Here is a 57,671-nt window from a genome sequence, read left to right on the forward strand (position 1 = left end):
TGTTTGACGTAGCCTGATTCACGGGCTGAAGCCGAACGCGGCCCGGCCCGTGGATACCATTGACTCCCTACCATTTTTGGTAACGCTATTTATGACTACTTAATGGCAATGAATGACCCTGTCATAACCGACCGCGACCAATCCGCCGAACAGTTTCTGAGACTCATTCAGGAGTCCCGGCGGGGGAAGTTTAAGATTTATATCGGGATGAGTGCGGGCGTGGGTAAATCGTACCGGATGTTGCAGGAAGCTCATTCGCTGCTACGTAACGGCATCAACGTAACGATTGGGTTTATCGAAACACATAATCGAGCTGAAACCCAGGCGCTCATCGAGGGACTACCCGTTATTCCTCGCCGTAAGCTATTCTACAAAGGTCGTGAGCTGGAAGAAATGGACGTACAGGCCATTCTAAATCTTCACCCGGAATTAGTTATTGTCGATGAACTGGCGCACTCCAACATTCCTGGCTCAAAAAACGAAAAACGCTGGCAGGACGTACTGGAGATTCTGGACGCGGGAATTAATGTGATCAGCGCCGTAAATATTCAGCATATTGAAAGCTTATACGATGAGGTTCACGAAATCACGGGCGTCGACGTAACGGAGCGCGTACCCGACCGTGTATTGCACGTAGCGGATGAGGTTGTGAACATTGATTTGACGGCCGATGAGTTGATTAATCGGCTTAAAGAGGGTAAAATCTACGACAAAGCGAAAGTGCAAACGGCGCTGGCTAATTTCTTTCAGCCCGAAAAAATTCTGCAACTGCGCGAACTCGCGTTACGTGAAGTAGCCACTGCCGTTGAACGTAAGATCGAGACAACTGTTCCTTCAAACGTACAGGTGAAGCCGGAGCGGTTTCTGGCCAGTATCAGTTCAAATCCGGAAATTGCCCGGCGCGTTATTCGCAAAACAGCCCGGCTGGCTGCTTATTACAATTCACGCTGGTACGTTCTGTATGTCCAGACGCCCGACGAAGCACCCGACCGGATTAGGCTGGATAAACAACGGCATCTGATTAATAATCTAAAATTAGCGACCGAGCTGGGCGCCGAGGTGATTCAGGTAAAGAGCCGCCACATTGTCAACAGCATTATGGCTGAGGTAGAGAAACGGAACGTAACGACGGTTTGCATTGGTAAGCCTCATTTTACGCTAGTGCAGATTATTTTACGAACCAATGCTTTTAATCAATTGCTTAACAAACTGTCGGGATCAGATACCGACTTGATCATACTCTCCTAAACATGTCCATCAAAAGCAAAATAGCAGCCGCGTTGGCATTTATGTTCGCTATCATCCTGGCCATTGGTGGGTTGAGCATGTATTATCTCAACGAGCTATCGAACGATTCACAGGCGATTTTGAAGGATAACTACATCTCGCTTGAGTTCACCAGTAACATGCAGAAAGCATTGGCGATGCTCACCGAATCGGCTAAGTCTGACCCAGACGCCCTGGCCGATTTTGATCGAAACCTGAAAAAGCAGGAAGCGAACGTAACAGAAGCTGGCGAGGAGAATGCGACCAGCGGCTTACGGCGAGAGTTTAATCGACTCCGGGCGGGCGCTATGGATTCTGTCACGATGGCACGACTTCGGCAATACCTCTTTGCGCTGGACGATATTAACCGTCAGGCAATTATCCGTAAGAATGAGACCGCTAAACAAACCGCCAAAAACGCGCTGCTGTGGTTGTCAGTAGTTGGGGCAATTTGCATCATGATTCTGTTTTCGTTCGTCCTCAATTTTCCGGGCTACGTCGCCAATCCTCTGCGCGAGTTGACACGGGGCCTTCGGCAGGTAACCAAACGCAACTTTGAAGAGCGACTGCATATCAGCTCTAACGACGAGTTTGGCGAACTGGCCCGGACGTTTAATTCCATGACAGAAAAACTGGATGAGTATGAGCACTCGAATCTGGCGCGGGTACTGTTCGAAAAACGACGTATTGACACTCTCATTCGGATCATGAATGAAGGCATTGTTGGGATGGATGAGAATAAACGTATCCTGTTCGCCAATCCGGTGGCTTGTCGGTTACTGGGCCTTGATGAGACTCAACTAATTGGTCAGTACGCGCCCGACGTAGCAGCATCAAATGATCTCATGCGGACATTGATTCAGGATATTATGGCCGAACAAGTACCCGGAACCGAATCGAATGGCTTTCTGAAAATCTATGATCCTGGTCTGGATGGACCTGGTTTGAATGAAACGGCCCGGAATGGAAGCGGAAAGGAAAGCTATTTCAAACGTCGAACCCATACTGTGGAAGTGACCCGGACGGGCGAAGAGCACTCTCAGTTAGCGGGTTACGTTATGGTGCTTGAAAACATTACGTCCTACAAAGAGCTTGACCTGGCGAAAACCAATTTCATTGCAACGATCTCACATGAGTTAAAAACACCGTTGTCGAGCAGTAAAATGAGCCTTAAACTGCTGGAAGATTCACGGGTCGGTCAGCTGAATGACGAGCAGAAGCAACTCGTCAGTAACCTTTCCGCCGATATTAACCGACTCCTGAATCTGACGGGCGAACTGCTGAACATGGCTCAGGTGGAATCAGGACAAATTCAACTCAACATACAATCAGTAGCGCCGGTCAACATTGTCAATTATGCGATAAATGCGCTCCGGGTACAGGCTGAAAACAAACGGATTACGCTTTCCATAACGGCTCCTGAAAAGTTGCCACCTGTTTCAGCTGACCCGGATAAGGCATCGTGGGTATTGGTCAACTTTCTGAATAACGCCATTCGCCACAGTCCCGACGATAGCTCAATCGACGTATCGGCCAATCTGATTAACAACTTCGTCGAGTTTCGGGTGCGCGACCATGGGCCGGGTATTCAACCTGAACACCAAAGCCGGGTCTTTGATCGCTATTTTAAAGCCTCTTCGCTAACGGGAAAACTATCGGAATCATCATCAGGCAGTACGGGACTTGGCCTGGCTATCTCCAGTGAATTTATCCAGAGCATGGATGGCCAGATTGGCTTAGATCCGCAGATTACTGATGGCGCTGCCTTTTTTTTTCGGCTACCCGTCGATCAAAAAGCATGAGATAATGCGCGATTCGGGCTTATAGAGTCATCAACTAAACCCAAAAGATGAATCGATTCACTACATTATTACTATCTGCCCTAATTTTTTGCCTGCTTACGGCTAGCGCCAGTTGGAGTCAGGAGGTGAACTGGAAAAAGGTAAAAGTGCTGGTGTATACAAAAAATGGGAAGGGCTATGTCCACGATAATATTCCGAATGCGGTTCTGTGTATTCAGAAATTGGGTACACAAAACGGCTTTGCCGTCGACGTATCGGATCAGCCAGCCGTTTTTACCGAGGCTAATCTCCGGCAGTATACCCTGCTCGTTTTTACCAGCACCAACAACGACGTTTTTGATACAGATCAGCAGCGATTGAGTTTCCGGCGATACATGGAAGCAGGTGGGGGGTTCGTGGGTATTCATTCCGTTATGGGCACCGAGCGCAACTGGACCTGGTTCAAGCGTATGCTGGGCGGTACGTTTGCCTGGCACCCCAAGTTCCAAAAATTCAATGTGGAGGTACTGGACTCGAAAAACCCATCCATGCAGGGCTTACCGAAGGTTTGGGAAAAAGAAGATGAGTTTTATTTCACGAAAAATATGTCGCCAGGGCCAACTGTCATCATGGCGAACGATCTGACAACACTTAAGCAGGACGAACCGGAAAAAATAAAAATGTTCGGCGCTCCTTTTGTCGATCTGTATCCATCGGCATGGTACTACAATTTTGATGGAGGCTACACCTGGTGTACAACCCTGGGCCATGCCAAAACGGATTACGTGGAGGATACTACGTTTATCAGACACATTTTCCAGGGAATCCGCTACGTAGCGAGTCAGGTAAAAAAAATCGACTTCAACAAAGCCTACGCCGACTCGCGCGATACACCAATCCGCTATTAAACACACGTCAATTCAATCATAAAAAGCCCTCATCGCGAACGATAGAGGGCTTTTTATGATTGAATTGACTTAATTAGCGTACGCGCAGACGATACGTGCTGCGGCTTACCTGACCAATCACCGGGCCACCCACTTCGATAATGCGGGGGCGGGGAGGACGGTTTATTTTTAATAGATTCGTTCTCATTAGTATAGTGTTGTTTTTAATTGACGATACAAAGATGCTGTATGTCGTTCTACGTCACTATTCAACTGTTCACGAACCGCTTATGTACGCGTCTGAACTGCTATAAATTGCACATGAAGCGCTTCATTATCAGCTACTTTTGCGTTAATTATATTAGCTTTCTTTCGGTTCTGGTCCCCGGAATGCATCTTTTTTGTCGATAGTTGTCAGCTTCACGGGTTTGCCTTCTCTGGCCGACTGATAGATGGCTTCCATTATTTTCTGATCCTGAAGACCTTCTTCACCTGGGGTAAAAGGCACCTTATTTTCCAGAATACATTCAGAGAAATGGTCCATTTCGGTAGCAAAATGGTCTTTGTCAGCAATGTTATGCTGAATAATCTGATTGTCTTTTCCCTGCGCCTGACTCGTTTCCAGTTTCAATCCTGTATAGGGAAAAGCAGGGTCCATCTTGATCCAGCCCGTGTCGGCCAGAACTCGGTAACTTTTGTCGTCGTGATGCCCGTAGCTGGTTGCGCAACTCGCCTGCACGCCACTCGGAAATTTCATGAGCCAGTTTACCTGTTCTTCGACTTCTTTGAAACGAGGGTCATTGGGGGTACTATGAACGTAACCCACCACTTCTGTTGGTTCTTCACCCAGAACGTACCGAATTGTGTTCAGACAATATAACCCCACATCGGGTAGTGAACCACCGCCAGCTAATGCTTTATTAAATCGCCAGTGTTTCGGATTGTCGGAGTTCTGACCGTTGTTGGCAATAATCGACTTCACTTTCCCAAACTGCTCTTTCTGGACCATTTCGCGAACCATACGGTTGTGGGGTTCATACTGAATCCGGTAGGCAACCATTAGTTTACGATCGGCTTTTTTGCAGGCGTCGATCATGGCTTCGCATTCAGCAACGGAATTTGCCATTGGTTTTTCGCACAGAATATGTTTCCCTGCCTGTGCTCCCCGAATGGTATATTCAGCGTGCATACCGTTGGGTAACACGATAAAAATAGCCTGTACTTCTTTGTTGTCCTTTAGCTTATCGTAGTCTTCATAGCTGTAGCAACTTTCTTTTTTGATGCCATACTGTTCAGCCACTTTTTTCATCTTTTCGGGGCTGCCGCTCACCAAGGCCACTACTTTCGATTTTTTACACGATACGATAGCGGGCAAAATTTGGTTAAGCGTGAGGTGACCAAGTCCAACCAGCGCATAGCCAACCCGCTGGTCTTCGGGCAGTGGGGTAGGCGTATCGCCTTCCTGCTGTTCCGTTTTAGCTTTTATTGGCTCCAGCTCAATCGACTTCTGCTGATCGGAGGGCACCTCGGCTGGTGGCGACGTAGCGGGTAATTTCGGTACTGGACCGTTGGATGTATTCATCGTTTCGGCAGATGAAGAAGCCGTTGTTTCTGGCTTTTTTTCACAGCCAACAAGCGTGCTTCCGATAGCACCTACCGCTAGCGTCCGACCAGTAAACTGGAGAAAGTCCTGACGGGATACGCGTGTTGCGGAAGGTTGGTCGAGTAGGAGGTCAACGAAGCGATTGATTGGATTCATAACGTAGTGCGTTTACGTTAAGCAACCGTTTGTGAGAAGGCGTTGTTTGGAAGAGTGAGGGTATGTAATTTGTTTTCTTCTACTAAACGGATTGTAGTCAAGGCAGTAATATCAACAAGAATAAGGAGTTCTGGGTAGAAAAATCAGAAGCCGAACTACATAGTGAGTGACGTTCAACTTCTGATTTTTTTGATTTATGCATTCTTCGCCAGCCAATCCAGAATATAATCAGCATCTTCTTTCCAGGTAGGCTGGCCAACAACGAAGTGATTACGTCCCGGAAATTCTTTGTAATCCAACACGGAACCGCTGTTTTTGTAAGCCTCGAAATTTCGATTATTGAGGTGAGCTGGTATGATGTTGTCGATACTTCCCGATGTAAGCAGAAGCGGAGGGTGTGGTTTCTCAAAATCAACGTGAGCCGCACTGGTTAAGCCACCACGAGCTACTTTTTTCGATTCTGGAATCGTGTTCTCATCGTAGGCTTTTTGCTGCTCTGCCAGCGGCATTTCATTGACAAATGCGTATTGCCAGTCTTCAAACGACATCAGGTAGGTTTCCTCAAGATCAGTGAACAAACCCAGTGCTTTCCAGCCCGCTTTCAGGAACGAAAACTCGTAGGGAAACACGCCCTGTGGCGGAACCGAGTGAATGGCAACTCCAGCCGCTGCCAGATCCCGATTAACGATAATCTGCGTGATCAGACCGCCCAGTGAGTGACCAATGACAATCGGTTTTTCAGGGAAGCTCTTGACAATGTTCGCATAATGGTCAACCAGTTCATCCAGCGATAAATTGGCTAAATCGGTGTCGTTTGGCTGGCGGGCGCGCAGTTCTGCCGCTGTGCCATCTTTGTAGGGCCAGGGTGGAGCAATGGTAGTATAGCCTTTGCCCTCGAAATAAGCTTGCCAATCGGCCCAGCCTGTATTGACAACAAAAGCTCCGGTAACAAATACGACGTTTTTGGTTTTACTGGCTTCCATAATTGTACAGTTTAGAGTATGTGAATTAGTGAAACTTAGTACCAGCCCAGGCATTAAGAGAGGTATTTTGATACGTTCCCTGATGCTTTGAACAGTACAAAAGTCAGCAAGCCAACAGACAATAAATTTAACCCAGGTTAAAATCGTAACGAATCGCTACCGACTGGCCATTCGTTTTCGGATACGACTCAATGAAGGCCCCTGAATACCGAGGTAAGAAGAGATGTGGTAAAGCGGTACGGCATTGTAAATATCGGGATGCTGTTGCATTAGCTCCAGGTACCGCTGTTCGGGCGTTTGAAACAGGGAATCTTCCATTCGGCTCATGGCCATCATAAACGCTCGTTCGGCAACGAGCCTGCCAAAACGCTCCCATTGATGAGACTGCTGATACAGCTGGTTCAGTTGATCAGTTCGGATGTATAAAATGGTCGAATCCGACATTGACTCAGTATGATAATTACACGGCGTCTGCGTAAGAAAACTCTTGTACGACACGATTAATTGGTGTTTCGAAAAGAAAAATACATTCTTTTCGTCACCAGTGAGTTCGTTGACGTAGTACGCCCTAAAAATTCCATCAAGAATGAATCCGAGATGTTTGCAGACGCTTTTGTGTTCGTTGAAAAACTCACCTTTCCGATAACGCTTTAGTTGCCAGTAGGGTGTCGACAGCGCAAAGTCGTTCTCGTTGATTCCGGCAAAGTCCTGTAATGCGTATTGCAGTAAACCTATGTCGTTCATATTCTGGCTGTTGATGTTCCTGTAAAGGTAAAAAGGCAGCTTAAAATACGTGGTTTTCCGCGCAGATTTTTAAAAGAATTTAGTTGAGGAATATTTTTATAGACTAACTGAGAAAAGCTGAAAATAATCTGTTGTTACGCTCCTACAAACCTCAATAGGTCGCGGTAAATGATGTTGTGTTCCCAGAATAACTGCGTGACCATGCCAACGTGTTTTTTGCCCGGTAATATGGTGAATTCATGTTTTACGCCCAGGTCTTGTAACCGTTGGTTGAATTTTCGCGTACTGCTGGCAATGCCCGGATACGTATGTTCTCCCGCATACATCAATACAGGCGGACTGTCGGCCCGAACGTAGTACAGCGGAGAAACATCACGCCAGACAGCCGGATTTTTACCAAATGGTACAAGGTATTTCTCGTCGCCGGAATACTCCATTTTTGTTAGGTAGTCAAACATATCCAAGCCTCCCGGATCGTCGAGAATAGCCCCTTTAATCGGGTTCCTGATTGCGCCGAGCTTTGTAAATAATTGATCGTTGGTCGCTATCAGCGCGGCTAATCCACCACCTGCTGAGTGACCCATCACAAAAATCCGACTTGGGTCGCCACCGTATTCAGCAATGTGAGTTTGCGTCCAGATCACGGCACGGGCGCAATCATCAGCCATGTCTGGAACCGTTACGGAAGGAGCAAGCCGGTAATTAATGAGCACGGCAACCACGCCCTGTTTCGCCAACCGCCGACCAATAAAAGCGTAAAGATTTTTGCTGCCACTATCCCAGGCACCGCCATGAATAAATACTACTACAGGGCGGCCTATTGCCTGCCTTTGGTTGGGCTGGTAAACATCGAGTACGTTCCGATCAACATCAAAGTCAGGTACGTTAGGCGTTACGTAGGGTATATTTTTTGTGCGCCGACTGCTGCTGGCAATGGCATATTCATTGCCGAGAACTAAAACTGTAATGGCAACAAGCAGCACGGCTGGAATCTGCCACACGAATCGGGAACGGAGCATATAAAAATCTCATTTTGAGACGTAACGTGAATGAACGAAGGCTAAGTACGGGTAAATCTGTACTTATAGCTACCGCTGTCAATACATACCACAAAACTGAGATTCCGGATTGGTAGGGAGTATCGTTTATAAATGCTGGCAAAGCTTGTTATAGTCCGCCACCATATCGCCAAGTAATCGCCAGTCACGACGGGTAGCCGTTGGGTTGTTGCGCATGAACTGGGGACAATCGCCGAAGAGCCGCTCGTAAACGGTTTCGATCTCACCGCGTTTCGCAATGAACGCTTCGGCTCCATGTTTTACTGCTACGTAGCTGAGGTCCTGCCGATCAATTTCTAATACAAAATTACCAAACGTATATTCTGACTTTTGCTTCCAGCCAGATGGATCAAAATACAGGGCAATCGCACCATCAAATCGAGTCAGTCGCTCCAGCAACATGGGTTTGTCTTTTCGGCGCGGATTAGGTACTCGCTCAAAAATAACAAACTCGCGCTCTCGCGGAATGCTGCCGGTCGAATAGGCAACGTCGGGTAACCGCTGGGCAATAAGCCGGAGATCCTCACCTTTAATTTTTGTTTTACGGTCATCCGCTGCCCGAACGATGATACTGGCGGGCGAGTCGTTCACGAGCGACCCGATCCGTACTTGTCCCCGAATGGTATCGTTTTGTAGGGTTATTACGTAACCATCAGTCCACATAGTAATAGCCCCGACGGGTTGATACTGTGCCTTGCCAATAAGGCTGATTAACAACGTAATGGCGACAAAAAAAGCTTTCATGACTAAAAGAGTCTGAGTTATTGACTTCAAAGCTAATCGGCTTAATGTATCGGGAAAATGCTGTTTTGACTGAACCGTAGAATCTACGCGATGAAGTGCGAACAATGATCGTCTGAGTCGACCATTATGCATATATAGTTGCCTATCAATCCAGGAACCAGAAAAATTCTGCAGCTTGTTTACCCAACCCCGCCGGTTATTCATTGAGACTGGATGACACCCTGCCGAATGCGCTACTTTCACAGCGATGTAACTAATCAACTTTCCGCTTTTCTACCCACATCTAATCCGTCAATGTATGATTACTCTGTTGCTTACTCTGTTAGTATCCGCTCTATTCGTTATGGGTTCCGTTAATGCAAATTACCCATCGATCGAGACAGACGATAGACTACAAACTATTCTGCCCATAATTAACCAGAAAGTAACCTACTCCGACGTAGTCGATTGCGGAAGCGTATCGCAGTTGGACCTGTTCAGACGAGCCAGACTTTGGGTTGTTCAATCGGGTCATTCGATTGATGCCCCATTCCTGTTAAGTGACAAAGAAACTGGTGATCTGGCTGGACGGTTCAGTCAGACCATTACGATTCCCCGTTCAGAAAATGCTGCCGGAGGCATCTATACGTTTCGGTATAATTATGTAATCGAATGTGCTAACCGTAAATACCGGGCGGTGCTTACGCAAATTGAGCTGGATGAAGGCAATGGTCGCTATACGCCGATCGAAACCTTATGCCAAAAGAACGAAAAGAATCTTCCGAGCATCTGTCAGGAACTTGATAGGCAGCTCAACAATCTACTGGGTTCCCTTCAGGAAAGTATGAAAAATTATAAAGCGTTTTAGTAGGGGCAAATCGTATGAACCGTACAGTCGCTTATTTGCTTGGACCCGAACTGGCCTGGCTACTTATGTTTGTTTTGACCGGGCTTATTGTTATGGTTAGCCAGCCGCTCCCTGCCGACGATCACGACAAGCTGCTGAATTTTGGCTGATTCCTGCCCATTATTGGCGTATTGCTCGCTTTTGTTCCGCTATTGTGGGCTCCGGGAAGCCAGTGGTTGTGGTTAATTCGAATCATTGTTATAAGTCTGCTTAGTGTTGGCCTCTTGGTGGGTTATTTGTGTGATGCTGCTCGATACGACGATAGCAGAGATGCAGGAATTGGCACGGCATTCATGCTGTTTTGTGGCTTAGGCTGGATGATCCTGATCGGTATCGCGTTAGTCGTTGCCCTAGCAATTTTAGCCAGATGGCCATTTTATATAGTCTTGAAATGGACTGCGATCGTTATTAGTACGTTCATGTTTCTCGGTCTCCTTGCCGGCTGGCTCGACTCACTTGAAGCCAGCAAAAGCGCCTGAAAATCTAGATTAGAACGTAGCAATACTTCACCAGGCTAGCGCTGGGCTATCAATTGATTGACGGAATTTCGCTTATTTCCAGAAGCGAAGAATGTAACACTCCACGAGTAGGCAGATAAACAGTTGGTCAGTTAATGAGTTATTTGGCTACTAGCCAGACACTCATTAACTGACCGATTGCTATGCCCTGGACGAAAGAAACGTATCCTGATTCGTTAAAGTATTTTATGGCGCCGGTACGTAATAAAGCCATTGAGATTGCTAACGCCTTGCTGGCTGATGGAGCCGATGAGCAACGCGCCATTGCTATTGCCACCTCTAAAGCCGAAGAATGGGCAACGAATCGCGGTATGAAAATCCGAAAAGCCAACGCTCCGGAAACGAAAAAATAAACTGTAAGTCAGGAAGGAATAACCTGATATCTCTTCAATCTACGCAGTCACTACGTAATGTCAAATCCGGTTCAGCCCTTCGACTGGGAACGTATGTTCATTCACGATTTCCCATGGTCTTATCTGGGTGAGGTAGCGTTCCGAACGCTGTTCATGTTTATCATTCTGTTAACGGCTTTAACGGTTTCGGGAAAGCGTGAGGTCCGGCAACTATCTATTTACGAACTGGTATTGCTGATTGGCCTTGGCTCGGCTGCTGGCGACCCCATGTTCTATCATGACGTACCGCTTTTGTCGGCAGTGGTTGTTTTTATCGTGATGATGAGCTGTTATAAACTAGCTACGTACATCAGCGATAAAAACAAAACTGTCCGACATGTTCTTGAAGGTGAACCGGTCTACGTTATTGAAAACGGTTGTATTCTAACACAGAACTTCAAAGAAGAAGATCTGGGGCAGGAGGAATTGTTTTCTGACCTGCGAATGGGCGGTATCGAACAACTAGGACAGGTTCGCACCGCCATTTTGGAGGCAAACGGCCAACTGAGCATATTTCAGTTCAGCGCTGACGATGCTCTGCCGGGCCTCACTACGCTACCAAACGAACTTAAAAAGCACACCGAACAAATTCAGCAGCCGGGTGATTACGCCTGCTGCACATGTGGTAACGTGCATAAATTTAATGCTCCTGTTCAGCTATTCAACTGCCCAAAGTGTAGCAAAACCACCTGGGTCAAGGCTGTCAAATAGTAGATCAGACTAACGTAGTGGAGAGTATGATGTTTGCACGTTGATGTTGCCTTTCAACTTATTTTTTCACTCCGTTTTTCACTTGATCCTTTAGAAACTTCAGCAGAAGTTTTTCAACCCCATCGAGACCATTTGGACTAGTTTTTCGAAACAGGTTTTTCTGCTTGATATAGGGATTCAAATCCTGACATTCATAGGCTTCCAGAATCTGCGGATAGACGTAGTGTTTTCGGCAAACGGTACGTGTGTTGCCCAATTTATGTGACACTTCATCCAGTACTGTATTAACGTTCTTCTTCAATTCCTTCTCTGTATCACAGGGTTCGAGTTCTATTAAGAGCCGTAGCGCATTGACTGTGCCGGCCCAGGTGCGAAAATCCTTCGCTGAAAAGTCTTCGCCCATGGTTTCGTGTAGATAATCGTTTACCATGCCCGAATCAATCGGATGACGGTCGCCGTTTTGATCGATGTATTGAAATAACTCTTTACCAGGAATGTCACGGCAATTTTTCACTAAACGGGCCAGTCGATGGTCGTGAAGCGTAATATCGTGGGCGATACCTTTTTTACCTTTGAAAGCAAACCGGATGTCTCTGCCTTCCAGTTTAACGTGCCGGTCTTTGAGCGTCGTCAAACCATAGGAGCCATATTCTTTTTCATATGCCGCGTTGCCAACCCGGATTAACGTCTGCTCCATAACGCTAAGCGCAATAGCAATTACTTTTTCCTGAGATAGGGCAGGCCTTTTCAGATCTTTAGCCAGACGTGCCCGGAGTAGGGGCAGGGCCTGGCCAAAAGCTTCCATTCTAAAAAATTTTGTTTCACTTCGAATGGCGTTCCACTGCGCATGGTAGCGGTATTGTTTTCGGTTTTTAGTGTCAACGCCCGTCGCCTGTAAATGACTGTTTGCTTTAGGGCTAATCCAAACCTTATCCCAGACAGGAGGTAACGTCATGCTGCGGATACGATCCAGGGTTTCGGGATCATTCAGTTTATTACCCCGCTGATCGAAATACGTAAAATGGTCGCCGTTACGTTGGCGAGTGATGCCTGGGGCTGTATCGTTTAGGTAAACAAGTCGTGCGGCTCGGGCTGCCTTAACCGGATCATGAGCCAGTTGTAATAAATTCATTGTACGTTGAGGACTGGTAATTGGAAACTGCGTGAGAGCGTAACGAATTGACTAAGGAGTTGGTTAAAGCAGATCCTGATTTTATACACTACGTCCTAATCTCAATTATCGAACGTTAGAGCGCGGCTGTGCTGCTTTCCCAAAAAACCAAAGGGCCAGCGTTGTTGCATAGTGATAAAAATCAGTTGGGTGGATAAATCCATCGACAGCGTCGGCTTTGGTTGCCAAGCCCATCATCATGGCCGCCAACACGACCCATAAACCCCGTTTGTTACGTTGAAGCAATGAAAAAACAGCCAGTAGCATTAATACGAGAATACCCAGAGAGGGAACAATCGGTGTAAAAACACGCACATCGGGCATTAGTAGACTAATGAACAGGAATAGCCCAAAAATAATAGTTGTTACGAACGTCGTAAGGGAAAGTATGCGCTGATTTAATAGCGCATAAACGGCCGTCACGACGCAGACAACGCCTAACGTATCAGACAGAATAATCATGGAACGATGCAACGGCTGAAGCGATTCATTGCCTGCGAAATGAATAACACCAATCAGCGCTGCCAACGAGGTCGTTAAAAGAAAGAACCCCCATAACAATCGGTTAAAGAGGGAAATACGTCCAAAATAATACCAGAACACGCCGACGCCCGCCCCGACCAGAATCGAGCCGGAAAGGATGTGTGAAAAAATCATCACGTAATTTACGAAGTTTCGGCTACTTTTGCCCAACTTTTTATTAGACAGAAGAGGAAGACAGGAAAGAACAAAAAACTACTGATTGAGGCAGGATTTTTCTTTTCTCTGTTCATTTTCATTTGATTAACCGCATAGCCAACGATTACCAAAACCGTCATGAGTGTTTTAGTTAACAAAGACTCCAAAGTTATCGTCCAGGGCTTTACTGGCTCGGAGGGCAGTTTCCATGCTCAGCAGATGATCGAATACGGCACCAACGTTGTTGGGGGCGTAACGCCTGGCAAGGGTGGTCAGACGCATCTCGATCGACCCGTGTTTAATACCGTTCAGCAGGCTGTTCATGAAGCTGGGGCTAACGTTTCCATCATATTCGTACCGCCAGCGTTTGCTGCCGACGCGATTATGGAAGCTGCTGAAGCCGGTATTAAGGTTATCATCTGCATCACCGAAGGGATTCCGACGGAAGACATGGTTGCGGTGAAAAATTATTTAGCTGATAAAGATGTACGACTGATCGGGCCAAATTGTCCTGGTGTCATGACGGCTGAAGAATGTAAAGTTGGTATCATGCCTGGTTTCATTTTCAAGAAAGGAACCATTGGTATCGTTTCTAAGTCAGGCACGTTGACCTACGAAGCGGTTGATCAACTAACGAAGGCGGGTTTGGGACAGTCGACAGCCATTGGTATCGGTGGTGATCCAATTATCGGTACAACGACGAAACAAGCTGTGGAACTGCTCATGAACGATCCTGACACCGAAGCTATTGTGATGATCGGTGAAATTGGTGGAGGCATGGAAGCTGAAGCCGCTCACTGGATTAAAGCAGATGGTAACCGTAAGCCAGTGGTGGGATTCATCGCGGGACAAACTGCACCGAAAGGTCGTCGGATGGGGCACGCCGGAGCGATTGTCGGCGGAGCTGATGATACGGCGGCTGCCAAGATGGCAATCATGCGCGAATGCGGTATTCATGTCGTTGAATCACCAGCGCTCATCGGCGATACCATGCTGAAAGCATTAGGAAAATAGAAGGTTGCCGCAACGGATGTTGAACGAGCGAACGAGCGAAACAGTGCCGCAACGGATGTTGAAAAAGCGTACAATGAGTGGAGCTATCCGTATGGTAGCACTCTTTCTCTCGTTCAACCTCCATTGCGGCACTGTTTCGCTCTTTTTTCCTTCAGTCTCGCTTGCTCAATCGCGTGTTATCGGCATTGGCCCCGACAATCGTTATTATCCGGTTCATAACTTTCGCGACGACTTTCAAGTATATGACGAAGGTGCCAAAGCCTATATTCCCTACATTATTGAACAACACGCCGATCAGACGGCTCTGAGTTCTTATGTCGATCTTGAAAGTAACCGACATTACAGTTTATTGATTTCTACCCGGCAGGATGGATACTTATTTATCAATGCTGCGCTCAAGCGGAAGCTTCGTGCTGATCAGTGGCAGGTATTAAGCATCGATAGTTTGTATCGGATTTATCGTCAGCCCGAAATTTTCCTGACCATTTATGGTGCTCCGGGGCTTGATAATAACCAATTATACATTGGCTATCCTAAATCGGCTACTCAAAAGCCAGTCGTTCTAAGTGACGATAACTTAAGCGTACGACCTCGGCCACAAGCCGTTTATCATAACTTTCTGGGGGTAGGGTTATTATTTTTGCTGGCCACCCACGCATTTTTATTCACGGTTTATCGTCGAGCTTTTCAGCGATTTTATAGCATACGTGATCTAGTCTCTTTACGAGCCCAGGAAGAATCGTTTCTAATCAGTCGACCGCTGAGTAGCGTCAACATGCTCTTTACACTCAATCTAAGTTTCATGATTGCTTATCTGATCGTGTTTGTACAAAGCCGTAATCTTGAGGTATTTGCGTCACGTACACTGCTGCTCAGCGAACAGCGCTTTGGCTGGGTAGCCAGCGAATTCCTGTTGCTTAGTGGCATCGCCTTTATGAGTTTACTAGGCAAATACGTAGCTCTGGAAGTGTTTGGCGGCTTATACAAATTACAGGATATTATTAACGTCCATTTTTTTAAGTTAATCCAGTCTTCATTGCTCTTCTTTACGTTTCTAACACTGGTGCTGGCTGTTGTTGCTTATAATACACCCGCCATGGCCTGGTCGGGAAAGGCTATTTTGTTACCACTTTTGGGGTTTTATATAGCTCGCTTAGCTTTGCTTTACTTCGTTATACGCAGTGTAGAACCTATCAAGAATCTTTATTTATTTTCGTACCTTTGTATCGTTGAATTGATTCCACTTATCATTGGTTTGCGTTTTGCGCTTTGATAAGTGAGTTTTAGTTGGTTTGTCTTCTAGACAGTAAAAATAGATTGTTTAATAAGACCCACCAACGTCCAACTGACTATTGTACCGAGTAGAGATTCAATGAACGAGATCAGCATGCACCCCACTGAAGACCGGCTTACGAAAGTCAACCGGCTGTTAGTAACCCAATCCCGACCCGCCGACGAAAAGTCTCCTTACTTTGATTTAGGTAGTAAGTACAATCTGCAGATCGACTTTCGGCCCTTTATCGAAATTCAGGGTGAGTCATTTAAAGATTTTCGACGTCAGAAGATTAATATTCTGGCGCATACGGCTATCATTTTTACCAGCCGAAATGCCATTGATCATTTTTTTCGGATTTGTCAGGAAGGACGAATTGAAGTACCGGCCGATATGAAATACTTCTGTATTTCAGAGCAAACAGCCAATTATTTACAGAAATACATCGTCATACGGAAACGTAAAATTTTTAATGGAACAAAGACAGCTACGGAATTATTTGATCTGATTAAAAAGCATAAGAACGAGAAATTCCTGTTTCCCTGCTCGAATATCCGACGTAATGATATTCCTGAGTTTATGGACACCAGTAGTTTACATTTTACGGAGGCTGTAATGTATGATACTGTCCCGACCGATTTATCGGATCTGGACATTAACAGTTACGACATCATCGCCTTCTTTAGTCCTTCCGGAGTAAGTTCGCTGCTTAGCAATTTCCCAGATTTCAATCAGGATGGCATACGGTTAGCTGCTTTCGGTCCAACAACGGCCAAGGCCATTACAGAGGCTGGCTTAACGCTTGATATTCAGGCTCCTTTGCCAAACGCACCGTCTATGACAGGCGCTTTGGATCTGTATATCAAAAAAACAAACAATCCGTAAAGGACGAGTGCTATATAGAGACTAAATGCCGGAACTGCGTTGTTCGCTACATTCCGGCATTTAGTCTTTTAACTAGGGCCAATAATTTGACTATACAGGCGTTTATTTATAAACTGTACTAGTTTTACAAAAGCACTGCTTTTGGTAAGTGCCGGTAGTTTCGAATTTCAGTCAGGTTTATGATTCGCACACTCTACGTTTATGCATTATTGCTGCTATTCGTCGCTGGCCCGTCGGCTTTTGCGCAGCAAGACCCACAATTTAGTTTATACATGTATAATCCGCTCTACTACAATCCAGCCGCAGCTGGGTCGGAGGGCGTGTCGCGTGTACAGATAACCCACAGAACACAGTACTTAGGGTATCAGACGATTGGAAATGGTGATGAAAGTGCAGCTCAGAGTACTCAACTTTTGTCATTCAACATGCCTTTAGCTAAAATAAAGAGTGGCATCGGGATTTATGCACTTAATGACAAGTATGGCCCCTCAATCAATCAGGCTGTACAGGTTTCCTATGCCTACCGAATGACATTAAAGAATGGAACTCTGGGATTAGGCGTACAGGCAGGAATGTTTAATAAGGGCTATGATTTTAATCAGTTTCGACCAAATGATCCCGGTGATGTTTTGCTGACAACTGGACGTATCAACCAGTTCAAGCCTGACATTGGAGCTGGCGTTTATTACAACACCGTAGATTATTGGATCGGCTTCAGCATGACCCATCTGAATAAAGCAAAGTATAATTATATAACCGACCGTTCAACCGATCCATCAGACAGCAAGGCTTATTTAACGGCTGGCTATCGACTTGGTCTTGGTTACAATATAGACATACAACCGTCGGTATTAGTGCAGTATAGCACAACCTCAGGATTTCCCGGATCGGCGGTTGCCGTAAATCTTCTGGCTACGTATGATAGCCGGATCTGGGGCGGATTGGGTTATCGGTTCAACGATGCTATTATGGCTACAGTTGGCTTTAATTTGTTGCCTAATAATGCTCTACGGATTGGCTATGCTCTGGATATCGTAACAGGTGGATTGCAGGCTAAAAGCCCAACATCCCATGAACTTCAACTGGCATATGCATGGCCTATTCCTGATGTCCGTAAAAAACCTATTATTAGAACGCCAAGATTTAGGTATTAATAAAAGAGAAAGTTGTAAAGTTCTACGAAAGGCTGTTATGCTGTGTACATTTTAGTGTACTACATGTTATGGAGTTTCACTAGATAAGCTTATTTTTGGGGAAACGGGCTTATGCGGTAAGGGAAATCACGCTCCCAAGTAGAAAAATTGGGAAGCAGTGCAGCACAAAAATATAAAATAAGCTGAACCTAAGCGTAACTATACAATAACCAAAAAGATTTTCGTTTTTAGTCTGATCTTGCACAAGAAGAAAAGAGAAAAGTTCTACAATGATGAAGTATAACTGGTTAACAGTCAATGCAACCCGAGTGGTGATGGTCGCGGCAGTCGTACTGCTGATGCAAGGTTGCGGATTTGTAAAATCTAAGTTTGGTGGGAAAGGTGGTAAAGGGGGAGAAGTAGGCGTTACGAATGGTGAAATTACTGCCACCGGACGTAAAGGCTGGAAACAACCAACACCCTATGGTATGGTATTGGTCCCCTCCGGATCGTTCATTATGGGTCAGGCTGACGAAGACGTAGCTGCGACTCAAATTAACATGAACCGGCAGGTAACGATCAGTTCATTCTACATGGATGATGCTGAAATCTCCAATCACGAATACCGCCAATACGTTAATGCCCTCTTAGCTGACTCCGTTTCAACGCTGGGTGAAGAAGAGATTATGGCGAAGTTTTATCCAGATACGACCGTTTGGAAAAACGATTTTACGTATCACAACGGAGACCCGATGCTGGAACATTACTATGGCCACCCTGCATTTGATACGTATCCTGTGGTAGGTGTAAGCTGGGTTGCGGCAAAACACTTCTGCAAATGGCGCACAAACACACTGGATGATTTCCGGACAAAAGATGGCGGATACAAATCATTTGGTTTCCGTTTACCTTCCGAGGCAGAGTGGGAGTGGGCGGCCCGTGGTGGTAAAAACGGTGCTAAATATCCCTGGGGTAATCCTTATGTAGCCAATGGTAAAGGATGCTATCTAGCCAACTTTAAGCCACAGCGCGGTAATTTTGACGCGGATGGATACCCTTACACTGCTCCAGCTACTGCTTATAGTCCAAACGATTACGGTCTATACAATATGGCTGGTAACGTAGCAGAATGGTGCCGGGATGCTTACGCTGACAACACCAATGCGATTGTCTGGGACATGAACCCCGATAATCAGAATGCCGACGAGCCACGTAAAGTAGTCCGGGGTGGCTCTTGGAAAGACATCGCTTACTATCTCGAAACGGGTACTCGTTATTATGAATACGAAGATCAGAAGCGTTCTTACATTGGTTTCCGCTGTGTAATGGATAATCTGGAAGGACGTACTGCTTCAGCTCGTGGAGGACGTAGTAGCAAAGCAAAGAGCAGCAAAAAGGCTTCAGCTAAGAAAGTGTAACTAACAATAGACATTGGCTGTAAACGTTAAACTACAGACAGTATTTAGTGTATTGTCAAAAATTACCACACAAAATCAGTTACCTATTCCAATCAACAATCGCTTGTCATGGCAGCACCGAAGTCAGAAAATTTCTTTTGGGATCGTTTAGTACCAACTATTTATAGTGCCGGGGCCGCAGTCGTTATTGCGGGAGCCTGGGCTAAAATTACACACAATGAACAGTTTGGCTGGCTGCTAACTGCTGGCTTATTGACGGAGGTCGTTATTTTTGCTCTCTACGCAGTGCAAAGCTTTACTAATCCTACTGCATCTGGTGATGGCTATGCTTGGGAAAAAGTATATCCAGAACTAGCTGACGATTTTAAGGGAGAAGCTCGCAAACCTGCTCCACAGGCAAACGGTCTGACAGGTAATATGGATCAAATGTTAGCGCAGGCCAAAGTTACACCTGACGTGTTTGAGCGATTGGGCTCTGGTTTCCGAAATCTGAATGATACGGTGTCGAAACTTTCTGATCTTACTGATGCGACCGTGGCCACAAACGATTATGCCCGTAATGTAAAGTCCGCATCAAGTTCGATTGGCGAAATGAACAAATCGTATGGGACAGCTATTACAGCGATGAATTCGATGGCTGACGCAACAACGGATGCCAAAGACTATCGTGATCAGTTTCAGAAAGTAACCAAAAATATGGGTGCTTTGAACGCAGTCTACGAGTTAGAACTGCAGGATACTAACAAGCACCTCAAAGCAATGAACGCTTTCTATGGTAGCCTGACAGCCGCTATGGAAAACATGAGTGATGCTAGTCGTGATACGCAACAGTTCAAGAGCGAATTAGCTAAACTAACAGGTAACTTAGCCTCTCTCAACGGCGTGTATGGCAGCATGCTAACAGCCATGCGTGGCAATTAATTAAGTCCATTTAATAAGGCTACCGTTTGAGATTTATAGGCATCACACACTGATTTATCTGTAAATCTCAAACGATACACTACTTCACTTATCGTATTACTTCCATAATTCATGGCAGGTTCAAAAGAGACACCCCGTCAGAAAATGATCGGGATGATGTATCTGGTATTGACCGCAATGCTGGCTTTACAAGTCACTTCGGCAATTCTGGAAAAATTTGTATTGATCAATAATAGTTTAGAGCAGTCAACCGGTGCTGTCAGCAAAGTAAACCAATCAACATTTGACAACATCCGGGCTACGGTTGAAAAATCGGGCAACCGAGCAACGGACTTGGCTATTGTTAAACAGGCTGACGAAGTACGAAAACTGACCGCCGATATGGTTGGTGAGCTTGATAAAGTGAAAGAGCAGATTATTGAAGCGGGTGGTGGGCGTGACGAATCCGGTAATATTAAAAACTTAAGTGAGGAGGAAAAAGTAGCCCAACTCATGATTGGTACAGGACGTAATGGCGTTGCGTTCAAATTGAAAGATCAATTGAACGGCTACGCAGAGAACGTATCAAAATATTCCGGATCAAAATATGCTCCGATGGCACTTGATGGTAAGGATGACCCAATTGCCAATCGCTCTCCTGATCAACGCCGGAAAGATTTCGCGGAACTCAACTTTGCCCAAACGCCTGTGCCTGCTGCTTTAGCTGTGTTAAGCCAGAAACAAGCCGACATACGCCGGATTGAAGGTGAAGTGCTGGATGTATTGGCTAGTAAAGTCGGTGCACAAGACGTAAAATTTGACAAAATTCTGGCAATGCTCAGCATGGACTCAAAAGTCGTTGTTGCTGGTACGAAGTTTAAAGGCCAAATGTTCCTAGCGGCTTCTTCTTCTGGTATTCAGCCACGAATGAGTCTTAATGGAGCGCCAGTGCGTATGCAGGACGGCCAGGGTATTATTGAATTTACGGCCCAGGGTGGTGCGTACGATAAAAATGGACTGGCTAAGCGAACATTGACTGGTTCCATTGCTTACCAAACTCCGGGTGGATTAAAAACCGTTCCTTTATCTGCTGAGTATTTTGTTGCCAAACCTTCTTATCAGGTTGAAACAGGAACAATGCCACCTTTATATCTAGGTTGTGCAAACAAGTTAAGCATTCAGAGCCCACAATTAGGGGCGCTTTGGAATCCTAACTTTTCAGCAGATGGCGCACAAGTTATTCAGTCCGGAGAAAAAGGTAAAATCACTGTTGTTCCTAGCTCAGCACAGGTTAATTTAAATATTAGCAACAGCGGAAGTGTTTTAGGTACTGAACGTTTCCGGGTGAATCGTGTTCCTAAACCAACACTGGAATTCTATGTTGGTGGCACAAAAGTGGGCGATCCGCGTGGCGTACCAGTTGGACAAGCACGTAGTGTACGGGTACAGGCTGTATCGGATGAGAGCTTTAAAAATTACTCTCCTGATGATGCCAATTTCCGAGTTACAGGAATGACAGTTATTCTCGCTCGGGGAACACGTAAGGTTGGACAAGTCAACTTAGGAGCAGCTGGTGGCTCACTAGGTTCTATGGCAGCTGATATCCAGCCGGGTGATCGCTTATCGATTACGGTTGATGGCGTTCAACGGCGTAATTTTAAAGGTGATATTAGCGACGTATCCATTGGTAACCCAATGCAAAACGTTCCACTGTATTAATCGTACTAAATAAAGCCATCTTTCGTTATGGAAATGAACGAAAGGCAAAAACAACATTTGACAATGAAACAAGTCAGAACGATAGCTGTAGCCGCTACTTTGCTAGCGGTAGCTGGTGGAGCAATGGCACAGGAGAAAGCGAATCCCAGCACAAACTCGCTGTCGGTTCGTGGAATTAATGAGAATGATATAATGATGAAGAAGACTCTTTGGCGTCGGATTGACCTAAAGGAGAAACAGAATCAGTCGTTATTCTCTAAAAATAATGAGATTTCTAAGTATCTGATCGACGCTATGAAAGCGGGTCTGATCGATGCTTACGAAAATGACTCAGTTACGACGAAGCTTACTCCTGATAAATTTCAGAAGCGAATGATCATGCCAAATTCAGCTCCTCAGCTATCAGCTGAAGAAATTGCAGCTGGCTTTGGTAATGAAACTACTAGCAGTGGTGCTGGTGACGGCTGGGGAGATACAAAGAAGAAAGATACAAAGACAGCCACAAAACCAGCTGATGATGGCTGGGGAGCGCCCAAAGCAGCAGCAAAACCGGCTGATGATGGTTGGGGAGCACCCGTTAAGAAAAAGACGGTAGCTAAAAATACTAAGGGTAAAAAGGGTAAGGCCGTTGCACCAGTTGTCGAAGCGCCAAAGGTAGATACAGTTGCTAAAGTCGCAGCCGTTCCAATGGGAGATGAGTATTTTGCTAAGGAATTCAGCGTTATGGAAATTAAGGAGGACTGGATATTTGATCGCAAACGTTCACGTTTGTACTATGATATTCAAACGGTAACGATTTATCTGCCTTCCGATAAAAACGCAGCTGGTGTAGAAACGCCTTTGGCTACGTTTAAATACAAAGACTTAGATAAACTGTTTCGCAGTGACCCAAAGAAATTCATCTGGTATAATCCACAGAACCAAGCTCAGCACAAAAACCTGGCTGATGCGTTCGATCTGCGGTTATTCTACGGTCGGATTACGAAAGTAGCTAATCCTGGTGATACAGATTTAGTTGGTATGTATGGTGACCGTGAAGGTTTGCTAAAATCGTATCAGACTGAATACGAACTGATGGAAACTGAACATGGTCTTTGGGAATATTAAGATGATAAGCCTAATTGACCTGGTAGAATTATAAAAAAAGCGAGCGTTGAATCATCAACGCTCGCTTTTTTTATAATTCTATTTTACTGACTGCATGTTATCCGTTCTCAATGGCCTCAAAATACTCTTTTAATTTATTGGCGCGGTCTTTACCTACTACATCAGCTATTTCATCAAAAGGAGCTTCACGAATAGATTTGACTCCTTTAAAATGCTTTAAAAGTTTAGCTGCCGTGCGTTTGCCGATACCTTCTACATTCTCTAACTCACTGATCAGACTATTTCGACTACGTTTATCCCGGTGATACGTAATGGCAAATCGGTGCGCTTCGTCACGAATACGTTGAATAAGTTTGAGTGATTCTGATTTCTTGTCAATGTATAAAGGTAAATTATCTTCAGGAAAATAAATCTCTTCAAGCCGTTTTGCAATGCCAATAACAGGAACTTTACCATAAAGATCTAATGCCTTTAGAGCATCGCAAGCTGCGCTGAGCTGTCCCTTACCGCCATCTATTACAATTAAATCAGGCATATCTGTTCCCTCGGTCAGAACGCGCGTGTAACGACGTGTGACAACTTCATACATGCTGGCGAAGTCATTAGGTCCTATGACAGTTTTGATCGAAAAATGCCGATACTCTTTGTTTGCTGGTTTGCCACCAATAAAACATACCATTGCCGAAACAGGATTTGTTCCCTGAATATTTGAGTTGTCAAAACATTCAATTCGGTTCGGGATCGTTTTCAGTTGTAAATCCTGCTTTAACCGAATTAACACACGATCTTTCTTGCTGGCATTGGCTGTGGCTTCAGCAGCGGCACGTTCCTGACGCTCACGACGGAAATACAGTACGTTTTTCAACGACATATCCAGCAACTTCTTTTTGTCGCCAATTTGCGGAACGGTTATTTCGACTTTTAAGTCAACATCGATCGGGATGTTCGAGATGATTTCTTTAGCCTGGCTACCATACTGCTCCCGAAATTCAATCATCATCATGGTCAGCAAGTCAGCATCGGCTTCATCAAGTTTTTTCTTGATCTCAACTGTGTGCGCTTGAACGATCGTGCCATTGACAACCTTCATGAAATTAACATAAGCCGATATCTCGTCGGAGGCAATAGAGAACACATCGGCATCAGCAATTTTTGGATTGACAACTGTTGATTTGCTCTGAAACCGTTGTAATACGTCTAATTTATCTTTGTACTTCTGGGCTTGCTCGAAGGCCAATTCCCCTGCTGATTCGATCATCCGATCTTTAAAATATTCCTGTGCAGGCTTCAGATTCCCTTTAAGAATGTGGTGAACCTGTTCAATGTCCTTGTCATAATCGGTTTCAGGCTGTTTACCCTCACATGGACCTTTGCAGTTACCAATATGGTATTCCAGACAGACTTTATATTTGCCCGCTTCAATATTTTCTGGTGCAAGATTATAATTACAGGTTCGGATTGTAAACAGTTGACTGAACATATCGAGCACTGTATACATTGGCTTTAGATTAGCGAATGGTCCATAAAACGTACCTAGCTTGCGGTCAATACGTCGTGTGGTTAATACACGCGGAAAATGCTCATTCGTGACGCAAACGAATGGATAGGTTTTGTCGTCACGTAGCAGAATGTTGAATTTGGGCTGATAACGTTTGATGAGCTGATTCTCAAGCAGCAACGCATCAAATTCGGTATGAACAATGGTGAATTCAATTTTACGAATCTGGCTCACCAGACGTAACGTTTTCCGGTCGTGCTGCTTGGTATTTGTGAAGTAGCTACCAACTCGATTCCTTAGGTCTTTCGCTTTACCAACGTAAATCACTTCACCTGAAAGGTCGAAATACCGATAAACTCCCGGCTCATGAGGGACTTTGGCCAACTCTTTTTTGTAGTCGAATTCAGGCATACGTAGTACTGGCCGAGGTAGCCAACTGAATGTAAATGGACTTTCCCGATCGGAATGATCGGTACTAAAAAACAACCGTTCAAAGCTAAAGGTTGCTTGTTATGTTTTAATAAAAAAGGCCAACACTTAGCTGGCCTATAAATTTACTGCAAAATCTCTTCCTCGTCTTCTGGTACCACTTTTGGTGGAATATATCGCTGAGAGGAGTCGATATGATAACCACCACAGTCGATTTTAAAATCGTTTGGCTTTCGAAACGGTTCTGGTCGGTAACTCGTCAGCGTAGGATCTTTGTAGATCTTTTGCATGTACATCGCCCAGGCAGGCATCGCCATACGCCCACCCTGGCCTAATTCAATCGTACGAAAGTGAATCGGTCGATCATCACCCCCAACCCAGAGCCCCGAAACCAAATGCTGCGTCATGCCCATGAACCAGGCATCTGAATAATTGGAAGTAGTTCCCGTTTTAGCTGCAATTTCATTTCCACCTTCTAACAGTTTGTATTGCGTCCGCAACCGTTGAGCGGTTCCATTCGGTTCTTCAACAGCCCCTCGCATTAGATGTAGCATTTCATAGGCTCGGTTTGCGCTTATTACCTGATTGGCATCTGGATGAAACTGTTTTAATACATTTCCATTCTTATCTTTAATTACGGAGATCACCATCGGCCTAACTCGCATACCACCGTTGGCAAAAGCACAGTAAGCAGCCACCATCTCATAAACGGCTACATCACCCGTACCTAAACATAGGGTGGGGTTTTCTGGTAGATCTTTACTTTCGATACCCATGTCGTGAGCGTATTTTATAACTGCTTCTGCCCGAGTTCGCTTGATCAATTGAGCACTAACTGTGTTGATCGATTGCCCCAAGGCTTCTCGTAACGACATACTTCGATAGCTGTAACGACCCGTAGAGTTTTTAGGCGTCCAGGCTGGCCCACCATTGTTATCTTCACCGTGAGCAAATGTGGTCGGCTGATCCGTTACTTGACTACAGGGGGTTACAAAGCCCTGATCCATAGCCGTCAGGTACACGAACGGCTTGAATGTAGAACCAGGCTGGCGTCGGCTCTGGCGAACGTGATCAAACTTCATGTGTTTAAAATTGATCCCACCCACCCAGGCCTTTACGTAGCCCGTACGTGGGTCCATGGACATGAAACCCGTATTGAGGAGACGCTTGTAATACTTGATCGAATCCAGCGGACTCATGGTCGTATCTTTTTCATTACGTCGACCACCATACACAAAAACCTTCATTTTAACAGGCTTGCGCATATCCTGCCAGATTGCCTTCTCATCAGTACCATAAACAGCTTTTAGTTGTTTATAACGACTGGTTCGACGGGCAACTGATTCAATGAATCCCGGAATTTCAGTGTATTTTTTTGTTCGGGGATCTTTTTGTACCCACGGATTACGGCCGCGCCAGTGTTCATAGAATTTCTTTTGCTGGTCACGCATGTTTGCCATAACAGCTTCTTCAGCGTAAGCCTGCATACGTGAATCTATGGTCGTGTAAATTTTCAGACCGCTGGTATAAAGATCCAGATCGTCTTCATTCTCTTTGTTATACTGATTAATCCATCGTTTAATGTCGTCGCGAATAACCGAGCGAAAATAGGCTGCCATCCCTGTGTTCTGATTCTCGACGCTAAAATCAAGTTTCAGCGGTTTGTTTTTATACGTAGTAAACTGCTCGTTAGTCAGGAATTTGTATTTCCTCATCTGGCTAAGTACTACGTTTCTTCGATCTTTCGCCCGGTCTTCAAAAAGGCGTGGATTGTAAAGCGTAGGATTCTTGAGCATACCAACTAGTAAGGCCGCTTCTTCGACATTCAGATTCCAGGGCTCTTTTGCGAAATAGGTTTTAGCCGCGGTTTTGATACCATACGTGTTATTTCCGAACGAAACCGTATTGAGGTACATCATCATGACCTCCTGCTTAGTGTAATTACGCTCCAGGCGCACGGCCAAAATCCATTCCTTGGTTTTAGAAATAACAAGACTTATAATCGGGACGTGACCTAGTATCCCTTTTAATTCTTCCTGGCGAGTGTCAAATAAGTTCTTGGCTGTTTGTTGGGTAAGCGTACTACCACCCCCTGAACTCGATGCGTTCTTAAAAGTCAGGAGGCCACTTACCGCCCGAAATAAGGAGCGTGGGTCAATACCCGAATGCTTGATAAATCGGGCGTCTTCTGTTGCCAGTAGGGCCGACGTTACGTTAGGGGAGACCTGTGATATTTCGATCGGCGTCCGGTTTTCAACGTAGTATTTTCCTAGAAGCTGGTTATCAGCGGTGTATATTTCGGATGCCTCTTCACTTTTTGGATTCTCAAGCGCCTTTAAACTTGGCATGCCGCCAAAGAGCCACAGAAAATTGTAACTGACGGCCACGATGTACAGAATCAGCAGAGCGATACCGAGTAGCGAGAATCGCCAGCTATTTCGAATTATATTCCGGTAACGACCGGGCGCAAGTTCAAACATTCTATGTATAGGGATTTTTGGGGGATTTCACGTTGACTTTGCAACTTGGAACTTAAACATAAAACGCTAATTTCTATTTGCGTTTAGCAGTCACCTGATCGGCAGCAGTCAGCATTTCCTTGGCACGTGGCAACAATTCACTGGCAGGGTAATCACGTACAAATTCGGTTAATGCCTGTTGGTATGCCTCAACGTTTTTGACTTTACCAACGAGGATTACCCGCAACAGCGCCAATTTATCTTCTAACTGCGAACCAGCAAATTGGCTTAAAGCAGCTTCAGCCTGAGCTAATGCTTCCGTTGTGTTATTGGCTTTATATAATTCATAAATAGTGGTGTAAGTCTTTTGTGCCTGCGCTTCAGAACTGGTAGTTTGAGCAGCGACTCGTCCAGTTAAGCGAGCATAAGACGTATTTGGGTATTCTGCTAACAGCTTATCTTTCCAGGTCGACGATTTGCCTAACTGCTCATTCGATAGGTGGAGCAAATAATAGACTTCAGGTTTCTGAAGCGTATTGGGATAACGAGTTAATAATTGCTCAAATGTTGGTATTGCATCAGCAGGTTGATTAAGCTGAAATTTATATAGTTTTCCTAATTTGTAAAGCGCATTTTCGATACGTTGATTTACCTTAGCTTTGGCATCCGGCGTTAACGGAATCTGCGCCAGTATTGCGTCTTTCTGCCCTTTTCGACCTGTTGCAGGCGCAGGAGGACTTGCTGCCGGATTGGAGGCATCCGATTGTTGCACAACTGCATTCGGATTTACCGAATTGGCTGGTGATCCGCCTGTAAGTGGGCTGTTTACAGCCGCTACAGCTTCTGAAGCCTCCTTATTGCTACGTCGCCAGTTATCTTCGAGCGGCCTATTTCCCCACTTTACCGAAAATTCCTGCCTTCCCTGACTCAACGCAACTGGATTGTATAAAACCCATCGCTGAGACGGTTGTAAGTTCGAATTGGTAGCGCCAGCTACCATACTAGTACCACCGTTGGATGCTTGATCCGAAATTTTTTGCGCCAACGCTGCCTGATCCTTCGCTTCTTTCTCGCGCTGATCAATTGTTTTATCCAGAAATTTATCGAGCGCAGCCGGGTCCATTTGCGCGAGCGTCAACAGGCTATCATCCGTTCGAATGGTCGTTTTATATAGAACAAACTCATCGAGGGTGTTTTTTCTGGCTAGCAGGGCGGTGTATTCGGGAGATTGCTGTGGAAGCGTAGCCAGTGCGCTGTCGTAATAAACTTTTGCTTTTGAGTAGTCAGCCTTCTTTTCAAAATACAGTTTGCCAATTTCCAGATACGTATAAGGTACCTGATTGGTGTTAGCACCTGCCTCTCGAATCGACTGTGTATAGTATTTAATCGCCTGATCAATACGTCCGGTGCGTGCTTCAAGCAGACCCATCGTGAAATAAATTTTATCTTTCAGATCTGCATTCTTACGATCATTCAGCAGACTCTCGAAGGTTTCGGCAGACTGGGCCATCCGCTTCTGGTCGCCGGTTAAGCCATTACTTTGAATAGCGAAAAGATTGGCATAAAATGACAGGTCGTAGGTTGGCCGTGAACTGAGTACCTGTCGGTAATGATCAACAGCTTTAGCCGGCTGACTGATTAAGTCATATAGCTGACCAGTAATAAGATGCAGTCGAGCCTTAGCTTCACCTTTTTTGAGGAGAGGAAACGTAGCTTCTAAGATGCCAACGGCGGTAACGTATTCTCCCTGACGTTCGTGTAAATAAGCCTTTGTGAGATAAAAATCGCGCGTATTGAACTTGTTAAGCGGTTGTGTACGCAGATATTCGGCTACGTTTAACGCATTGGTGTAGTCACTTCCTTCGACATAAGCACGCATCAGGCCTACCAGAGCTGTGTGTTTATCATCTTCGTTGGTTCCCTTTGTATTAACGTACTTGAATACTTCAATAGCATTCGGTAGATCCTGTTTCAGCAGCCGCGCACGTCCGATCAGGTTATAGGCATTATCGAGCCAGTTACTATTCTGGTGACGTTCAGGAATGAGGGATGCTTTTTTGATAGCATCGTCTAACTGAGGTTTAACCGGTTGAATGAGCGTTGAATCGACCGGCAACAAAATGGGTAACAAATGGTTATAATTTTCTTGCCTGGTTTTGAACAATATTTCTTCGGCCTGTTCAATCTGATCTCGGGCAATTACATAGGCATTGAAATGAGCGTTCAGATTATGATATCCTTTGCTGATAGGCTTAGTACTGTATTGCGAACAGGAAAGTAGCCCGCCGGTCAGCGAAGAAAAGACCGTAAGCAACAGAATCAGATGATTACGAAAATAGCGGGGCATTCGAAAATAACGCGTTGTCACTCCTATTAACGTTCCTGGTTGCCTTAGCATTATGGAACGTTAGGCCAAATTAACGAATTTTGACCCATATATTGCACAGATCCTTCTAATTCTATGCAGAACGACTCTAATCAGCCTAATCAGAACGACCCGAATAAGTCGGTTAGGGACGATGATCCAGTAAAAAAAGCAACTGAAAAGACTACGTCATTTGTTCAGTATAGCGGCATTGCTTTTCAAATGCTCGGTACGATCGGCTTAGGCGTTTGGGCCGGCATGAAGCTAGACGAGTGGCAGCATAACCCTCGTCCTATCTGGACGATCGTTTTATCGCTGACAGCCATTGGCGCATCACTTTATTTGTTTATTCGGCAGTTAACTAAAAAATAACCAGTAGAGGGAAAAAAGATAAGGGCGAAGGACAGAAGCTTGCTTCACGTAATGTTTCCCCCTGTGTCCTTACCCTCCGTCCTTTGCCCTTACCCCTTTGCTTATCCAATGCTTCGAACAGTTTTATTTACGACTTTATTAGCAATTGTATTTTTCGTAGCCAAACGATATTCTGTGGCTCCCTGGCTGCACTCTGACTGGAAGATTTTATTGATCTTTTTTTTTAGTGTTTCATTCCTAACGCATCGACTGGTAGAGACTGGTTTACAAGGAGATCGCGAGCGATTTATTCCTCTTTACCTGGCGGCAACAGTAGTTCGACTAATTCTTGGATTGGCTTTCATTGGTTTTTTTCTGTTCCGCCAAATTGACGAGCGCCGAGTCTTCGTTTTGGACTTTCTTGTACTATATATATTTTATACAAGCTTTGAGATTTGGGCGCTTACTCGTAACTTGCGACGCAATTCGTAAAAACGGTTTGCTGCATTAAATGATACGTTCAGTCTTTAATCAATTCTTATTAGTTACGGCTCTCATTCTGAGTCCGTTAGTAGGTGTTCAGGCGCAGGAACACGGTCATGAGGGTGAATCACACGCTCAGCATGAGGGCGAAGCACCTGCTGATAAAGGAAAATTTAATGTGGGTGATATGATTATGCACCACATTAAGGATGACCACGGCTGGGAGTTTGCTCATGGCGTTACGTTGCCGCTGCCCGTAATTCTTTATTCAGGCGACCGTGGCCTGGAGGTATTCTCTTCCTCACGATTGGCCCATGGAGAAGTCTACAACGGCTATAAGAATGAGCATGGCAAAATCCACCGAGTTGACGAAGCCGGAAACGCTGATCATGAAGCTAAATTCTATAACTTCTCGATCACTAAAAATGTAGCCTCGCTAATGCTCAGTGCGGTGATTATGCTACTGGTATTTTCTGCCGTTAGCCGGGGATATGCGAAAAACAAAGGCAAGGCGCCTTCAGGTATTCAGTCGTTTCTGGAACCAATCATCCTGTTTGTGCGCGATGAAATTGCCAAGCCGAGCATTGGGCCAAACTACACGAAGTTTTTGCCCTATCTGCTAACGCTCTTCTTCTTTATCCTGATCAATAACCTATTGGGTCTGCTGCCAGGTGCAGCTAACTTGACAGGTAACATTGCTGTTACGTTAGTTTTAGCGGTTATTACGTTCGTGATTGTTACGTTCAGCGGTAATAAGCATTACTGGCTGCACATCTTTAAGCCAACAGGCGTGCCTATTGCGTTGTTGCCAATCATGGTTCCGGTTGAAATTGTGGGCGTGTTCATGAAGCCGTTATCGCTGATGATTCGGTTATTCGCCAACATTACCGCTGGGCACATTATTATACTGAGCTTATTGGGTTTAATTTTCATGGCCAATCATATGGGTGGCATGATGACAAGCGTTGCCATTAGTCCTGTAGTGCTATTTTTTACCCTGTTTCTGAACCTGATCGAATTGCTGGTTGCTTTTCTACAGGCGTTCATTTTTACGCTGCTGACGGCTATGTACATCGGTAGTGCGGTAGAAGATCACCACGAAGCCGATCATGGCATCGGTTATGAAGGCACAACTTCAGAACTAGGGTAAGCCAATTGTTGGGTAGTGGTTAGAGCTGCTGGCTGATGATTATCAATTAAAATGCAATCTTTTGTTTCACTAATAAATCTGTTTGAAGTTTATGTTCGCAACGTTGTTTGCTCTGCTGTTGGAAGCTACAGGTAGCGTATCGGTTATGGGTGCCGCTATTGGCGCTGGGTTAGCCGCTATCGGTGCTGGTCTGGGTATTGGTCGTATTGGTGGTAGTGCCATGGAAGGTATTGCCCGTCAGCCAGAAGCGGCTGGTCGTATCCAAACTGCCATGCTGATCATTGCTGCTCTGATCGAAGCCGTGGCTCTGTTCGCAGCTGTTATTTGTCTGCTGGTCGCTACGGCTGCCTAAGCAGAATCTAAATTTGAGTAGGCTGGTTGCATTAGGTGCCGGCTCCACTACTCGCTCATTTTTCAGAAAACATTCGCCCATTTGGGGTTGCCGGTGGGCGGATGTTCTCTAACAAAAGATTGATTTCTATCACTCAATATTGATTTATCCATAATTCACACGCATGGACTTACTTACTCCCGATCTTGGTCTGTTGTTTTGGCAGGTGGTGGTGTTCCTCGGCCTGTTTTTAATTCTTCGTGCTTTTGCCTGGAAACCCATTACGGAAAGCCTTAACGAACGCGAAAATAATATTCAAAGTGCGCTTGACTTAGCCGAGAAAACACGGCTTGAAATGACAGCGTTGAAAGCTGATAACGAAAAATTACTGGCGCAGGCTCGTTCAGAACGCGAAGCAATTCTGCGTGGTGCCAAGGAAACCGCTGACAAAATGCTGGCTGATTCACGCGATAAAGCTGAATCTGAAGGAAAGCGTATTCTGGAACAGGCTCGTGAGTCGATGCAGAACGAACGGCAAGCTTTAGTAATGCAGATGAAAAAAGAAGTCGTTACGCTTTCGCTTGATATTGCCGAAAAAGTACTTCGTAAAGAACTTAGCGATAAGGGTGCTCAGGAGAAGTTAGTAACGGATTTAGTGTCCCAATCACGCTTAAATTAATCGACTATGGCAGTTGCTACTGTTGCCGCCCGCTATGCCAAGTCGTTAATAGATTTGGCGCAGGAAAAAGGGCTGACTGAGACGATGTATAAAGACATGCAGTTTTTCAAGAAAACTGTAGATCAAAGTCGCCCTCTGTTACTTATGTTGAAGAACCCGATTGTTCGGGCCGAGAAAAAAAGCGCGATTCTGAAGGCTGTTTTCGCTAAGCGTGTCGATCCGGTGACTATGGCGTTTTTTGAAATCATCGCTAAAAAGAACCGGGAACCAATCATGGACGCCATCGCTCACGAGTTCATCAATCAATATGATCGATTGAAAGGTGTTGAGCGGGCAACCGTTATTACCACTGTTCCATTAACGGAAGCCTTACGGAAGAAGTTTTCGGATATGGTTATGAAAACTACTGGTGGTAAAGTGGTTGAACTAGAAGAGAAAATAGATTCAAAACTTATAGGTGGATACGTACTGCGTGTCGGTGATCAACAAATCGACGGCTCGATCCGTAGTCAACTGAATGATTTACGCTTGCAGTTTTTGAACTAGACTAGAACGAATTAATATAAAAAGCCGAAGTCTCTAAAGAGGCTTCGGCTTTTTTAATGGTGTCATTTTGCATATCTGACAGTTGGCTTCCAGGTAGATTTTGGCTCAAAATGACTCCACAAAATTGCCGAAACCGTTCGTAATAACGTAGAGCCTTCGTTCGTACGTCCCCAGCTTTCATCCTGCTGATCTTTTGTCATGATACAATAAGCATATTCGCCGTGAGGAGCATGAACAAACGTTACCTCCGAACGTGCTTTATTCACGGCTCCGGTTTTACAGGCTGTTTTGACATCCGGTGGAATCTGAGACAAACCATTTTCATCCCAGAACTGTCGGCCCAGGTTTCGGTACATTTCTTCGCTCGCTTCAGCACTGACAGCGTGCCCCTGCCGAAGATAAATCATCAATGTAGCCATCTCGCGTGGAGTCGTTTGCCCCCAGCCGTATTGCGTGCGAAAGGCTTCCCGACCTGGCGTTCGGGAGTTAACCCGCGTTTGGTGAAATCCATTCGTTTCAAGCCAGTCGTTAATTGTTGAGCCTCCTCCAGCGAGCGCCTGACACCACAAGCTACCCGTATTATCGCTAACGGTTTCCATGAGCATGATTACCTGACTGAGCGGGATCTTGGCGCCATCGCGTAAAGAGCCAACAATGCCATCATCATAGTGTAACGAGTCTTTATAAATGAGCTCCTGATTGTAGCTAAGCTTACCCTGGTGGATTTTGTTAAATACCCCACATTGAATTGGAACCTTAATGGTACTGGCAGTTGGAAATAACGTATCGGCATTGATCGCAACGGATTTACCTGTCCGAAGATTATAGACATAAACACCAGCATCGCCATGAAAACCCACCAAAGCAGCCTGAAGCTTTCGTTCGAGAGCTGTATCAGTTTTTATGGACGATTGACCATTTGATGGGAATGAAAGGGCAATGAGAGTTAACAAATAGAGATAGACAAAGCGCATTTGGATTGTAGACTATAGTTTTAGTGAGTTCATATAAGCTTGACCAATTTAAGATGCGTCGGCCTGAACCCTTCCCGTTCGTAAAATCGAACGGTGTCAGTACGTTTCTGATTGGTTGTCACCTCCAGGTTTACGAAGTTTTCCTGCCTGGCTAACGTATCAAGGGCTGCCACAAGCTGCTGGCCAACGCGCTGGTTCCTGACATCCGGCCGAACAAATAGCTCCTGAATTTCACCGACTTTGCCGCAATGATGAAGTAAAAACTGTACATGACAACTGATGAAGCCAATGACTTCCCCTGCTTGTTCGGCTACTAAATAGTAAATGTACGGATCAGCAAGATTACGACGGAAAACGCTCAGGAAAGCTGTTTGATCTAACGTAAGTTCTTCCAATGTGCACAGAAAGGCATAAATGATGGGAGCATCGTGCCAGACGGCCGCTCGGATATGAAGATTGTCTGTGAAAGTAGATTGAGGGATCACAATGATTTATACAGGTACGTTATCAGTACAACTGAGGGGTTTAAGTTCGCCATTTTCTGGATTGCGATTCATATGGTTATGGAGAAAATCATCGCGTTTGCTTTTCTTACGCTATTTCTCGCCTGTTCAAGTCGGAAACCTGGAACAGGCGATGAACAAACAACGGGTAAAGAGTCAATGCCTAGTGCATCCACTATGAATGCTTACGAAAAAGATCGGCAATTTTTGCAGCAACACCACCGAGACCTGATTGAGTTACAAACTGGCGACGCTCGGGCCCTGATCTGTCCAGCTTATCAGGGACGTATCATGACTACTACCGCCGATGGAAAAGCCAGTTATGGATGGATCAATTATGAGTTGATAAATTCTGGAAAAATGCTCCCGCATATGAATGCCTTTGGTGGCGAAGATCGCTTCTGGTTAGGACCCGAAGGTGGTCAGTTCGCGCTGTTTTTCAAAAAAGGAAATCCATTTGATGCGGAGAACTGGCAAACACCAGCCGCGATTGATTCCGAACCGTTTACGCTTGCCAGCGCTACGCAAACATCCGCTACGTTCACACGAATGGTTTCGTTGACAAATTTTAGCGGTAACCAATTCGATATTGGGATTGAACGAACCGTTACGTTATTACCCAGGATGGAAATAAACCGCCTTCTGGGCATCAGCACGGATTCGCTGAAAATTGTTGGGATTCAGTCAGATAATACAATTACGAATCAGGGAGCCCAAACCTGGACGACCCAAACGGGTATGCCATCGATCTGGATTTTAGGAATGATGAATGCATCGCCTGAAGTAACAATTATCGTTCCGTATCGAGCTGGTACTGGACAACCCGTGAATGATGCTTATTTCGGTAAAGTACCCGCCGAACGGTTAAGTATGGGTAAAACGTCTGCCCTTTTTAAAGCCGATGCGAAGTATCGCAGTAAGATAGGCGTTTCACCGGCGCGGGCTACGAACTGGGTTGGAAGCTACGATGCTACAACTAAAACCTTAACACTCGTTACGTTCGATTTCAATCCAACTGATCGGCAGTACGTTAATTCTTCCTGGGAACAGCAGAAAGAACCGTTTGCGGGCGATGTCATTAATGCCTATAACGATGGGCCTATGAAACCCGGGCAGCCACAAATGGGTCAATTTTATGAACTGGAGTCTTCATCGCCAGCAGCTAATCTGGCGTTGGGTGCCAAACAGCGCCACCGTCATACGACGTTTCATGTGCAGGGACCCGAACCAGACTTGAATCGAATCGCGCAACGCTTATTACTTACAGATTTAGCTGCGATAAAATAGACGAGTCGGCGGTTAGCAATATCATAAGCTACTGCGAATTAAAAGCTGAGCTGTTAATACTTCTGTAACGTATCGGACTCAAAGACATGCTTACCCTCTAGTCCCTGCTGCATCGTTGTCAGCATGGCATTCGCCACTTTTTCAGCGTCAATGCCTTTGTACTTATCCGGAATCACCGGGTTGAATAAGCGCATAACCCCGGACGCGATACGTTCGCCCAAACGATTCTCGGATCGATTGCCTAACAAAAGCGAAGGACGGAAAACAAGCAGAGTAGGGTATTTGAGGCTCGTCAGATCCCGTTCGACTTCGCCCTTGACCCGGTTATAAAATATAGAAGAGCCTGCATCGGCGCCCATCGCTGTGACAATCGCAAATTGCTGGGACCCGTTGGTTAAACCCAGTCGGGCAATGTCTAATGGATATTGATAATCTACTTTGCGGAAAGCCTCTTTCGAGCCTGCTTTTTTTATCGTTGTTCCAAGGCAGCAGAAAATATCATCAGCTTGGGTGACTAACCCGTTCGGATGATCGAAATCAAACTGAACTTCCTGCAAGCGTGGGTGCTGCCAGTTTAATGATTTCCGCACCAAAACCTTTACGTTGGAGTAAAACGGCGAGTCGACGAGTCGATGCGTCAGCAGGTCGCCGATGAGACCTGTTGCCCCAAGTACCAATGCTGTTTTAGGGGTAGATGTAACCATAGTAAAGAGGAGGTAATTCTGCTAATTTAGCCGCAACTTTTCCTAATGAAGACACCTAATTCTGAAATCTATCCTATGCGCCCTACCTTTTTTCGCTACGCTACTGTATACGTAGCACTTACAGCCATGCTATTTTTGGCGTTTCGCAGCTATGACGACGATTTTATTAAACGGTTATTGGAACAGTTCCGCGCGTACAGTGAGTTTCATCCTGCCGAGAAAGTATATGTCCATACAGATCGCGACGCCTATCTGACCGGTGAGACGATTTGGATGAAAGGCTATCTTTTTAATGGAACGACGCACGAAGTAGATACCGTTAGTCAGGTTTTGTATGTGGATTTAGTCGATCCAGTTGCCCGGCGGGTTCGGCTCCGAGCTCAATTGAGGGCTACGAACAGCTATGCTCCTGGCCAATTGACGCTGCCGGATTCGTTAGCCGCTGGTACGTATGAGATCAGAGCCTATACCAACTACATGCGTAATTATTCGGAAGCCTACTTCTTTAGAAAAACGCTAACGATTTTACGGCCTGATGGAGTCTTGTCAGCAGCTAACGTAGCGTCTGCTGGTGGAACTGTTGCCCGGCCTGATGTTCAGTTTTTACCTGAGGGCGGTCAGCTGGTCGCTGGTATTGAGAGCCGGGTTGCTTTTAAAGCGGTTAACGCGTCGGGGCGGAGTATGTCTGTTGAAGGATTTGTACTAAGTGCCAAAAAAGACACCATTGCCGGTTTTTCCAGCAAGCATCTCGGGATGGGCTACTTCTCATTTAAGCCTGAAGCCGATCAGACCTATACCGCCTTTGTGAAATTGAGCGATGCAACAACCGCTTCGTATCCGTTGCCTGCCGTGCAGGCGCAAGGGGTGGTGATGCAGGTAGATAACCTTAGCCACAAGGATAATATTAAAGTTTACGTAAGCATTAACAAAAATAATACGGCTGAAACGGCGGCTCTTACGCTGTTGGCGCAAACGAGAGGCCAGGCGATTCAGGCAGCCAAGATTCCCTTGTCTAAAAAATCAGCCCTGATCCAATTACCGCGATCGCAATTTCCCGAAGGGATTTCACAACTGACTTTGTTTGATGAAACGAACAAACCCATTTGTGAACGGCTCGTCTTTGTCAATAAAGATGAGCAAATCACAGTTGCCTTGGCACCAAACAAAACAACCTATAAAAATCGGGAGAAAGTTGACCTGACAATTACAACGACGAATGCCGATGGTAAACCCGTTCCGGCTAACCTGTCGTTGGCGGCTGTAGATGCCCGATTGGCGCCTGAACCCGATTCCAACGGAGCAACCATAACTTCCCATCTATTGCTCTCTTCAGATCTCACCGGTACAATCGAACAGCCTGATTATTACGTTAATCCAAGTCATCCGGATCGATGGGCACTGTTAGATCTGGTACTCATGACTCATGGCTGGCGACGTTTTACTTGGTCCGACGTGCTATCTGGTAAGGCTTCTCCCATCAAATACACCGCCGAACGGGGGTTATCGCTGACAGGCCGGGTTGTTCGTCCGAATCAGAAAGATATTGGTGGAAAAGTGAAACTGACTTTCTTGATGGCCAAGCGGGATAGTTCGCGCCTGTTCCTTTCGGGTGAAACGGATGAAGCGGGCAATTTTGGCGCGTATGATCTTGATTTTACGGACACTACGTCGGTGCTGATTCAGGGTATAAAGGGGGCGGCTAATCGGAATCTTACGATCACTCTTGATCAAATGCTTACGCCCACTGTGTCTGTTACACGGGTACCGTATAACCCATTGGAGTTCTCGGGAGATGCGTTGGCTGAGTTTATCCGCCGTACGAAAGAGTATCAGGAAATTGAACAGCAGATTCGACGAAATGGAGAGGTTTTGCTGCAAGCGGTTACCGTGAAAGCCAAAAAAGAAAAAGAATTTGACTCGCGGGTAATTTACGGCACGCCCGACGCGAGCGTTAAGTTCACGCCCATGAATACGTCGGGACGAATGACAATTCTGGATGTTATTCAGGGGCAGATTGCGGGCGTTCAGGTGATGGGAACTGGTATGAATGCGAGTGTGCAAATTCGGGGGGCGTCTAATTTCAGGGGGGCAGTTGAACCATTGTTTGTACTGGACGGCATGCCTATGGATCTGCAGGGGATTATGGGAGTTTCGGTGCAGGACGTAGATCGGGTTGATGTGCTTAAAGGAGCATCGGCGGCTATATATGGCTCACGCGCGGCAGGTGGCGTTATCTCAATTCTAACCAAGCGGGGTGGTCCCAATTATGATTTTACGAAAGACGTGACCCCCGGGACATTAGTAGCCAAATTGCCTGGATACGCGCCCGTCCGCGAGTTCTATGCACCGCAGTATGATACCAAAAAACCAGAACACATCCGGCCAGACTATCGTACGACCTTATTTTGGGCACCTTTAATTCAAACAGACGCTCAGGGAAAAGCGACTATCTCTTTCTTTACATCTGACGCTAAAACAAGTCTTCGTCTGCAAGCCGAAGGGGCGACTATTAGCGGTATGCCAGGCGTTGGGCGAGCAACCGTGAAGGTAAACTAATGGACGTTTACAACGTTTTGACGGGGTTACTGCGGAGAATAATTAATGGTCGTGCTGCCTGAGTTATTTAAATTATTGACTTCACCACCGCTACCTTTCAGGATAGTCACGCTGATGCCTGATCGTCCTGAGATCGTAGTGGTGAATAGTCCCGTTAAGCCAATCGTCGACATCTTGCCACCTGCTATTGCCTTCGTTGACTTGAAAATATAAAAATGAGGATTGGTAGTATCATCAAAGCTCCAGTCGGCATTTTGTACGCTGCTGTTATCAATCGACGTAGCCGTTGGATTGAATTTGAAATGAACAAACGACGTATCTTTCAGCATATACACCGTAATCGGCCCGGAGGTAGGCACTTTTTTTGTTTCAACCACATCGATGATGGCCGTTATGGGCGTGTTACTACGAATTACGTCAGGATTTATCGTGATTAATCCGACTAAATCAGGAACGGGCTTCTTAGCACTCTTTTTCTGATTGGCATCCTTCCCGATGGGCCGTTTCGTTTGAGCCAGACTGACTTGTGATACTAAAAAAAGCAACAGAACTGCGTAACAGATTTTCATCGTTTAAGTATACCTACACATGATAGGTCGTTTGTGAATTCGGCGGTTAAAAGTGAGAATTTTTGGCCACTTTTTCGAAGTGTTCGCATTTCCTGGTAAAACAAAAGGTGAACAACGCACCAGCTGTGTTTTGCTCACCTCTTTGTTTTGGGTTTACCCCAGACAGAAAATACCGCGCTACGTAGCGTTCAGAATTTTCATGTTGATCGGGTCCCAGCTAACAGCTTTCTTCTGAGCATAACTCATGTTTCCGCACTGCGTCGGACCGCAGGCACGTAAACCAAACGTAGCGTCTTCCACATTAGGAGCGCCGGTACGTATCGAGTTGAAGAAATTGACGAAGTGCTCGTACCGATCGCCTTTGTACTCTTTTGGAAACGCGTACTTAAACTCTTTTGGGCCAACCAGCTCTGGTGTCTGTGGATACAGTTTATTATACTCCGCTATGTACAATTCCTTCTGGTCTTTCGGGAAATTATCGATCGACATACCCGGCGCTTTCGGGAATTTGTTCCGGTGAACCGTCAGGCTGTCAAAACCAAGCGATAAGTCGCCTTCGGTACCGACAATCCGGACTAAATAGTTACCACCGCCACCATCGACAAAATTAGAACGGGTCGTCAGATTAAAGGCTGGGTGTTCCGGCGTCTGCGCATAATCGTAGATACTCAACTGAATATCGGGTACATCACGGCCATCTTTCCAATAGCGTGTACCTCCGCTTGAATAGACTCGATTGGGTCCTTTGGAGCCCGTGATGCAATGCAGTGACGTAAGCAAGTGAACATACAGATCGCCAGCGATACCAGTGCCATAGTCCGTGTAGTTCCGCCACCGGAAAAAACGAAGCGGGTCCCAGGGGCGTTTAGGCGCACTGCCCAGATACGTATCCCAATCGACGGTTTGCGGAGAGGCATCAGGTGGAATCGAATACTGCCAGGCGCCCATGGCACTGTGACGATCGTAAATAGCTTCGGCAAAAACGAGTTCACCAATGTCGCCCGCTTTCATGAGCTCACGCGCTTTGGCGATAAGCAGCGAACTGGCGAACTGACTGCCTACCTGAAAGACTTTGCCCGTCTCTTTAGCCACTTTAATCAGCTTATGTCCATCTTCGAACTTCTGCACCATCGGCTTCTCGCAGTAAACGTGCTTGCCTTTGCGCATGGCGTCCGTTGAGATTTTTTCGTGCCAATGGTCCGTCGTACCGTTGATGACAGCGTCCACGTCAGTACGTTCCAGAATCTCCCGGTAGTCTTTGGTAACCGGCAATTGCTCACCCCAAAGTTCTTTCGCCCGACGTAACCGTCCGTCATATAGATCGCAAGCGGCCACCATTTCAACGCCATCAACCATCAGCGCCGTTTGCGTGTCACCAATGCCCATACCGCCCGTACCGATCAGCGCAATGCGAACTTTATCGTTGGCTGCAGTGCTGCTATGGCTACGAACCAGATTCAGGTATTGGGGGAGGGGAGAAGTAGTCGTTTCAGCCAGTGCGGCTGGTGCTGTGGCGGCAGCCGTACCCGCAATGCCAAGCGTTTTTAAGAACGTTCGTCGCGAATTGGTTTCATCAGGAGTTGAAGAAGCCGCCCGTTTTTTGTCTTTCATGAACGAATTAGATTGGGAATTGGAGGAAAAATCCCTTAAAAATAAGCGAAGTTTTGGGGATAATTAAAAAGAGTAGCCAAACTACTTTGTCAAAACAAAGAGTTGTCCTGAATGTAGTACCCGACCCAAGCGCTAACGTTCGTCTGCCTAATAGCAGGGCTCACTCCAATATCAAACCTTTTTCGATAGATTGCCTAAACCCATGAGAACAAAATCCTTTGTATTTGCTGGTTGGCTGACCGCGTTCTGTACGCCAGCAATGGCACAAACGCCTAATTATCCAACCATTGGCCGGATTGTACGGACTGATCCGCGCATCGATAAACTGATTCCAAAAGATGCCAGAATCGAAGTACTGGCTAGTGGATTCAACTGGTCTGAAGGGCCAATCTGGGTAAAAAACCGTGGCGACCGGACCGCCGGACCGGAAACGGGTAGTTATCTTCTCTTCTCCGACGTACCGGAAAATACGATTTTTAAATGGACCGAAAAAGAAGGCGTTAAGCCATTTCTGAAACCATCAGGTTATACGGGCCTAGGCGCTTACGGCGGAGAACCTGGTTCGAACGGTCTTACTATTGACCCGCAGGGACGATTGATTGCCTGCGAACATGGTGACAAACGCGTAACGGCGATGCCGTTGGATGGAAGTGGTGGAAAGCGTACACTGGCTGATAACTACAACGGCAAACGCTTTTGCAGCCCGAACGACGTAGTGGCTGGTTCCGACGGCAGTTATTATTTCACCGATCCCCCTTACGGCATGCGTCAAGGTGAGAATGATCCCAACCGCGAAACAGATAGTTTCGGCGTTTATCGGATTGCTCCAACGAAAAATGGTGGCGCTGGTAACGTAACGCTCTTAGTTGGCGACCTAACACGGCCGAACGGCATTGCTCTCTCGCCCGATGAAAAAACACTCTACGTAGCACAATCTGACCCAAAGAATCCCCTGGTGATGGCTTATCCGTTACAAGCTGATGGTTCTGTGGGTAAAGGACGTACCATCTTCGGCTCCGAGGGCATGAAAAAACAAGGACTTGAGGGAGGATTTGATGGTATGAAGGTGGATCGATCAGGGAACTTATGGGTAACTGGCGCCAATGGGGTACTGGTACTCACCGCAACGGGCGAGTTCTTGGGTCATATTACCATTGGCAATGCTACGGCCAACTGCGCCTGGGGCGATGATGGCTCTACGCTGTATATCACCGCCGACATGCATCTCTGCCGTATCAAAACAACTGCCAAAGGATGGTGATATTTAATGATGAAGTATGAATGATAAGTGATGAACAGCTTACAGAGACGATAGGCGAACTTTCATTAATCATTTATCATTCATACTTCATCATTAACTACCTCTTTCATCGTTATTAAACTAACTTTGTAAAGAGTACGTAGCTTGAATTAGTAAGAATTAGTTCTCATGTTAGAGAATCGTAAGTGGGTCATTATCGGCGTTTTCTGCATCGTTGGCCTGCTCTATTTGGCCCGGTTATTCTATTTGCAGGTTCTGGATGATACCTATTCCTTGGGGGCCTCGAAAAACTCCATCAAACGGGTGATTGAGGTGCCGTATCGGGGGCAGATCTATGATCGAAATAATAAACTGTTGGTCGATAACACGCCGGTTTACGATCTATATGTAACGCCTAAGAAAGTCAGGATTTCAGATACAACCGCTTTCTGCAATCTAATGAACCTGACTAAGTCCGAGTTCGACAGCATTATCGGGTTGGCTAAAAATTACTCGATGGTAAAACCGTCGCTTTTCCTCCGTCGGCTATCGAAAGAGGATTTTGCGCGCATACAGGATGCTTTAGTGGACTTTAGAGGTTTTCAGCCACAAATCAGTTCCGTACGTAATTATCCTGGACATACGCTGGCTAATGCGTTGGGGTACATTAGCGAAATCAGCCGTAAAAAACTCGATGAGCAGGAATATCCTTATTACCGCCAGGGCGATTACATCGGTCAGAGTGGACTGGAAAACTTCTACGAAGAACAATTGCGGGGTCGGCGGGGTGTCAAGTTTATGATGCACGACGTGCATGGGGTCAATAAAGGTTCGTGGAAAAATGGTGAGTACGATACGTTGGCGGTAGCGGGCAAAAACCTGATTACCGGGATTGACTCCGATTTGCAGCGGTTTGCCGATAGTCTGATGCTGAACAAAGTAGGCGCTATTGTTGCCGTTGAACCGTCTACGGGTGAGATTCTGGCCTCGGTATCAGCACCCACCTACGATCCTAGTCTGTTATCGACTCGTGTCTTCTCCAAGAATTATGGGGACCTGATTAAAAATCCGTACAAACCGCTGTTTAATCGGCCGGTCATGGCCAGTTATCGACCGGGTTCAACGTTTAAATTGATCCAGGCTTTAGTCGCGCAGCAGGACGGTACGTTATTTCCGCATACGGTTTATGGGCATGCAGGTTCGCCGATGCGGTGTCACTGCCGTGGGGGAAATGACCTGCGTGGCGCTATCGGAAACTCCTGCAATCCCTATTTCTATCAGGTATTTCGGCGAATGATGTATAACAACGCCGAAACAAACACGTTCAAAGCGTCAGCGATCGGTTTAGCCAGATGGCATGAGCGGGTTGAAAAATTTGGTATTGGTCAACAGCTTGGCGTCGATCTGCCCAGCGAACGCCGGGGAAATCTGCCCGACGTACCGTATTACGATAAGATGTATAAAGGCGCTAATCGCTGGAAGTTTTCGTATGTTTCCTCGCTTAGTATTGGTGAGGGCGAACTCCTGATTACGCCCCTGAAATTAGTGAACTTAGCGGCTTCTATTGCGAATCGGGGCTGGTTCATTACGCCCCACTATATCAAAGGCTTTGGTAAAATGGGCGCCGATATACCGCGTGAATACGTTGAGCGTCATGAAACGGGTGTAGAGCGTCAATACTTCCTGCCGGTCATTGATGGTATGCGTCGGGCAGTTGTGAGCGGTAGTGCGAAATCCGCTAACCTGTACGGCCTCGATATATGCGGCAAAACCGGTACGTCGCAAAACGCCAAGTATGGGCATAAATATGATCACTCCATTTTTGTCGGGTTTGCACCCATGAATGACCCCAAAATTGCCGTTGCTGTTTTTGTCGAAAATGCGGGCTGGGGTGGCGACGTAGCCGCACCCATTGCGGCTCTGGTAGCTGAGCGATTCATTAAAGGCCGTACTGATTCGAAACGATTGGCGGCCCGACTTCGTGCCGCTACGTATCTGCCGCCAATTGGTGGGGTTCCGACTTATAAAAAGCCGGTGCCGATGAAAAAAGACACAACCTCTGTTCATCGGCGCGATACGATCAGACGAATGCCTACACCGAAACCGCTTGCGCCCAGACCGCTCATGACGGCCATTCAAGCTCAAAGTATTCCTGCGGCAGGGTCGCAAAAATAAGTGCCCCCCGTTTATTTGATATCTGTTTACAATGGCGCGCCATAACGACCCATTTGCCCAACCCATCGACTGGGTCACCCTACTGCTTTACATAGCCTGTGTAGCTATTGGCCTGACCAATGTCTATGCGGCTGTCTACAGCCCGGAAGACCAGACCAGTCTGTTCGATTTGTCAACCAATGCCGGCAAGCAGCTGATGTGGATTGGCACCACGGTCATTCTGATTATCTGTATTCTGGTTGTTAACCATACGTTTTTCGATACGTTCGCTTTTGTCTTTTACGGGGTCATGATTGTTCTGTTGTTGCTGGTGCTGGTGGCTGGTGCAAACATCAATGGATCGCGGTCGTGGATTAAGTTTGGCGGTTTTCAGATTCAGCCAGCCGAATTTGCTAAAATGGCTACAGCTCTGGCACTAGCCAAATACCTGGATATACCCGGTGTGAGTTTAAATAAGCAACGGGATCTACTCTACGTGGGTGGAATCATCCTGTTGCCCTGCATCCTGATTCTGGCGTCCAACGAAACCGGTTCGACACTCGTTTTCGCATCATTCGTGATTATGCTTTACCGCGAGGGCTTACCGGGTTGGATTCCAGCTCTTGGCCTGACGGTAGCCACGCTGTTCGTTCTGGCGCTAATCTTTCCGAAGCTGTATATTTTTGCCGGGATCGTAGCGCTCCTGGCAGTGATTGTTCTGTTGATGCCGCGCTACAATCGCACCGCTCAGAATCTGATTTCGATAGGCCTGATCGGGGTGGGTATGATGGTTGTCGTTATCGGGGTTGACTTTTTTGTCAACGACGTATTGCAAAAGCACCAGCGGAATCGTATCAAAGTGCTCGTCGACCCTACCATTGATCCACTGGGTGTGGGCTGGAACGTAACGCAGGCCAAAATAGCGATTGGTTCAGGACGGTTGTATGGAAAAGGGTTTTTGCAGGGTACGCAAACTAAATTTGATTTCGTCCCCGAGCAGAGTACCGACTTCATTTTTTGCACCGTTGGTGAAGAGCACGGCTTTCTGGGAAGCCTAGTCGTTATCGCTCTATTCCTTGCGCTATTGTCGCGGATTGTGATTCTAGCGGAAAAACAACGTACCAAATTCGCCCGGGTGTATGGGTACTGCGTAGCGGGTATTCTGTTCTTTCACGTAATTATCAATATTGGCATGACCATTGGTTTGATGCCTGTGATCGGTATCCCGCTACCTTTCTTTAGCTACGGAGGCTCATCGCTCTGGTCGTTTTCCATTCTACTGTTTATTTTCCTCAAACTCGATTCCCGCCGATCAGCGCTGATGCGGAGGTAAGGAACTTGGCTGTACTTAACTTTTCCGGCTGTAATTCATTGCCGTAAACGCAATGCGTTGACCGTTTAAGAGAAACCTCTTTTCTAATTCAGAGAAGAGGTTTATTTTTATGTATATTGATTTACAGAGCTTTATAGTGTCATTATCCATTTTCACTTACATCTTCCTCGTTTATGGAGTCAACAGGTACGGTTTCGGCAGAATCAATTATTACTCGTCAGGAATCTGTTCAGCCTGTATCACTTGCTGAACGGGTTCAAACCATCGACATCATACGTGGTGTGGCTCTGCTGGGTATTCTCCTGATGAATATTCCTTTTTTTGGACGAGCTTTTTACCTGGAATCAGAACCCTTATTGCATCCTGGTAGCACCGATTATAACGTGTTCGTGTTTATTGCCATTCTCTTTGAGGGGAAGATGCGGGCGTTGTTCTCCATGCTTTTCGGAGCTGGAATACTTATTTTCATCGGCCGGAAAGAAGAGACTGCTGGGAGTAGTTCTGCTGATTTTTATTATAGACGACTCCTCTGGATGGTGCTGTTTGGTGTCATTCATGAATACGTACTGATGTGGGTAGGGGATATCCTGTTCGACTACGCGATCTCGGGTCTGTTTTTATATCCCTTCCGAAAGCTGAAACCACGTCAATTGCTTCTGTGCGCGTTGGTGTGCATCGTTATCGGCGGTATAAAAGCCGAACGACGTAATGTGCAATTTCGCGAAAAACGAGAAAAATACGTACAGGTCATTGCTCTCGAAAAAGCCCACAAGAAATTAACGGATGCCCAGAAGAAAGACAAAGAGACCTGGGAAAAGACCGTTAAAGATTTTCGGCCCGATCCGAAAGCTGTTGCCGAGCTCAATCAGAACATGCGTTCAGGCTACGGTACAGTTTTCAAAACCCTGGAGCCAGAGAATATTCGTTTCCACTCTACGTATCTTTACCTTGGTATTTGGGATATGGTAGGTATGATGTTTCTGGGAATGGCGCTGTTTAAATGGGGATTCTTTTCCAATAAACTGCCAACCCGAACGTATTGGCTGACGCTGCTGGTGGGCTATGGAATTGGCATACCTATCAGTTTTGTCGGCGTATACTTGTTGCAGCAACTCGTAACTAACCCCACCCTGTTTGCCGATACGTATTGGATTTCGCCTGCTGTGGGATACGATGTACAGCGAGCGCTGGTAGGCATTGGGCACGCTAGCTTATTGTTATTGCTTTATCGTTCGGGGGCCGTTACCTGGCTGATGCGGGCTTTATCGAATATCGGCCAAATGGCGTTTAGTAACTACGTATTGCAAACGCTTTGCTGTACCTTATTTTTTAACGGCTATGGCTTGGGTTATTTTGGTAAGCTGGCGTATCATCAGTTGTATTACGTTGTTGGCGCCGTCTGGGTTATCAACTTACTATTCAACGCAATCTGGCTGCAATTTTTTCGGTTTGGACCACTGGAATGGGCATGGCGAAGCTTGACGTACTGGCAACCACAGCCTATGCGTAAACTATCGGCCTAAATAGTACTTGCTCACAACAAGCGATATGGGTAAGCCAACGCATACCATAATGATGCCTGATCCGATAAGGACTTTGGACAGTTCAAACGTTTGGGGGGTAACGTAGCTAAGTGGTAGCACCACCAGATTCATAACTACCCAAACGAAAATACCGTATAGCAACCCACTGATAGCCGGAGTGACGATAAAGCGACGTAGCGCCGGATAAATCACAAAGAAAAAAGAGGCCCAGATCAGGGCGATCAGGAAATGAAAAACTAAACCCCAAATGACCATACCGGTTCCACGCGTGAGAGCCTCTTTCCCGAAAACACTACTTGCCACATACTTCCAGACAACAGCCGGATTTTTGCCCCCTCGAACCATAAACATTCCCATGGCGGCCAAGGCATCCAACAGGCCAGCAATTAACCCCGCCCGCAGAATGGTACGAATAAACTTATTGGTTATTGACGAATTTGCCTGGCTCATGATGGAACTTAGGTATAGGCAACAAATCGCTTTATTTATGCAAGATTAATTGATGACTATCTTGCTCATTTCCTGTCAGTTGCGGCCCCGTAAAGAGCATAGCTAAACCCGTTGGTATACAATCGTCATCAAGGGAAGAAATAAGTACGCGGATCATAAAACAGTTGTTTATTTGTTTATGAACCGAAAGCTAAATCGCCGTTCAATCCAAGGGCAAACTTTGATTGAACGGCGATTGCAAGTCACGTGGGAATTGAAGCACCGGGGTTATTAGTACGTAAAAATTCGATCACTATCAGCGGCCAGGCGAACCAGCACCGTGGGCATGGCAAATTCGGCTGGTTTACCAGCAATATCGGTATCCGTAATATTGCGCGCTTTCGACGACATACCCGATAAATAAAACCGCCCACCTGCTTTAACAATCGCGTCGTAATGATCGCGGAGCTTACCGGTGCCAAGACCAACTACTTTGTCCATCTCGCTATCCTTGAGCAATGTAACGGCATCGCCAGCCAGAAAAAGCGAGACGGTATGGCCTTCATCAAGGGCCGTTTTTGCTACCAGAAAAGCCAGGGCTGCCTTCGTAACATTGTCGGGGCCGCAGGTGACGTGCACTAAAAATTTCATTTTCTTTCCAGTTGGCGTAGTAGCTGGTGATGATTGAGCGTAGACCGTTGTAGTGGCTAAAAAGGCCCAGAGGGCGATAACTAAATACCGGTTCTTATTCATGAACGTAATGTGTGGTTTACGCTTCGTGAATCAATGGTTTGATCTGTTCGGCTATTTCTGGCGTAATGGTTACGTTGTGAACTTCCTGGGCGTGTTGGGCAGCCAGTTGGAGTACGTCGGCTTCCGTTTCGCCTGTAACAATACCTGGGCAATCAAAGCCAACATCTTTGCAGCGTAATTCTTTCATGGCGGAATGAATTTTTAGTGGAATGATAAATGAACGGATGAGAATTTCAGGAATTTCTATCTTTTCGCTCAATACGCTCAACGGAGCATTTCCTGGGATTTTCCAACGACTATTTCCTGATTTTCAGGTACATAATTTTACGTAGAATTATCATATATATGGCTAACTGATCAGGTATAATTACTTAACGGTATAATTATCTAATCAGGAAATGGCTTGACACCCAATAACGAATAAGGCTTCACAACGTAGCGTTGACACAGGATTTTATACCTGCTGACGCTACGTTGTAAAGCCTTTAATCGTGAGGGCAGATTTTTCAATCTGCCCTCACACAACTGATCGAATTAGCTAATCAGATTTCAGGAAATACCCTGTGCTTCGACCACGGCAATCGCTACCATATTGGCAATCTCCCGCTCCGATGAACCGAGCTGCAAGACGTAAACCGGCTTACGCATGCCCAGTAGAATAGGCCCAATAACATCAAAACCAGCCGAACGGGGCCCGGCTGTTTCGCGCATGAGGTTATAAGCAATGTTAGCCGCCGATAGATTCGGAAAGATCAGCGTGTTAGCGCCTTCATCCACCAGTTTGCTGAGCGGGTAATTCTGACGTAGTAAATCAACGTTAAAGGCTAGGTGAGCCTGCATCGATCCGTCCACAATCATATCGGGGTGTTTTTGCTGGAGGATTTCAGCAGCCTGCTGCATTTTGTCGGCATCTTCGCCCTTTGCGCTACCAAAGTTTGAGTACGTGACCAGCGCAATCCGGGGTTTGATATTGAATCGTTCAACAGCTCGGGCGGTCAATTCCGTAATCTCGACAATCTCTTCAGCCGTAGGGTCCATGTTAACCGTCGTATCAGAAAAAAATAGCGGTCCACGATTCGTCAACAGAATATACATACCGGCCACTTTCTGAACGCCCGGCTCTTTACCAATTACCTGCAAAGCCGGACGTATCGTATCAGGATAGTTGTGCGTCAGCCCCGAAATTAGTGCGTCGGCCTGACCCGTTTCGACCATCATGGCGCCGAAGTGTGTACGGGATAGCATCCGCTTTCGCGCGTCAGTCACTGTGGTGCCTTTTCGGTACCGCTTCTTATAAAACAGGTCGCCAAATTTCTCGACCAGTGCCTGCTCCTCGCGTGGTGTAATGATCGTAACATCTCCCAAATCCAGGTTATTTTGTGTAATCATCTCCTGAATAATCGCTTTTTCGCCCAGCAGAATCGGATAAGCAACGCCATCGTTTTTTACCTGCTGAGCCGCTTTGAGCACCTTCAGGTTTTCGGCATCGGCAAAAACAACTCGTTTCGGATTGGTTCGCGCTTTCCGGTTGATCACCCGGGAAATGCGCGTATCCTGACCCAGCCGTCGGGCCAGCTGGCTCTCATAAGCTTCCCAATCGGTAATGGGATGTTTGGCTACGCCCGATTCCATAGCTGCTTTGGCAACGGCGGGCGCAACGGTTTCCAGTAAGCGGGGATCAACCGGTTTAGGAATAATATAGCCCCGGCCAAACATCAGATTATCCGTGCTGTAGGCCAGGTTGACCAAATCCGGAACAGGCTTCTTCGCCATATCGGCCAGCGCATGAACAGCCGCCAGTTTCATCGCTTCGTTGATTTCCGTGGCCCGTACGTCGAGTGCTCCCCGGAAAATGTAGGGGAAACCCAGTACGTTGTTCACCTGGTTTGGATAATCAGATCGACCCGTTGCCATAATGATGTCGGGACGAGCCGCAAGTGCCTCTTCATAACTGATTTCAGGCGTAGGGTTGGCCATCGCAAACACAATCGGATCATTAGCCATCGAACGGACCATGTTCTGACTGACAGTGTTGCCCTTCGACAAGCCAATAAAGACGTCGGCTCCAACGAAGGCTTCTTCGAGCGTATGCAAATCGCGGGATGTAGCAAACAGGCTTTTTCGCTCATCAAGATCAGTCCGATCCGCGCGGATAACGCCTTTGCTGTCGCACATCACCACGTTCTCGACGTTGGCTCCGAGTGATACGTATAATTTAGTACAGGAAATAGCCGATGCGCCCGCGCCATTGATTAAAATTTTTGCTTCGCCAATCTTTTTGCCCACCAACTCCAGCGCATTCAGCAGGGCAGCCGCCGAGATGATAGCTGTACCATGCTGATCGTCATGCATGATGGGAATATTCAACTCGGCTTTCAGTCGTTCCTCAATTTCGAAACACTCCGGCGCTTTGATGTCTTCCAGATTTACACCACCGAACGTTGGCTCCAGAATTTTTACCATCCGGACAAACTCATCGACGTTTTTTGTGTCTAGTTCGATGTCAAAAACATCAATATCGGCGTAAATTTTAAAGAGCAGTCCTTTGCCTTCCATAACCGGCTTGCTGGCTTCGGGACCAATATCGCCCAAACCCAGCACAGCGGTCCCGTTGCTGATTACGGCTACCAAATTGCCCTTGGCCGTGTATTTATACACGTCTTCGCGGTTCTCGGCGATGGCTAAGCAAGGCTCGGCAACGCCCGGCGAATAGGCGAGGGATAAGTCGGCCTGGGTGCTGTAATCTTTGGTGGGGATAACTTCGAGTTTACCGGGACGGCCTTTGGCGTGATACTCGAGAGCATCTTCGCGACGTATTTTCTGCTGCATAAATTGGATCTAAGACAACTCGCTGATGGGGAATTAGCACAGAATTAAAAGACCTCACCGTCAGAAACCGGATACGTATCAATCCGTACGAAATTACAAATCGACTCCTTGGGTGAAGAATTGCGGCAAAAGTACAACAAAACTCCCCCTACTTTTATAAAATATCTTTATAAGAGTAGGGGGAGAAAATCTGGATCGTAGATAACCAGGAACTGTTACGCAATACCGGATTGAAATCTAGTGTTACGTAACCACTAACTTACTCGTTCGCCAACTGGTGATATCGATTGATGCCTACCTGGGCCTTTGGCAAATCTAAAGGCTTGCGTTCAGTTAATCGACGGCTTGTTGATTCAACCGGCTCAACAGTCGAGTGCTGGATATTCGAGGTAAGTGCCAGCAACGCTGCTACCTCCGTATTCAGATGGTGGAGCTGTTGTTGCAGGGAGACAAGTTGTTTTTCTAAGGAAGTCATGATGTTAATGAATGATTGCTCTGGGAGCAGTTAATTTATAAAGTGGAGCAGTTCCGCACGTAGCAAGTACATGGCTTAGTGCGGGTGAATCTGCCTGAAAAGACGATATGATAAGTAGCGATTTCTGGATAGTCTAGTACCGCTGAATGGAGCCGCAGAACGAGTTAAACACTCGAACACTAGGGTATTGCTCTGAATAAAATCTAAAAAGAAGTAACGAGAAAAAGTACAAATGCTAATCCACGTCGATTTGACTTTATTTTCGTGTTTTAGCGCGTGTAATAATTTCATGATTTAATTAATTTACTAATAGTCAATTAGAAAGAGAATAACTTATGGATATATCCTTTCACTTATACAACAGAATACAATAGAGGAATAGTTTAGATTTATTAATATAGTGCAAAAAGTGCCTCTGATTTTTCATTGAAAAGTCAAATTATACAAGTGATTCTTAAGGAAGTATTATGGATTTTGAAAGCAAAAATGGATTTGTCCATGACATTAGTGTGGTTTCTTCGGAAACGATCAGAAATAAGTCTGTCAAAATCGGACTTTTTTAGGAGTTTGTATTCAAATTCTTATACGTTATCTTTGGTCAATGCCGACACCCTGGCTCTTCCTCATGAATTTTTCTGCTAACTGGTTAACGAAGCATATGGCTTCTTTTTCTGGAAAATACGCGTTTATCAAGAAAAGAATAAACTGGATTGTTCTTTCGGCAATAGGGCTGCTGGTGGCGGCCTGTAATACGACTGAGCCTGATAACACGTACCGCATTGGTTTCTCCCAACGTACCGGAACCGATAACTGGCGCAAAACCATGCTGGAGGATATGAATCGGGAGCTATCCTTTAATCCTGAGATCGATTTTCTGGTTAAAGATGCAGGTGGCCAAAGTGCAAAGCAGGTTGCGCAGATTCAGGAGCTTATTAATCAAAAGGTTGACCTGCTTATCGTCTCGCCCAACGCAGCCTTACCGATTACACCCATCGTTGAAAAAGCGTATCAACAAGGTATTCCGGTTATTATTCTGGATCGGCGTACGGCTTCTGACCAGTACACAGCCTATGTTGGTGCTGATAACGTTGAGGTTGGTCGTACGGCAGGCATCTATGCCAATACCCTCCTGAATGGCGCGGGTAACGTAGTGGAAATTGGTGAGTCGCCCGGCTCATCGGCTGATATTGACCGGCATCGTGGGTTTGCGGAAGTGATCAGCAAGCACTCTGGTATCCGACTGGTCGCCAAGCTGGATGGAGACTGGGATAAGCGTTCCTTTGACGAGAAACTAACGCAACTGCTGAAAGCGCAGCCGGCCATTCAACTCATTTTTGCTCAGAATGACCGCACCGCTTTAAAAGCGCATAAAGTATGCCAGCAGGCTGGTCTGGGAAAGCAGGTGAAAGTAATTGGGGTGGATGGGCTGCCCGGTAAAAACGAGGGTATCGACCTCGTAGAGCGTGGTATTTTGGAGGCTACCGTACTGTATCCAACGGGCGGCAAAGAAGCGATCCGTACGGCAATTGCCATTCTGCATAAACAACCGTTCAAACGGGAGAATCGTCTGCCTATTACGCTCATTGACTCAACCAACGTGCGGATTATGAAGCTTCAGAATCAGAAGGTCATTGAACAACAGACCGATATTGAGCGTCAAAGTCAGCGTATCGATGAACTGAATCAGACCTATACGTCGCAAAAAAATACGCTGTACCTTACGCTGGGCAGTTTGATTGTTGCCCTTCTGTTGGGAGGATGGGCCTTGTATCTGTTCCGTACGAAGCAGGTCGCTTATCAGACGCTGGAAAATCAGAATCAGGAAATACTGGATCAGAAAAATCAAATCGAAGCGGTATCGCAGCAGGCCCGGCTGGCTACGGAAGAAAAACTACGATTCTACTCCTACATCTCCCATGAATTCAATACGCCCCTGAGCCTGATTCTAACGCCAACGGAGGACTTGCTAAGCAAAAAGAATGTGAGCTCGCACGATCTCAGAGGTAGTTTGTTACTGGTGCAGAAAAACGCTTATCGACTCCTACGGCTGGTTGACCAGATGCTGGATCTGCGTAAAACAGACGCCGGAAAACAGCGTCTGCGAACGGCTGAGCAGGATCTGGTGGCCTTCGTTCGGGATATTGTTCAGGATTTTAAGCGCAAAGCCGAAAAGCAACGTATCGACCTGCAACTGATTACGACCCTGCCGGATCAGCCGCTTTGGTTCGATGCCGAGAAACTCGATAAAGTCCTGTTCAATTTGCTGTCGAACGCCTTTAAATACACGCCTAAAGGTGGCCTGATTCACGTACGGCTGGATCGAATCAATAGTCAGGTACGAATACAGGTGCAGGATAATGGGCAGGGCATGACACCCGACGAACAGGAACACGCGTTTGATTTATTTTATAGCGGTAGCAAACCGTTTAATCTGGCGAAAGGATTAGGACTAGCCTTATCAATGGAATTTATTCAATTGCATCGGGGCGATATCTGTGTGAAGTCTGAACCTGAAAAAGGTACTACGTTCACAATCCTGTTGCCGGTAGGAAACGAGCATCTGGACGCTGATGAAATGGTTGGGCCAACTGGTCCTAATGCTGCTGGATACCTGCACAATGTCGATGTAGAAGATGGTGAAGAAACCCTGTCGTCCCTTACGTTACCAGCCAAACATGCCGGTACGTTATTGATTGTTGAGGACAACGATGAACTACGAACTTTCTTGGCGAATCGCCTTAATGGTGAGTTCGATATTATTACTGAAACGGATGGAGCAACTGGATGGGAGCGTGCGCTTGAAACTATTCCCGATCTGATCATCAGCGACCTTATGATGCCGGGCATGGATGGACTACAACTGACGCAACGTATCAAAACTGATCTTCGAACGTCGCATATTCCGGTGATTTTATTGACGGCCAAAGGTCAGATGGAAAACCAGATTGAAGGAACCCGTGCCGGGGCCGACGCCTATATCACTAAGCCGTTTAACACGACGTTTCTGATCGAAACACTACGTACTATGCTGGCCAATCGACAGAAGTGGCAGCAGCGTTTCGCGTCTGATTTTTCACCCCAGTCGGGGGGCAATCGACCAGAGAAAAAATTCATCAACGAACTGACCGCGCTGGTCGAGCAAAACCTGAGTGATCCAGCGTTTGGCGTTGAAAAACTAAGCCGCGAGATGGGTCTTTCGCGGGTGCAACTCTATCGAAAAGTACAAGCACTGCTCGATATGAACGTAATGGATTACCTGACGGAAATCCGGCTCAAACGCGCCAAATACCTGCTGCGGGAAACCAATAAGCCTATGGCCGACATAGCTATCGAAACAGGATTTAACTCAGCGGCCTATTTTACGACCTTCTTCAAACAGCATACCAAGAAGACACCATCGGAGTATCGAAAGTCACTGACGAATGCCTGAACAGAGGGGTATAACTAATTCAGCTTTCTCCAGATAGTAAAAACAACGCCGGGTGATTTTGCCCGGCGTTGTTTTTTAAATAGCATGTCAATATGCTATTGAATCAGAAGAACCCGATCAATAATATGTACCACTCCATTAGACGCTATTTGGTCGGCCTGGGTGACGTTGGCTGCATTGGTACCATTCCCTTTGCCTAAAATGGTGACTTTGCCGCTACTGACATTGGTGCGAATACTGGCACCCTGCGCCGTAACGATGTCGGCTCCGTTCTGGAAGGTCTGAGTGAACGCCTGATAATTAAGCAAATGGTACAGTAACAGATCCGATATTTTTTTCTGATCGGCTGCTTTAATAGCGGCTTCATCGGCATAACCCGCGGCCTTGAAGGCATCGTTGGTAGGTGCGAAGAGCGTATACCCGTTCTGCGTACTCTTATTTAGGAGGTCCTGCGTGCTCGAACCAGCCCGATCAATGGCTGCCGATAGTAGTGACAGGCTTGTGTTACCTTTTATAAGCGCAGTGAGATTGCTCGTCGAGGGCATTAACACCTGATTGATTATGTGTACGACGCTATTGGTCGTCGCGTTATCGCCCTCCGTGATTTTAGCCTGATTAACGCTGATATCGCTCAAGCTAGTCTTAAAGACAGAAACGACATTGCTGGCCAGGCTGGTCTGATAAACCGTGTTGACACCTGCCGGAATAGAGGACCGATCGACGCGGGAATTGATGATATGATACCGTAAAATTCGTTCCAAAGCTGCGGCCGGCGCAGCTGAAACGGCGGCTTCGTTAGCATAGCCAGCGGCTTTGAAAGCATCGTCTGATGGTGCAAAAACGGTAATGTTCCCTTTACTAAACTCACTGGAAATTCCCGACCGGGTGATGGCTGCTTTCAGAAGTGTAAGATTACTTTTCTGGTTAATGAAGTCAACTGTAGGCAATACAATTGCTGTTCCTGAGCCTGGATTTGTGGTGGTACCTGAACCTGGATTTGTGGTCGTTCCTGAACCTGGATTGGTCACCGTCCCTGACGTGGGGGGCGTGGTTCCGCCATCAGGATCGGGGGTATTCGTAGTACAACTGTAGAAAAAAGGTGTGGCTGCAAACAGCAGTAGAAAGGTACTTTGTTGAAAGTACCTGTGGATTGACTGGAGCATACGTTGAGTAATTAAAGTGAATTAATAAATAAACTATCAGCAAAAAAAACACCTCCGTCTTGATCTGATACGACCAAAACTTCCCATAAAAACAGGCTTTTGCGCGAGATGTTTTTTTGCCCATCACTTAATTAACGGGTGAATTTGTAGGATATTACTAATTAAAGACTCGACAATACAGGGTTTAACTATAAACTTTATACATGTTAGTATCAAAAAGATGACTTATGATGGCTTGCAGATTTGACATAGTAAATTAGTAATATACGATCATAAATATTAAGGAAAGGCTAGGAAATTCTGACTTTAGCGCTGCAAAATCAAGACACAAAAATGAGTTTTTTAGGGGCGTAATCGGGCCATAAACTACAGGCTATGCTTGATAGAGACGGAATTGATTCGTCAACTATAATCCAGCCTAAACGTGTTGGGCATTGCCTAAGAGAACTATATAATGCTTGCAACCATCAGCGCAGGGGAGCGCTTCGATACTACTGAAATAACTGACGAAAGCGTAACTAAATACAAATGAAACTATCAGTAAGAAAGGTATTCCGCTTTGCCTGAGTTGCTACGGGACTATGTTTTATTGCTTGGAACGTAATGTCCTACCAGGCTTGTGATCTTGATGAGGCTACGTTTACAACAACGAATATTGTCGAGGTAAGTCAAACGGATGATTTTAGTGCCTTCAAAGCGAAATCGGGTAATTCACAAACGGTTTGTTTTGACCAAGGGAGATAATTACGCCCAGTTTGGCTATTATGGTTCGCCATTGGGTGATGACCAGGCCCACAGC

General features: G+C 46.2%; 49 protein-coding genes (1 of these 49 running past the window's edge). 27 read left to right on the forward strand and 22 right to left on the reverse strand.

Features of this window, described 5'->3' with window-relative positions; all coding sequences use genetic code 11:
* Positions 1-102 precede the first annotated feature (102 nt).
* From IC230_RS32100 to IC230_RS32110, 3 genes are read left to right on the forward strand one after another with little or no spacing between them, the layout of a single operon-like run.
* Entirely contained in the window at positions 103-1,248 is a 1,146-nt protein-coding gene (locus tag IC230_RS32100; protein WP_191043181.1) for a sensor protein KdpD, read from the forward strand.
* Positions 1,249-1,250: 2 nt separating this feature from the next.
* Positions 1,251-3,068 carry an ATP-binding protein gene (locus IC230_RS32105; RefSeq protein WP_191043182.1) on the forward strand — a complete coding sequence of 606 codons (1,818 nt, stop codon included), beginning with the start codon at positions 1,251-1,253 and terminating at the stop codon, positions 3,066-3,068.
* A 47-nt stretch (positions 3,069-3,115) separates the two neighbouring features.
* Entirely contained in the window at positions 3,116-3,955 is an 840-nt protein-coding gene (locus IC230_RS32110; protein WP_191043183.1) for a ThuA domain-containing protein, read from the forward strand.
* 340 nt (positions 3,956-4,295) lie between these two features.
* On the opposite strand, the gene IC230_RS32115 is transcribed toward IC230_RS32110, so the two are convergent.
* From IC230_RS32115 to IC230_RS32135, 5 genes are all read right to left on the reverse strand, one after another.
* Entirely contained in the window at positions 4,296-5,693 is a 1,398-nt protein-coding gene (locus IC230_RS32115; RefSeq protein WP_191043184.1) for a Gfo/Idh/MocA family protein, read from the reverse strand.
* Between the two features lie 194 nt (positions 5,694-5,887).
* Complete coding sequence (locus IC230_RS32120; protein ID WP_191043185.1) at positions 5,888-6,676, reverse strand: alpha/beta hydrolase; 789 nt, start codon at positions 6,674-6,676, stop codon at positions 5,888-5,890.
* 156 nt (positions 6,677-6,832) lie between these two features.
* Entirely contained in the window at positions 6,833-7,420 is a 588-nt protein-coding gene (locus tag IC230_RS32125; protein ID WP_191043186.1) for a Crp/Fnr family transcriptional regulator, read from the reverse strand.
* 134 nt (positions 7,421-7,554) lie between these two features.
* The gene (locus IC230_RS32130) at positions 7,555-8,439 is read right to left on the reverse strand and encodes an alpha/beta hydrolase (protein WP_191043187.1); all 885 of its coding nucleotides are present in this window, start codon (positions 8,437-8,439) and stop codon (positions 7,555-7,557) included.
* 126 nt (positions 8,440-8,565) lie between these two features.
* Positions 8,566-9,222 (reverse strand): hypothetical protein, encoded by a 657-nt coding sequence (locus IC230_RS32135; protein ID WP_191043188.1) that lies wholly within the window; start codon positions 9,220-9,222, stop codon positions 8,566-8,568.
* Between the two features lie 298 nt (positions 9,223-9,520).
* Between IC230_RS32135 and IC230_RS32140 the strand changes: the two genes are divergently transcribed.
* The 4 genes from IC230_RS32140 (at position 9,521) to IC230_RS32150 (ending at position 11,729) form a co-directional block, all read left to right on the forward strand.
* Positions 9,521-10,069 carry a DUF4468 domain-containing protein gene (locus tag IC230_RS32140; RefSeq protein WP_223861000.1) on the forward strand — a complete coding sequence of 183 codons (549 nt, stop codon included), beginning with the start codon at positions 9,521-9,523 and terminating at the stop codon, positions 10,067-10,069.
* Between the two features lie 14 nt (positions 10,070-10,083).
* Positions 10,084-10,218 carry a hypothetical protein gene (locus tag IC230_RS34545; protein WP_262893204.1) on the forward strand — a complete coding sequence of 45 codons (135 nt, stop codon included), beginning with the start codon at positions 10,084-10,086 and terminating at the stop codon, positions 10,216-10,218.
* A gap of 551 nt (positions 10,219-10,769) precedes the next feature.
* On the forward strand, positions 10,770-10,979 hold the full coding sequence (locus tag IC230_RS32145) for a DUF2188 domain-containing protein (RefSeq protein ID WP_191043189.1): 210 nt from the start codon (positions 10,770-10,772) through the stop codon (positions 10,977-10,979).
* Between the two features lie 57 nt (positions 10,980-11,036).
* Complete coding sequence (locus tag IC230_RS32150; protein WP_191043190.1) at positions 11,037-11,729, forward strand: DUF421 domain-containing protein; 693 nt, start codon at positions 11,037-11,039, stop codon at positions 11,727-11,729.
* 58 nt (positions 11,730-11,787) lie between these two features.
* On the opposite strand, the gene IC230_RS32155 is transcribed toward IC230_RS32150, so the two are convergent.
* Both IC230_RS32155 and IC230_RS32160 read right to left on the reverse strand, forming a co-directional pair.
* A complete protein-coding gene (locus IC230_RS32155) occupies positions 11,788-12,861 on the reverse strand; it encodes a DNA topoisomerase IB (protein WP_191043191.1) in 1,074 nt (357 codons plus the stop codon).
* Positions 12,862-12,966: 105 nt separating this feature from the next.
* Positions 12,967-13,557: a DUF6962 family protein gene (locus IC230_RS32160; RefSeq protein ID WP_191043192.1), complete on the reverse strand. Its 591-nt coding sequence runs from the start codon at positions 13,555-13,557 to the stop codon at positions 12,967-12,969.
* A 159-nt stretch (positions 13,558-13,716) separates the two neighbouring features.
* On the opposite strand from IC230_RS32160, the gene sucD reads away from it, so the two are divergent.
* The 8 genes from sucD to porN all read left to right on the forward strand — a co-directional run bounded on the left by sucD (position 13,717) and on the right by porN (position 23,027).
* Positions 13,717-14,592, forward strand: a complete 876-nt coding sequence (gene sucD, locus IC230_RS32165) for a succinate--CoA ligase subunit alpha (protein ID WP_191043193.1) — start codon at positions 13,717-13,719, stop codon at positions 14,590-14,592.
* Positions 14,593-14,608: 16 nt separating this feature from the next.
* Positions 14,609-15,865 carry a DUF4271 domain-containing protein gene (locus tag IC230_RS32170; RefSeq protein WP_223861001.1) on the forward strand — a complete coding sequence of 419 codons (1,257 nt, stop codon included), beginning with the start codon at positions 14,609-14,611 and terminating at the stop codon, positions 15,863-15,865.
* Positions 15,866-15,964: 99 nt separating this feature from the next.
* Positions 15,965-16,750 (forward strand): uroporphyrinogen-III synthase, encoded by a 786-nt coding sequence (locus IC230_RS32175; RefSeq protein WP_191043194.1) that lies wholly within the window; start codon positions 15,965-15,967, stop codon positions 16,748-16,750.
* Between the two features lie 179 nt (positions 16,751-16,929).
* Complete coding sequence (locus tag IC230_RS32180; protein WP_191043195.1) at positions 16,930-17,904, forward strand: PorP/SprF family type IX secretion system membrane protein; 975 nt, start codon at positions 16,930-16,932, stop codon at positions 17,902-17,904.
* Between the two features lie 269 nt (positions 17,905-18,173).
* The gene (gene porK, locus IC230_RS32185) at positions 18,174-19,301 is read left to right on the forward strand and encodes a T9SS ring complex lipoprotein PorK/GldK (RefSeq protein ID WP_191043196.1); all 1,128 of its coding nucleotides are present in this window, start codon (positions 18,174-18,176) and stop codon (positions 19,299-19,301) included.
* 108 nt (positions 19,302-19,409) lie between these two features.
* Positions 19,410-20,222, forward strand: a complete 813-nt coding sequence (porL, locus tag IC230_RS32190) for a type IX secretion system motor protein PorL/GldL (RefSeq protein WP_191043197.1) — start codon at positions 19,410-19,412, stop codon at positions 20,220-20,222.
* A 111-nt stretch (positions 20,223-20,333) separates the two neighbouring features.
* Positions 20,334-21,920, forward strand: a complete 1,587-nt coding sequence (porM, locus tag IC230_RS32195; protein WP_191043198.1) for a type IX secretion system motor protein PorM/GldM — start codon at positions 20,334-20,336, stop codon at positions 21,918-21,920.
* Positions 21,921-21,983: 63 nt separating this feature from the next.
* Positions 21,984-23,027, forward strand: a complete 1,044-nt coding sequence (gene porN, locus IC230_RS32200) for a type IX secretion system ring subunit PorN/GldN (RefSeq protein WP_191043199.1) — start codon at positions 21,984-21,986, stop codon at positions 23,025-23,027.
* A 97-nt stretch (positions 23,028-23,124) separates the two neighbouring features.
* Here the strand turns inward: porN and uvrC are convergent, their stop codons facing one another.
* From uvrC to porW, 3 genes are all read right to left on the reverse strand, one after another.
* Positions 23,125-24,936: an excinuclease ABC subunit UvrC gene (uvrC, locus tag IC230_RS32205; protein ID WP_191043200.1), complete on the reverse strand. Its 1,812-nt coding sequence runs from the start codon at positions 24,934-24,936 to the stop codon at positions 23,125-23,127.
* Positions 24,937-25,079: 143 nt separating this feature from the next.
* Complete coding sequence (locus IC230_RS32210) at positions 25,080-27,434, reverse strand: penicillin-binding protein 1A (protein WP_191043201.1); 2,355 nt, start codon at positions 27,432-27,434, stop codon at positions 25,080-25,082.
* Between the two features lie 73 nt (positions 27,435-27,507).
* Positions 27,508-29,760, reverse strand: a complete 2,253-nt coding sequence (porW, locus tag IC230_RS32215) for a type IX secretion system periplasmic lipoprotein PorW/SprE (RefSeq protein ID WP_191043202.1) — start codon at positions 29,758-29,760, stop codon at positions 27,508-27,510.
* Positions 29,761-29,874: 114 nt separating this feature from the next.
* Between porW and IC230_RS32220 the strand changes: the two genes are divergently transcribed.
* From IC230_RS32220 to atpH, 5 genes are all read left to right on the forward strand, one after another.
* A complete protein-coding gene (locus tag IC230_RS32220; protein ID WP_191043203.1) occupies positions 29,875-30,150 on the forward strand; it encodes an AtpZ/AtpI family protein in 276 nt (91 codons plus the stop codon).
* Positions 30,151-30,640: 490 nt separating this feature from the next.
* On the forward strand, positions 30,641-31,762 hold the full coding sequence (atpB, locus tag IC230_RS32225) for a F0F1 ATP synthase subunit A (protein ID WP_191043204.1): 1,122 nt from the start codon (positions 30,641-30,643) through the stop codon (positions 31,760-31,762).
* A 91-nt stretch (positions 31,763-31,853) separates the two neighbouring features.
* Positions 31,854-32,114, forward strand: a complete 261-nt coding sequence (gene atpE, locus IC230_RS32230) for an ATP synthase F0 subunit C (protein ID WP_191043205.1) — start codon at positions 31,854-31,856, stop codon at positions 32,112-32,114.
* A gap of 163 nt (positions 32,115-32,277) precedes the next feature.
* Positions 32,278-32,772 (forward strand): F0F1 ATP synthase subunit B, encoded by a 495-nt coding sequence (gene atpF, locus IC230_RS32235; RefSeq protein WP_191043206.1) that lies wholly within the window; start codon positions 32,278-32,280, stop codon positions 32,770-32,772.
* A 6-nt stretch (positions 32,773-32,778) separates the two neighbouring features.
* Positions 32,779-33,318, forward strand: a complete 540-nt coding sequence (atpH, locus tag IC230_RS32240) for an ATP synthase F1 subunit delta (protein ID WP_191043207.1) — start codon at positions 32,779-32,781, stop codon at positions 33,316-33,318.
* A 62-nt stretch (positions 33,319-33,380) separates the two neighbouring features.
* Here atpH and IC230_RS32245 read toward each other — a convergent pair whose 3' ends face one another.
* Entirely contained in the window at positions 33,381-34,292 is a 912-nt protein-coding gene (locus IC230_RS32245) for a serine hydrolase (RefSeq protein WP_191043208.1), read from the reverse strand.
* 29 nt (positions 34,293-34,321) lie between these two features.
* On the reverse strand, positions 34,322-34,777 hold the full coding sequence (locus IC230_RS32250) for a GNAT family N-acetyltransferase (protein ID WP_191043209.1): 456 nt from the start codon (positions 34,775-34,777) through the stop codon (positions 34,322-34,324).
* 78 nt (positions 34,778-34,855) lie between these two features.
* On the opposite strand from IC230_RS32250, the gene IC230_RS32255 reads away from it, so the two are divergent.
* Positions 34,856-36,082 (forward strand): DUF6786 family protein, encoded by a 1,227-nt coding sequence (locus tag IC230_RS32255; protein ID WP_191043210.1) that lies wholly within the window; start codon positions 34,856-34,858, stop codon positions 36,080-36,082.
* 53 nt (positions 36,083-36,135) lie between these two features.
* Here the strand turns inward: IC230_RS32255 and IC230_RS32260 are convergent, their stop codons facing one another.
* On the reverse strand, positions 36,136-36,786 hold the full coding sequence (locus tag IC230_RS32260) for an oxidoreductase (protein WP_191043211.1): 651 nt from the start codon (positions 36,784-36,786) through the stop codon (positions 36,136-36,138).
* 75 nt (positions 36,787-36,861) lie between these two features.
* Between IC230_RS32260 and IC230_RS32265 the strand changes: the two genes are divergently transcribed.
* Positions 36,862-39,342: a TonB-dependent receptor plug domain-containing protein gene (locus IC230_RS32265; protein WP_191043212.1), complete on the forward strand. Its 2,481-nt coding sequence runs from the start codon at positions 36,862-36,864 to the stop codon at positions 39,340-39,342.
* 26 nt (positions 39,343-39,368) lie between these two features.
* Here the strand turns inward: IC230_RS32265 and IC230_RS32270 are convergent, their stop codons facing one another.
* Entirely contained in the window at positions 39,369-39,911 is a 543-nt protein-coding gene (locus tag IC230_RS32270; protein WP_191043213.1) for a hypothetical protein, read from the reverse strand.
* Positions 39,912-40,088: 177 nt separating this feature from the next.
* Positions 40,089-41,522: a Gfo/Idh/MocA family protein gene (locus IC230_RS32275; protein WP_191043214.1), complete on the reverse strand. Its 1,434-nt coding sequence runs from the start codon at positions 41,520-41,522 to the stop codon at positions 40,089-40,091.
* Between the two features lie 202 nt (positions 41,523-41,724).
* Between IC230_RS32275 and IC230_RS32280 the strand changes: the two genes are divergently transcribed.
* From IC230_RS32280 to IC230_RS32295, 4 genes are all read left to right on the forward strand, one after another.
* Complete coding sequence (locus IC230_RS32280) at positions 41,725-42,783, forward strand: SMP-30/gluconolactonase/LRE family protein (protein ID WP_191043215.1); 1,059 nt, start codon at positions 41,725-41,727, stop codon at positions 42,781-42,783.
* 168 nt (positions 42,784-42,951) lie between these two features.
* Positions 42,952-44,937, forward strand: coding sequence for a peptidoglycan D,D-transpeptidase FtsI family protein (locus IC230_RS32285; protein ID WP_191043216.1), 1,986 nt, complete (start codon positions 42,952-42,954; stop codon positions 44,935-44,937).
* Between the two features lie 31 nt (positions 44,938-44,968).
* Positions 44,969-46,249, forward strand: coding sequence for a rod shape-determining protein RodA (gene rodA / locus IC230_RS32290; RefSeq protein ID WP_191043217.1), 1,281 nt, complete (start codon positions 44,969-44,971; stop codon positions 46,247-46,249).
* 173 nt (positions 46,250-46,422) lie between these two features.
* The gene (locus tag IC230_RS32295) at positions 46,423-47,772 is read left to right on the forward strand and encodes a DUF418 domain-containing protein (RefSeq protein ID WP_191043218.1); all 1,350 of its coding nucleotides are present in this window, start codon (positions 46,423-46,425) and stop codon (positions 47,770-47,772) included.
* Here IC230_RS32295 and IC230_RS32300 read toward each other — a convergent pair.
* The 5 genes from IC230_RS32300 to IC230_RS32320 all read right to left on the reverse strand — a co-directional run bounded on the left by IC230_RS32300 (position 47,761) and on the right by IC230_RS32320 (position 52,279).
* On the reverse strand, positions 47,761-48,243 hold the full coding sequence (locus IC230_RS32300) for a DUF1440 domain-containing protein (RefSeq protein ID WP_191043219.1): 483 nt from the start codon (positions 48,241-48,243) through the stop codon (positions 47,761-47,763). The two genes, IC230_RS32295 and IC230_RS32300, sit on opposite strands and share 12 nt — an antisense overlap.
* Positions 48,244-48,513: 270 nt before the next feature.
* Positions 48,514-48,975, reverse strand: a complete 462-nt coding sequence (locus IC230_RS32305) for a DsrE family protein (RefSeq protein ID WP_223861002.1) — start codon at positions 48,973-48,975, stop codon at positions 48,514-48,516.
* A gap of 16 nt (positions 48,976-48,991) precedes the next feature.
* On the reverse strand, positions 48,992-49,162 hold the full coding sequence (locus IC230_RS32310; RefSeq protein ID WP_191043220.1) for a DUF1059 domain-containing protein: 171 nt from the start codon (positions 49,160-49,162) through the stop codon (positions 48,992-48,994).
* 362 nt (positions 49,163-49,524) lie between these two features.
* A complete protein-coding gene (locus IC230_RS32315; protein ID WP_191043221.1) occupies positions 49,525-51,804 on the reverse strand; it encodes an NADP-dependent malic enzyme in 2,280 nt (759 codons plus the stop codon).
* Positions 51,805-52,063: 259 nt separating this feature from the next.
* Positions 52,064-52,279, reverse strand: coding sequence for a hypothetical protein (locus IC230_RS32320; RefSeq protein WP_191043222.1), 216 nt, complete (start codon positions 52,277-52,279; stop codon positions 52,064-52,066).
* Positions 52,280-52,904: 625 nt separating this feature from the next.
* Here IC230_RS32320 and IC230_RS32325 point away from each other — a divergent pair.
* Positions 52,905-55,709 (forward strand): hybrid sensor histidine kinase/response regulator transcription factor, encoded by a 2,805-nt coding sequence (locus IC230_RS32325; RefSeq protein ID WP_191043223.1) that lies wholly within the window; start codon positions 52,905-52,907, stop codon positions 55,707-55,709.
* A 95-nt stretch (positions 55,710-55,804) separates the two neighbouring features.
* Here the strand turns inward: IC230_RS32325 and IC230_RS32330 are convergent, their stop codons facing one another.
* Positions 55,805-56,872 carry a fasciclin domain-containing protein gene (locus tag IC230_RS32330; RefSeq protein ID WP_191043224.1) on the reverse strand — a complete coding sequence of 356 codons (1,068 nt, stop codon included), beginning with the start codon at positions 56,870-56,872 and terminating at the stop codon, positions 55,805-55,807.
* A gap of 691 nt (positions 56,873-57,563) precedes the next feature.
* Positions 57,564-57,671, reverse strand: the 3' portion of a protein-coding gene (locus IC230_RS32335; protein WP_191043225.1) for a hypothetical protein. 60 nt of this gene lie beyond the right edge of the window; the window shows 108 of its 168 coding nt (coding positions 61-168); its start codon lies off the right edge, out of view — the gene reads right to left on this strand; the stop codon is at positions 57,564-57,566.

Source organism: Spirosoma validum, from assembly GCF_014699035.1.
Lineage (GTDB): Bacteria > Bacteroidota > Bacteroidia > Cytophagales > Spirosomataceae > Spirosoma > Spirosoma validum.

What these genes read in the sequence shown, in the direction of transcription:
- IC230_RS32160 (WP_191043192.1), bottom strand. Translation starts at nt 13,557, where the DNA reads ATGATTTTTTCACACATCCTTTCCGGCTCGATTCTGGTCGGGGCGGGC.
- IC230_RS32320 (WP_191043222.1), bottom strand. Translation starts at nt 52,279, where the DNA reads ATGACTTCCTTAGAAAAACAACTTGTCTCCCTGCAACAACAGCTCCAC.
- IC230_RS32245 (WP_191043208.1), bottom strand. Translation starts at nt 34,292, where the DNA reads ATGCGCTTTGTCTATCTCTATTTGTTAACTCTCATTGCCCTTTCATTC.
- porK (WP_191043196.1), top strand. Translation starts at nt 18,174, where the DNA reads ATGATGAAGTATAACTGGTTAACAGTCAATGCAACCCGAGTGGTGATG.
- IC230_RS32220 (WP_191043203.1), top strand. Translation starts at nt 29,875, where the DNA reads ATGCAGAACGACTCTAATCAGCCTAATCAGAACGACCCGAATAAGTCG.
- IC230_RS32325 (WP_191043223.1), top strand. Translation starts at nt 52,905, where the DNA reads ATGAATTTTTCTGCTAACTGGTTAACGAAGCATATGGCTTCTTTTTCT.
- atpE (WP_191043205.1), top strand. Translation starts at nt 31,854, where the DNA reads ATGTTCGCAACGTTGTTTGCTCTGCTGTTGGAAGCTACAGGTAGCGTA.
- IC230_RS32260 (WP_191043211.1), bottom strand. Translation starts at nt 36,786, where the DNA reads ATGGTTACATCTACCCCTAAAACAGCATTGGTACTTGGGGCAACAGGT.
- IC230_RS32315 (WP_191043221.1), bottom strand. Translation starts at nt 51,804, where the DNA reads ATGCAGCAGAAAATACGTCGCGAAGATGCTCTCGAGTATCACGCCAAA.
- IC230_RS32305 (WP_223861002.1), bottom strand. Translation starts at nt 48,975, where the DNA reads ATGAATAAGAACCGGTATTTAGTTATCGCCCTCTGGGCCTTTTTAGCC.
- IC230_RS32295 (WP_191043218.1), top strand. Translation starts at nt 46,423, where the DNA reads ATGGAGTCAACAGGTACGGTTTCGGCAGAATCAATTATTACTCGTCAG.
- IC230_RS32130 (WP_191043187.1), bottom strand. Translation starts at nt 8,439, where the DNA reads ATGCTCCGTTCCCGATTCGTGTGGCAGATTCCAGCCGTGCTGCTTGTT.
- IC230_RS34545 (WP_262893204.1), top strand. Translation starts at nt 10,084, where the DNA reads ATGAACCGTACAGTCGCTTATTTGCTTGGACCCGAACTGGCCTGGCTA.
- IC230_RS32285 (WP_191043216.1), top strand. Translation starts at nt 42,952, where the DNA reads ATGTTAGAGAATCGTAAGTGGGTCATTATCGGCGTTTTCTGCATCGTT.
- IC230_RS32265 (WP_191043212.1), top strand. Translation starts at nt 36,862, where the DNA reads ATGCGCCCTACCTTTTTTCGCTACGCTACTGTATACGTAGCACTTACA.
- IC230_RS32255 (WP_191043210.1), top strand. Translation starts at nt 34,856, where the DNA reads ATGGAGAAAATCATCGCGTTTGCTTTTCTTACGCTATTTCTCGCCTGT.
- porL (WP_191043197.1), top strand. Translation starts at nt 19,410, where the DNA reads ATGGCAGCACCGAAGTCAGAAAATTTCTTTTGGGATCGTTTAGTACCA.
- uvrC (WP_191043200.1), bottom strand. Translation starts at nt 24,936, where the DNA reads ATGCCTGAATTCGACTACAAAAAAGAGTTGGCCAAAGTCCCTCATGAG.
- IC230_RS32140 (WP_223861000.1), top strand. Translation starts at nt 9,521, where the DNA reads ATGATTACTCTGTTGCTTACTCTGTTAGTATCCGCTCTATTCGTTATG.
- IC230_RS32275 (WP_191043214.1), bottom strand. Translation starts at nt 41,522, where the DNA reads ATGAAAGACAAAAAACGGGCGGCTTCTTCAACTCCTGATGAAACCAAT.
- IC230_RS32100 (WP_191043181.1), top strand. Translation starts at nt 103, where the DNA reads ATGGCAATGAATGACCCTGTCATAACCGACCGCGACCAATCCGCCGAA.
- atpF (WP_191043206.1), top strand. Translation starts at nt 32,278, where the DNA reads ATGGACTTACTTACTCCCGATCTTGGTCTGTTGTTTTGGCAGGTGGTG.
- IC230_RS32145 (WP_191043189.1), top strand. Translation starts at nt 10,770, where the DNA reads ATGCCCTGGACGAAAGAAACGTATCCTGATTCGTTAAAGTATTTTATG.
- IC230_RS32180 (WP_191043195.1), top strand. Translation starts at nt 16,930, where the DNA reads ATGATTCGCACACTCTACGTTTATGCATTATTGCTGCTATTCGTCGCT.
- sucD (WP_191043193.1), top strand. Translation starts at nt 13,717, where the DNA reads ATGAGTGTTTTAGTTAACAAAGACTCCAAAGTTATCGTCCAGGGCTTT.
- IC230_RS32170 (WP_223861001.1), top strand. Translation starts at nt 14,609, where the DNA reads ATGTTGAACGAGCGAACGAGCGAAACAGTGCCGCAACGGATGTTGAAA.
- IC230_RS32330 (WP_191043224.1), bottom strand. Translation starts at nt 56,872, where the DNA reads ATGCTCCAGTCAATCCACAGGTACTTTCAACAAAGTACCTTTCTACTG.
- rodA (WP_191043217.1), top strand. Translation starts at nt 44,969, where the DNA reads ATGGCGCGCCATAACGACCCATTTGCCCAACCCATCGACTGGGTCACC.
- IC230_RS32115 (WP_191043184.1), bottom strand. Translation starts at nt 5,693, where the DNA reads ATGAATCCAATCAATCGCTTCGTTGACCTCCTACTCGACCAACCTTCC.
- IC230_RS32105 (WP_191043182.1), top strand. Translation starts at nt 1,251, where the DNA reads ATGTCCATCAAAAGCAAAATAGCAGCCGCGTTGGCATTTATGTTCGCT.
- IC230_RS32300 (WP_191043219.1), bottom strand. Translation starts at nt 48,243, where the DNA reads ATGAGCCAGGCAAATTCGTCAATAACCAATAAGTTTATTCGTACCATT.
- IC230_RS32155 (WP_191043191.1), bottom strand. Translation starts at nt 12,861, where the DNA reads ATGAATTTATTACAACTGGCTCATGATCCGGTTAAGGCAGCCCGAGCC.
- IC230_RS32135 (WP_191043188.1), bottom strand. Translation starts at nt 9,222, where the DNA reads ATGAAAGCTTTTTTTGTCGCCATTACGTTGTTAATCAGCCTTATTGGC.
- IC230_RS32120 (WP_191043185.1), bottom strand. Translation starts at nt 6,676, where the DNA reads ATGGAAGCCAGTAAAACCAAAAACGTCGTATTTGTTACCGGAGCTTTT.
- IC230_RS32310 (WP_191043220.1), bottom strand. Translation starts at nt 49,162, where the DNA reads ATGAAAGAATTACGCTGCAAAGATGTTGGCTTTGATTGCCCAGGTATT.
- porW (WP_191043202.1), bottom strand. Translation starts at nt 29,760, where the DNA reads ATGCCCCGCTATTTTCGTAATCATCTGATTCTGTTGCTTACGGTCTTT.
- IC230_RS32110 (WP_191043183.1), top strand. Translation starts at nt 3,116, where the DNA reads ATGAATCGATTCACTACATTATTACTATCTGCCCTAATTTTTTGCCTG.
- porN (WP_191043199.1), top strand. Translation starts at nt 21,984, where the DNA reads ATGAAACAAGTCAGAACGATAGCTGTAGCCGCTACTTTGCTAGCGGTA.
- IC230_RS32270 (WP_191043213.1), bottom strand. Translation starts at nt 39,911, where the DNA reads ATGAAAATCTGTTACGCAGTTCTGTTGCTTTTTTTAGTATCACAAGTC.
- IC230_RS32280 (WP_191043215.1), top strand. Translation starts at nt 41,725, where the DNA reads ATGAGAACAAAATCCTTTGTATTTGCTGGTTGGCTGACCGCGTTCTGT.
- atpB (WP_191043204.1), top strand. Translation starts at nt 30,641, where the DNA reads ATGATACGTTCAGTCTTTAATCAATTCTTATTAGTTACGGCTCTCATT.
- porM (WP_191043198.1), top strand. Translation starts at nt 20,334, where the DNA reads ATGGCAGGTTCAAAAGAGACACCCCGTCAGAAAATGATCGGGATGATG.
- atpH (WP_191043207.1), top strand. Translation starts at nt 32,779, where the DNA reads ATGGCAGTTGCTACTGTTGCCGCCCGCTATGCCAAGTCGTTAATAGAT.
- IC230_RS32150 (WP_191043190.1), top strand. Translation starts at nt 11,037, where the DNA reads ATGTCAAATCCGGTTCAGCCCTTCGACTGGGAACGTATGTTCATTCAC.
- IC230_RS32175 (WP_191043194.1), top strand. Translation starts at nt 15,965, where the DNA reads ATGAACGAGATCAGCATGCACCCCACTGAAGACCGGCTTACGAAAGTC.
- IC230_RS32210 (WP_191043201.1), bottom strand. Translation starts at nt 27,434, where the DNA reads ATGTTTGAACTTGCGCCCGGTCGTTACCGGAATATAATTCGAAATAGC.
- IC230_RS32125 (WP_191043186.1), bottom strand. Translation starts at nt 7,420, where the DNA reads ATGAACGACATAGGTTTACTGCAATACGCATTACAGGACTTTGCCGGA.